At 37.6% G+C, this 57671-nt stretch carries 50 protein-coding genes (1 of these 50 running past the window's edge); 26 read left to right on the top strand and 24 right to left on the bottom strand.

Features of this window, described 5'->3' with window-relative positions; genetic code table 11:
• From HHL23_RS06900 to HHL23_RS06875, 7 genes are all read left to right on the top strand, one after another.
• A protein-coding gene (locus tag HHL23_RS06900; RefSeq protein ID WP_169234081.1) for an LpxL/LpxP family acyltransferase crosses the window boundary here: on the top strand, window positions 1-382 show its final stretch. It extends 503 nt beyond the left edge of the window; the window shows 382 of its 885 coding nt (coding positions 504-885); its start codon lies beyond the left edge, outside the window; the stop codon is at window positions 380-382.
• Between the two features lie 156 nt (window positions 383-538).
• On the top strand, window positions 539-2074 hold the full coding sequence (locus HHL23_RS06895; RefSeq protein ID WP_169234080.1) for a phytoene desaturase family protein: 1536 nt from the start codon (window positions 539-541) through the stop codon (window positions 2072-2074).
• A complete protein-coding gene (locus tag HHL23_RS06890) occupies window positions 2061-3743 on the top strand; it encodes a C45 family autoproteolytic acyltransferase/hydolase (RefSeq protein ID WP_169234079.1) in 1683 nt (560 codons plus the stop codon). The genes HHL23_RS06895 and HHL23_RS06890 overlap by 14 nt, the downstream gene beginning before the upstream one ends.
• Window positions 3740-4105, top strand: a complete 366-nt coding sequence (locus tag HHL23_RS06885; protein WP_169234078.1) for a DUF1648 domain-containing protein — start codon at window positions 3740-3742, stop codon at window positions 4103-4105. The genes HHL23_RS06890 and HHL23_RS06885 overlap by 4 nt, the downstream gene beginning before the upstream one ends.
• A gap of 7 nt (window positions 4106-4112) precedes the next feature.
• Window positions 4113-5036 carry an alpha/beta hydrolase gene (locus HHL23_RS06880; RefSeq protein WP_228464656.1) on the top strand — a complete coding sequence of 308 codons (924 nt, stop codon included), beginning with the start codon at window positions 4113-4115 and terminating at the stop codon, window positions 5034-5036.
• Window positions 4990-5367: an alpha/beta hydrolase family protein gene (locus tag HHL23_RS22465; RefSeq protein ID WP_228464654.1), complete on the top strand. Its 378-nt coding sequence runs from the start codon at window positions 4990-4992 to the stop codon at window positions 5365-5367. Before HHL23_RS06880 ends, HHL23_RS22465 begins: the two co-directional genes overlap by 47 nt.
• 161 nt (window positions 5368-5528) lie before the next feature.
• Window positions 5529-8213 (top strand): T9SS-dependent M36 family metallopeptidase, encoded by a 2685-nt coding sequence (locus HHL23_RS06875; RefSeq protein WP_169234077.1) that lies wholly within the window; start codon window positions 5529-5531, stop codon window positions 8211-8213.
• 123 nt (window positions 8214-8336) lie between these two features.
• Here the strand turns inward: HHL23_RS06875 and HHL23_RS06870 are convergent, their stop codons facing one another.
• From HHL23_RS06870 to HHL23_RS06790, 17 genes are all read right to left on the bottom strand, one after another.
• On the bottom strand, window positions 8337-9509 hold the full coding sequence (locus tag HHL23_RS06870) for a DUF2062 domain-containing protein (protein WP_169234076.1): 1173 nt from the start codon (window positions 9507-9509) through the stop codon (window positions 8337-8339).
• A 4-nt stretch (window positions 9510-9513) separates the two neighbouring features.
• Window positions 9514-9990 carry a hypothetical protein gene (locus HHL23_RS06865; protein ID WP_169234075.1) on the bottom strand — a complete coding sequence of 159 codons (477 nt, stop codon included), beginning with the start codon at window positions 9988-9990 and terminating at the stop codon, window positions 9514-9516.
• Between the two features lie 4 nt (window positions 9991-9994).
• Window positions 9995-10366 (bottom strand): 3-hydroxyacyl-ACP dehydratase, encoded by a 372-nt coding sequence (locus HHL23_RS06860; RefSeq protein ID WP_169234073.1) that lies wholly within the window; start codon window positions 10364-10366, stop codon window positions 9995-9997.
• A gap of 4 nt (window positions 10367-10370) precedes the next feature.
• On the bottom strand, window positions 10371-10973 hold the full coding sequence (locus HHL23_RS06855) for an outer membrane beta-barrel protein (protein ID WP_169234071.1): 603 nt from the start codon (window positions 10971-10973) through the stop codon (window positions 10371-10373).
• 1 nt (window position 10974) lies between these two features.
• Window positions 10975-11616, bottom strand: a complete 642-nt coding sequence (locus HHL23_RS06850; protein ID WP_169234070.1) for a hypothetical protein — start codon at window positions 11614-11616, stop codon at window positions 10975-10977.
• Window positions 11582-12208 (bottom strand): LolA family protein, encoded by a 627-nt coding sequence (locus tag HHL23_RS06845; protein WP_169234069.1) that lies wholly within the window; start codon window positions 12206-12208, stop codon window positions 11582-11584. The genes HHL23_RS06850 and HHL23_RS06845 overlap by 35 nt, the downstream gene beginning before the upstream one ends.
• Window positions 12205-12957: a polysaccharide deacetylase family protein gene (locus HHL23_RS06840; protein ID WP_169234067.1), complete on the bottom strand. Its 753-nt coding sequence runs from the start codon at window positions 12955-12957 to the stop codon at window positions 12205-12207. Before HHL23_RS06840 ends, HHL23_RS06845 begins: the two co-directional genes overlap by 4 nt.
• 64 nt (window positions 12958-13021) lie before the next feature.
• Window positions 13022-14086 carry a beta-ketoacyl synthase N-terminal-like domain-containing protein gene (locus HHL23_RS06835; RefSeq protein ID WP_169234066.1) on the bottom strand — a complete coding sequence of 355 codons (1065 nt, stop codon included), beginning with the start codon at window positions 14084-14086 and terminating at the stop codon, window positions 13022-13024.
• Window positions 14083-15282: a beta-ketoacyl-[acyl-carrier-protein] synthase family protein gene (locus HHL23_RS06830; protein ID WP_169234064.1), complete on the bottom strand. Its 1200-nt coding sequence runs from the start codon at window positions 15280-15282 to the stop codon at window positions 14083-14085. Before HHL23_RS06830 ends, HHL23_RS06835 begins: the two co-directional genes overlap by 4 nt.
• An 87-nt stretch (window positions 15283-15369) precedes the next feature.
• Complete coding sequence (locus HHL23_RS06825; protein ID WP_034727005.1) at window positions 15370-15627, bottom strand: phosphopantetheine-binding protein; 258 nt, start codon at window positions 15625-15627, stop codon at window positions 15370-15372.
• An 85-nt stretch (window positions 15628-15712) separates the two neighbouring features.
• On the bottom strand, window positions 15713-16252 hold the full coding sequence (locus HHL23_RS06820; protein ID WP_169234063.1) for a 3-oxoacyl-ACP synthase: 540 nt from the start codon (window positions 16250-16252) through the stop codon (window positions 15713-15715).
• 10 nt (window positions 16253-16262) lie between these two features.
• Window positions 16263-17396, bottom strand: a complete 1134-nt coding sequence (locus HHL23_RS06815; protein WP_169234061.1) for a beta-ketoacyl synthase N-terminal-like domain-containing protein — start codon at window positions 17394-17396, stop codon at window positions 16263-16265.
• Window positions 17396-17821 (bottom strand): acyl-CoA thioesterase, encoded by a 426-nt coding sequence (locus tag HHL23_RS06810; protein ID WP_169234060.1) that lies wholly within the window; start codon window positions 17819-17821, stop codon window positions 17396-17398. The genes HHL23_RS06815 and HHL23_RS06810 overlap by 1 nt, the downstream gene beginning before the upstream one ends.
• Entirely contained in the window at window positions 17811-19079 is a 1269-nt protein-coding gene (locus HHL23_RS06805) for an ABC transporter permease (protein ID WP_169234059.1), read from the bottom strand. The genes HHL23_RS06810 and HHL23_RS06805 overlap by 11 nt, the downstream gene beginning before the upstream one ends.
• Window positions 19066-19824, bottom strand: coding sequence for an ABC transporter ATP-binding protein (locus tag HHL23_RS06800; RefSeq protein ID WP_169234058.1), 759 nt, complete (start codon window positions 19822-19824; stop codon window positions 19066-19068). The genes HHL23_RS06805 and HHL23_RS06800 overlap by 14 nt, the downstream gene beginning before the upstream one ends.
• A gap of 1 nt (window position 19825) precedes the next feature.
• Entirely contained in the window at window positions 19826-20821 is a 996-nt protein-coding gene (locus tag HHL23_RS06795; protein WP_169234057.1) for a BtrH N-terminal domain-containing protein, read from the bottom strand.
• A gap of 65 nt (window positions 20822-20886) precedes the next feature.
• Window positions 20887-21291 carry a hypothetical protein gene (locus HHL23_RS06790; protein ID WP_169234056.1) on the bottom strand — a complete coding sequence of 135 codons (405 nt, stop codon included), beginning with the start codon at window positions 21289-21291 and terminating at the stop codon, window positions 20887-20889.
• Between the two features lie 264 nt (window positions 21292-21555).
• Here HHL23_RS06790 and HHL23_RS06785 point away from each other — a divergent pair, with 264 nt between their 5' ends.
• Window positions 21556-24468, top strand: coding sequence for a M16 family metallopeptidase (locus HHL23_RS06785; protein WP_169234055.1), 2913 nt, complete (start codon window positions 21556-21558; stop codon window positions 24466-24468).
• Window positions 24469-24550: 82 nt separating this feature from the next.
• Here the strand turns inward: HHL23_RS06785 and HHL23_RS06780 are convergent, their stop codons facing one another.
• The 6 genes from HHL23_RS06780 to HHL23_RS06755 form a co-directional block, all read right to left on the bottom strand.
• Window positions 24551-24820, bottom strand: a complete 270-nt coding sequence (locus tag HHL23_RS06780) for a hypothetical protein (protein WP_169234054.1) — start codon at window positions 24818-24820, stop codon at window positions 24551-24553.
• Between the two features lie 302 nt (window positions 24821-25122).
• Complete coding sequence (locus HHL23_RS06775; RefSeq protein ID WP_169234053.1) at window positions 25123-25566, bottom strand: ABC transporter permease; 444 nt, start codon at window positions 25564-25566, stop codon at window positions 25123-25125.
• A gap of 5 nt (window positions 25567-25571) precedes the next feature.
• Window positions 25572-26003 carry a hypothetical protein gene (locus HHL23_RS06770; protein WP_169234052.1) on the bottom strand — a complete coding sequence of 144 codons (432 nt, stop codon included), beginning with the start codon at window positions 26001-26003 and terminating at the stop codon, window positions 25572-25574.
• Window positions 26003-27142 carry a beta-ketoacyl-ACP synthase III gene (locus HHL23_RS06765; protein ID WP_169234051.1) on the bottom strand — a complete coding sequence of 380 codons (1140 nt, stop codon included), beginning with the start codon at window positions 27140-27142 and terminating at the stop codon, window positions 26003-26005. Before HHL23_RS06765 ends, HHL23_RS06770 begins: the two co-directional genes overlap by 1 nt.
• Before the next feature lies 1 nt (window position 27143).
• Complete coding sequence (locus HHL23_RS06760) at window positions 27144-28058, bottom strand: dialkylrecorsinol condensing enzyme DarA (protein ID WP_169234050.1); 915 nt, start codon at window positions 28056-28058, stop codon at window positions 27144-27146.
• Window positions 28059-28101: 43 nt separating this feature from the next.
• A complete protein-coding gene (locus HHL23_RS06755) occupies window positions 28102-31755 on the bottom strand; it encodes an MMPL family transporter (RefSeq protein ID WP_169234049.1) in 3654 nt (1217 codons plus the stop codon).
• Between the two features lie 196 nt (window positions 31756-31951).
• Between HHL23_RS06755 and HHL23_RS06750 the strand changes: the two genes are divergently transcribed.
• A complete protein-coding gene (locus HHL23_RS06750; protein WP_169234048.1) occupies window positions 31952-32962 on the top strand; it encodes a hypothetical protein in 1011 nt (336 codons plus the stop codon).
• Window positions 32959-34098 carry an EpsG family protein gene (locus HHL23_RS06745; protein ID WP_169234047.1) on the top strand — a complete coding sequence of 380 codons (1140 nt, stop codon included), beginning with the start codon at window positions 32959-32961 and terminating at the stop codon, window positions 34096-34098. The genes HHL23_RS06750 and HHL23_RS06745 overlap by 4 nt, the downstream gene beginning before the upstream one ends.
• 76 nt (window positions 34099-34174) lie before the next feature.
• On the opposite strand, the gene HHL23_RS06740 is transcribed toward HHL23_RS06745, so the two are convergent.
• On the bottom strand, window positions 34175-35392 hold the full coding sequence (locus tag HHL23_RS06740) for an IS4 family transposase (RefSeq protein WP_169234046.1): 1218 nt from the start codon (window positions 35390-35392) through the stop codon (window positions 34175-34177).
• A gap of 415 nt (window positions 35393-35807) precedes the next feature.
• On the opposite strand from HHL23_RS06740, the gene HHL23_RS06735 reads away from it, so the two are divergent.
• The 16 genes from HHL23_RS06735 to HHL23_RS06660 all read left to right on the top strand — a co-directional run bounded on the left by HHL23_RS06735 (window position 35808) and on the right by HHL23_RS06660 (window position 57449).
• A complete protein-coding gene (locus HHL23_RS06735) occupies window positions 35808-39242 on the top strand; it encodes a T9SS type A sorting domain-containing protein (RefSeq protein WP_169234045.1) in 3435 nt (1144 codons plus the stop codon).
• Window positions 39243-39517: 275 nt separating this feature from the next.
• On the top strand, window positions 39518-42076 hold the full coding sequence (topA, locus tag HHL23_RS06730; RefSeq protein ID WP_169234044.1) for a type I DNA topoisomerase: 2559 nt from the start codon (window positions 39518-39520) through the stop codon (window positions 42074-42076).
• A gap of 158 nt (window positions 42077-42234) precedes the next feature.
• Window positions 42235-43302 (top strand): formimidoylglutamase, encoded by a 1068-nt coding sequence (locus HHL23_RS06725; protein WP_169234043.1) that lies wholly within the window; start codon window positions 42235-42237, stop codon window positions 43300-43302.
• An 11-nt stretch (window positions 43303-43313) separates the two neighbouring features.
• Window positions 43314-44090: an SGNH/GDSL hydrolase family protein gene (locus HHL23_RS06720; RefSeq protein ID WP_169234042.1), complete on the top strand. Its 777-nt coding sequence runs from the start codon at window positions 43314-43316 to the stop codon at window positions 44088-44090.
• Complete coding sequence (locus tag HHL23_RS06715; RefSeq protein ID WP_169234041.1) at window positions 44087-45073, top strand: glycosyltransferase family 2 protein; 987 nt, start codon at window positions 44087-44089, stop codon at window positions 45071-45073. Before HHL23_RS06720 ends, HHL23_RS06715 begins: the two co-directional genes overlap by 4 nt.
• 115 nt (window positions 45074-45188) lie before the next feature.
• Complete coding sequence (locus tag HHL23_RS06710) at window positions 45189-46316, top strand: glycosyltransferase family 4 protein (protein WP_169234040.1); 1128 nt, start codon at window positions 45189-45191, stop codon at window positions 46314-46316.
• A 28-nt stretch (window positions 46317-46344) separates the two neighbouring features.
• Window positions 46345-47205, top strand: coding sequence for a polysaccharide biosynthesis/export family protein (locus tag HHL23_RS06705; RefSeq protein WP_169234039.1), 861 nt, complete (start codon window positions 46345-46347; stop codon window positions 47203-47205).
• 2 nt (window positions 47206-47207) lie between these two features.
• On the top strand, window positions 47208-49700 hold the full coding sequence (locus HHL23_RS06700) for an exopolysaccharide transport family protein (protein ID WP_169234038.1): 2493 nt from the start codon (window positions 47208-47210) through the stop codon (window positions 49698-49700).
• A gap of 213 nt (window positions 49701-49913) precedes the next feature.
• Entirely contained in the window at window positions 49914-50804 is an 891-nt protein-coding gene (gene porG, locus HHL23_RS06695) for a type IX secretion system protein PorG (RefSeq protein WP_169234037.1), read from the top strand.
• A gap of 5 nt (window positions 50805-50809) precedes the next feature.
• Window positions 50810-51559 carry a polyprenyl diphosphate synthase gene (gene uppS / locus HHL23_RS06690; RefSeq protein WP_169234036.1) on the top strand — a complete coding sequence of 250 codons (750 nt, stop codon included), beginning with the start codon at window positions 50810-50812 and terminating at the stop codon, window positions 51557-51559.
• A gap of 27 nt (window positions 51560-51586) precedes the next feature.
• A complete protein-coding gene (gene bamA / locus HHL23_RS06685; RefSeq protein ID WP_169234035.1) occupies window positions 51587-54124 on the top strand; it encodes an outer membrane protein assembly factor BamA in 2538 nt (845 codons plus the stop codon).
• 9 nt (window positions 54125-54133) lie between these two features.
• Window positions 54134-54694, top strand: coding sequence for an OmpH family outer membrane protein (locus HHL23_RS06680; RefSeq protein ID WP_169234034.1), 561 nt, complete (start codon window positions 54134-54136; stop codon window positions 54692-54694).
• Window positions 54695-54760: 66 nt separating this feature from the next.
• Window positions 54761-55264, top strand: coding sequence for an OmpH family outer membrane protein (locus tag HHL23_RS06675; protein WP_169234033.1), 504 nt, complete (start codon window positions 54761-54763; stop codon window positions 55262-55264).
• Between the two features lie 63 nt (window positions 55265-55327).
• The gene (locus HHL23_RS06670) at window positions 55328-55813 is read left to right on the top strand and encodes an acyl-CoA thioesterase (RefSeq protein ID WP_169234032.1); all 486 of its coding nucleotides are present in this window, start codon (window positions 55328-55330) and stop codon (window positions 55811-55813) included.
• Between the two features lie 89 nt (window positions 55814-55902).
• Window positions 55903-56766 (top strand): dTDP-4-dehydrorhamnose reductase, encoded by an 864-nt coding sequence (gene rfbD / locus HHL23_RS06665; RefSeq protein ID WP_169234031.1) that lies wholly within the window; start codon window positions 55903-55905, stop codon window positions 56764-56766.
• Window positions 56767-56768: 2 nt separating this feature from the next.
• Window positions 56769-57449: a hypothetical protein gene (locus tag HHL23_RS06660; RefSeq protein ID WP_169234030.1), complete on the top strand. Its 681-nt coding sequence runs from the start codon at window positions 56769-56771 to the stop codon at window positions 57447-57449.
• Window positions 57450-57671: the final 222 nt, after the last annotated feature.

Below are 57671 nucleotides of genomic sequence, written 5' to 3'. Positions count from 1 at the left end.
CAAATTCATCTATGTCAAAGAGGATATGTCACATATTTTCGAGATCAATCAGGCTTTATCGAATAATGAACTGATCTGCTTTACAGGAGACCGTTATTTCGAGGGCTCAAAATATCTCGAAGCCGATTTGCTGGGGAAAAGTGCTAAATTTCCTGCCGGCCCGTTTCTGATCGCTTCACGTCTCGGCGTTCCCGTGGTATATGTGTATGTGATGAAAGAAAAAAATCTTCATTATCACTTATATGCAAGGGTCGCAAAAAATATTAAAAACCGTGATTCTCAGGGACTTCTCAATTCTTATGTAGAGAACCTGGAATCAATGATCAGAAAATATCCCCTTCAATGGTTCAATTATTTCGATTTTTGGGATGATATTGATTAATTTTTCTAATTTTATCCCTGAAAACTAATCAATAAACTCAAATCATTAAATAAATTCAGAAATTAGACATTTCAAATCTTTATCTAGATTTAGGATCATTTATAAACCCTTGAATTTCTTGATTTTTTGAATTAAAAACACACAGCTTTTCTCCTATTGAAAAAAGAATACGACATACTTGTGATCGGCAGCGGATTGGGAGGTCTTGTTTCGGCTCTAATTTTGGCGAAAGAAGGTCTGAAAGTCTGTGTTCTGGAGAAAAATAACCAGTATGGCGGAAATCTCCAGACCTTTTCACGGGATAAGCTCATCTTTGATACCGGAGTTCATTACCTGGGAGGCCTTTCAAAAGGACAGAATCTTCACCGGTTCTTTTCCTATCTTGAGATTATGGATGAGCTGGAGCTTCACAAGATGAATGAGGACGGCTATGACAGGATTTCTTTTGGTGATGAAAGCATAGATTATCCCCATGCGCAAGGCTATGAAAACTTTGTGGAACAGCTCATTGCCCATTTCCCCAACGAAAAACAAAATCTGGAAAACTATTGTGAAGAAATCCAGTATGTCTGTGCACAGTTTCCGAGATACCAGGTAGTAGGGAAAGATAGCTATAATGAAGAGATCCTTCACCTCAATACCAAGAGATTCATCGAGTCTGTTACTCAGGATAAAAAATTGCAGACAGTATTACTCGGATCCAATTTTTTATATGGCGGAGATTCTGAAAATATACCGTTCTATGTTCATGCACTTACCGTAAATTCATATATTCAAAGTGCCTATAAATGCGTGAAAGGCGGAAGTCAGATTACAAAATTACTGATTAAAAAGCTTCGTCAATATGGAGCAGAAGTGAACAAACATTCCGAAGTTTCCGAATTTATTTTTAATGAAAACAATGCTCTGTATTCCGTGAAAACAAGGACCGGAAAAGAATATGCAGCAAAAAAGTTTATTTCAAATATAGAAATCCGTTCTGCAATGAAATTGATCGGCGAAGAACGGCTGAGAAAATCCTTTTCCAACAGAGTGATGAGCTGGGAACCTGTTTCGTCATGTTTTAGTGTTTATCTGGTTTTAAAACCTGAGACTTTCCCTACCTTCAATTATAATATATACCACTATTCATCGGAAGAAATGGTCTGGAATGCCTACCGGTACAACAAAGAAAACTGGCCGGAAACCTATATGCTTTCGTCTACGGCCTCCAAACATCATCCTGACTATGCAGAAAGCCTTACCGCCATCTCTTATATGGATTTTGAGGAGGTGAAATCTTGGCAGGAAACGGTAAACACAGTGGCCGAAGAGCACGAAAGAGGCTTGAAATATGAGCAGTTTAAACTGGAAAAAGCGGAGAAGATGATTACCGCATTAGAAAAGAAAATTCCCAACCTCAGACATTCCATAAAAAGTATCTATACTTCATCACCGCTGTCTTACAGGGACTATATTGGCAGTTTTGAAGGAAATATGTACGGTTACATGAAAAACTCCGATAATCCTCTTAAAACGATGGTCTCGCCCCGAACAAAGACCGATAACCTCTTCCTTACCGGGCAATCCGTCAATATGCATGGAATTTTGGGGGTAACCATAGGCGCATTCAATACCTGTGCAGAAATTCTCGGAAAAGAACTTATAGATGATCGCCTGAAACAAATGATTAAGACTCATGAAAAAAAATAACTGGCTAGCGGCTGCATTTGGGGGAATTCAGGTTTTCCTTATCCTTTCCCTCCTTTCGTGCGGTGTCTCAAAATCGGTCCAACATATTCCCGACATCAGTGCTTATACGCTGGAAACGCCAAAGGTCACTAAGATCAATGATTCTACATTCAGTTTTAATCAGAATTATTTAACCAAAAACAAGCAGCAGCTCTGGGAACTTTATGTCAAAGGAAATCCATTGCAGCTTGGATATAATAATGGAGCATTAACTCAAAAACTCATGCAGCAGCAGGAAGAGATCTTCTTTTCCAAAGTAGAAGGTTTTGTTCCGTCAAAATTTAAACAGAAACTCCTCAGAGGATTCTTGAAATGGTACAACAGGAAAATGTACCTGAATGTAAGGGAAGACTATCAGGCTGAACTCTATGGATTGTCCCGGTATTCTTCTGAAAAATACGATTTTATTGCGCCGAAATACCTTCGGAACTTATACCTTCACGGAGCCCACGACATTGGTCATGCCATGCAGGATCTGGCCATGGTAGGATGTACCTCACTTGCCGTTTGGAATGAAAATACCGAAGACGGTCAGCTTCTGATCGGGAGAAATTTTGATTTTTATGTGGGAGATGATTTTGCTAAAAATAAGCTGATCGAATTTGTAGATCCGGAAGCCGGAATTCCATACATGTCTGTAAGCTGGCCAGGAATGATAGGGGTAGTTTCCGGAATGAACAAAGAAGGAATCACCGTAACAATTAACGCAGGAAAATCTAAAATTCCTCTGACGGCGAAGACTCCCATCTCTCTTGTGACACGGGAAATTCTTCAGTATGCGAAAAATATTGAGGAAGCGATAGCCATTGCTAAAAAAAGAAAAGTTTTCGTCTCCGAATCTATTCTGGTAGGAAGCGCTCACGATAAAAATGCAGTAATCATTGAGGTTTCCCCTGAAAATTTTGGCGTTTACAAAGTTGAAAATACAAGCAAAGTTTTCTGTACCAATCATTTCCAGTCGGAAGCTTATAAAGACGATAAAAGAAACCAAAAACATATCATAGAAAGCCATTCCGAATACCGCTACGAAAAGCTTCAGGAACTCCTTCAGGAAAAGAAAAAACTGAATCCAGAAAAGATGGCCGCCATTTTAAGAGATAAATCCGGTTTAAAAGACCAGAAAATCGGCTACGGAAATGAAAAAGCAATCAATCAACTGCTGGCGCATCATGCTGTTATATTTTCACCTGAAAAAAGACTGGTCTGGGTTTCTTCAAATCCTTATCAGCTGGGAGAATTTGTCTGTTATGACCTGAATGAGATCTTTTCGGGTAACAAGGCGGCAGAAACTTTACAGGCAAAAACAGCATTGAATATTGCCAGAGATCCCTTTGCAGATTCTGAAGAATTTAAAAACTATCAGGTATCTAAAATAATGGCCGAAGACTTAAGTGATGCCACAGATGATAAAGACATAGCACTAACGGATGACTTTATTCCCAATTATCAATCCATGAACCCGGATTTTTGGTGGGTATACTATCAGGCCGGAAAATATTATTTCAGTAAACATGAGTTTTCAAAAGCCAAAGCTGAATTTGAAAAAGCCCTTACAAAGGAAATTACTACTGTTCCGGACCGACAAAATGTAGAAAAATACCTCAAGAAGACCTTAAAAAAATTAAAATGATCCCCAAACATATAAAACTGCTCTTTTGTATTCCTTTTATCATCATCATAGGGTACACAGCCTACCTGCTTACCAGATATGACTCTATTCCTGATATTATCCCTATTCACGGCTATGGAGGGAAAAATGACGGATTTGGGAGCAAGTTGTTTCTTTTTGCACCCATTGTATTGAATCTTATTATTTTAACCTTCATCTGGATGACGATCAGAAAACCTGATAAGATCAAATTTACTTTTGATGTGAAGGAAGAAGATAAAGAGAAAACCTATGATCAGTACCAGTTGGTGTTGATCATTCTTGCGATATTTGTCACCATTATTATGAGCCCCTTATCTTTTTCGGATGTTGTCTTTAAATAATTAATTTATGAAAAAACTTTTAACCCTTTTTCTGGCTGTGTTATCATTGTTATCATTTTCTCAGAGTAGAAAAGATATCGGAGCTCAATTTGTCAGGACTTTGTTTGTAGATAAAAATGCAGAAAAAGCCCATTCATTTTTTGATGCTTCTGTAGCCGGAGAGATCAAAGCTGCAGATCTTACGATGGTCACTGAACAGCTTCAGGGTCAGTTGGGTACATTTAAAAGTATTATTGAGATCAATAATGAAAAAGATTATTATTACTATTATTCAGAATTTGAGAAGTCTAAGCTGGATATCCAGATCACTTTCGGAAGCGGTGATAAAATGATCGGCTTCTTTCTGGTCCCTCATAAAACATTTGACCAACCGGATGAAAAAAATGCCTTAAAGATTAAAAGTGATGAGATTGAACTGAATGGGACCTTGCTGGTTCCGGAGCAGGATAATAAGAAAAAGCTGGTCATTTTTGTTCATGGATCAGGAGCCAATGACAGAGATGAGACTCTTGGCGAAAATAAACCTTTCAAAGATATTGCAGAAGAGCTTTTCAAAAGCGGGATTGCAACATACCGGTATGATAAAAGAAACTATTCCCATCCTGAAACGGTCAATGACAAGTCTACAGTAGAGCAGGAAACCATTAATGATGCCGTTAATGCAGCAGAATACTTCAAAAATAATGAAAACTTTAAAGGATATCAGATCATTATTCTCGGGCATAGTCAGGGTGCTTATCTGATGCCCAAAATAGCAGAAAGGGCTAAGGTTGCAAAATATATTTTTATGGCGGGCAATGCCAGACCTCTTCAGGAAGTACTTATTGATCAGCTTGAATATCTCCACAAAATTGACTCTTCAAAAATTCCAACGGAAACTATAGATGCGATCAAAAAACAAGTGTCTTTTTTTACAATCAGACAAATTTAATCTGAAGAGTCTGGCTTCAGAACTTCCGCTGGGGCAGTCTGCTTCATATTGGAAATATCTTTTAGATTACAAACCGCTTGATGAGGTTAAAAATATAAAATCACCCATGCTTTTTGCACAGGGAGGAAGAGATTATCAGGTGACAGAAAAGGACTTTGCCCTTTGGAAAAACCAATTGAAAACCAATAAAACGGCAATTTTTAAATGGTATCCATCACTGAATCATTTATTTATAAAAGGCTCCGGGATACCTTCTCCTAAAGATTATGAGATCAAAGGAAATGTAGACGGGGAATTCTTAAATGATCTTATCCAGTTTATTTTGAAGTAGAATTTAATTTAGAAATCATTCAATAAGTTGAGCATTTTATACGTAAAATGCTCTTTTTACTTCTTATGAAATAAATATTTTAATGGTTCAGGTGTCAATAATGTAACATTTTGTTATTTTTACTACTAACTAGGGAAGTAAATTAAATCAAAGTAAAAAATATGAAAAGAATTCGACTAAGTGTTAAGTTTTTATTGCTTTGTTCTTTCTTCAGTTTTAGTGTTCTTTCTGCCCAAAAACATGAGCAGGTGATCAAAGACTATGTTAATTCTGAAAAGACCTTTCAAAGAATAAATCCTGAACTGAAAGCATTTACCATCGTGAATGTTGACCCTTCAAAAAGTTTAAATGGAGATATTGTAGGAATACAGCAAACGATTAATGGTATTCCGGTTTTTGGAAGTTCAGCCAATGTTTTGGTGAGGGAAGATAAAGTACTGAGCTTTGCAGATACCTTTATTAAAACCTATCCTTCCAGCGTAAAAGGTAAGCAGACTGCACAGAAAGATGCATTGGTATCACAGGCTGCAAAACAATTGAACGGACTGACGACTGTGAAAAACAGTGAAGGAAAAGAGGAACCTATAAAAACGAAGCTGGTTTATTTTGCAAAAAGCGGAGAACTTATCCTTGGATATTTATTCAACGTAGAAGAGAAGGGAACCGGCAATCTTTGGAGTTTAGTGATCAGCACAGAGGATGGATCAGTTTTATACCGTGAAAATCTTACCCTTTCATGTAATTTTCATGATGGTGGCCATGAACACCTTCCTACCGAATTGTCACAACCCGAACAGAATATTCAACCTTCAATTCCGGCTGGTACACATTCTGAAGCTCATAAGATTAACAAGAATTTTGTTTTGGCTCCGGACAACGCCTCTTATAATGTACTGCCATTCCCTGTAGAAGCACCTTCTTTTGGAAGCAGAGCACTGCTGAACAATCCGTGGGATATAACCGCTTCTCCTGAAGGATGGCATTCTGATGGAACCAACCATTATACGAACACCAGAGGAAATAATGCGTACGCATACACCGACGAAAACAATACCAATACAGTTCAGTTTTCTGCTGATGGCGGAGCTGCAAGAGCTTTTGATTTTCCAATGGATGTGACATTGCCTCCACAGAACTATACTTCTGCGACGGTAACCAATTTATTTTATGTCAACAATAAAATGCATGACGTATTTTATAAGTTAGGATTCACGGAAACGGCAAGAAACTTTCAAACCAACAACTTCGGGATAGGAGGTACAGGAAATGATGCTGTTTTAGCTGAAGCCAGAGACGGTGGAGCATATAATAATGCGAACTTCCAGGCACCTGCAGACGGATCTGCACCTAGAATGCAGATGTACTTATTTGAGCCTACTCAGATGCAGAATCTTTTCTACAATTCACCATCAATTTATACGGGGAGAGTACCAATAAGTAAAACGGCACAGTTTGGCCCAGCGCTTGAAGCAAATGGTCCTGTAACTGGAAATTTGGCACTTTCTGTTCCTGCAGATGCGTGTACAGCTGTTGCTGCAGGAAGTCTTACCGGGAAAATTGCATTAGTACCTGCCGGGGGAGCTGCTCCCGCAAACTGCGGTTTTGCTGTTAGAACTAAAAATTTACAGAATGCCGGAGCCATAGGAGTTGTACAGTATCACCCAAACAGTGATGTACCAATAACTTTAGGAGGTACAGATGCTACCATCACAATCCCGACGATTATGATCGGAAAAACGGAAGGACTGTTTTTAACAAATGAAATAACGAATGGGGCAGTCATTAATGCTACTTTAAAATATGATAAAGCGAATTATGTTTACAAAGACGGAAGCTTAGACAATGGTATTATGGCACACGAATACGGACATGGAATCACAAATCGTATGACGGGTACGGGAAACAACTGTTTAAATTACGGTACTTCCAATGAGCAGATGGGAGAAGGATGGTCTGATTTCTTTGCCTTAATGTTGACCAACAAGCCCGGAGACAACGCTTCTGTGCCTAGAGGTATGGCTACTTTTACAGCCAGCCAACCTACAGATGGACCAGGGATAAGACCAGCGAAATATTCTCCTGATTTTGTAGTTAATAATTATACCTATGCAAGAACTAATGGTATGAAAGTTAACGATAATTTAAGACTAACTAATGGTACTGTAATTCCGGTTACCAGAGCAGACGTTCATAGTATCGGATTTGTATGGGCAACGATGCTTTGGGATCTTAACTGGAAATACGTAGAGAAATACGGCTACAACAGCAACGTACTGGCGGATCCGAACAGTGGAAGCGCAAGAGTATTACAGTTGGTGGTAGATGCCCTTAAACTACAGCAGTGTAACCCAAGCTTTATACAAGGAAGAGACGCTATCTTAGCTGCTGACATGGCAAAAACCAATGGAGCAGATAAATGTCTGATCTGGAAAGTATTTGCGAAAAGAGGTTTAGGGGTCAATGCCGCGCCGGGAGGACTGGTTGGAATATGGCAGAATTATAATCAGCCTGCTCCGGACTTAAGCGACCAGGTGGAAAACTTCGATGTTCCTGCTGAATGTAATGCATTGGCAGTGAATGAAGCTTCTGCCAATTCCAAAGGAATATCCATCTATCCAAATCCGGTGAAAACAGAGTTTACAATAAAAACTCCTTCAGGAATGGATCTTTCAGGAATCACTACCGTTTCAATTTATGATTTTACAGGGAAATTGGTTTCTTCAGAGAAAATCAATCTTAACAAGCAAACCACAGTGAACGTGAATACGTTATTGAACGGAGCTTATATGGTGACCATTAAGGGTAACATGATTGACTACAGCCAAAAAATCATTGTTTCTAAATAAGAGTATAATAACAGTATAGAGAGGAAAGTCCTGGAGCTCAGCTTCAGGGCTTTTTGTTTAATGTAAAAGGTCTCGCGTCTCGTGTCTGAAATCTAAAATCTTGGCTCACCCATTTCCCTCTCCCTACTCATTCTCAGGATTCAGTTTATTCAGAAAAAGAAATGTTGTGATTCCGCAAATAGCAGACATAGAGGTCGCCAAAATAGCACTTCCGATTACATATTGAAGAAGATTATTCTTGATCAGTTCAAAATTAAGCTCACTGCTTAAAATATTACTGTCACCCTGTACAAAAGGGGATCCTAAAAATAGAGAAGCCGCAATGACAAAAGGAATCAGGGGTGGGAGACTCACGTTGGAGGCTACAAAAGCCAAAACTTTATTCAGCTTAAAAAGAACCGCCAGCGAGATCACAAGAACCGTATGAAACCCCCAGAAAGGAGAAAACCCGATAAACACACCAAGGGCGATAGAAAATGCCTTTGTACGGTTGCTACCGTCACTTTCAAGAACATCTTCCTTGATGAATCTTTTAAAGCTTTTTTTTTTGAAATTATTCACGAAATTTCGCGGAATAATGTAAAGTAGGGTGATCGTCACTAAAATAGTATTCAGAATACTAATCCGTGTAAAATCTTTGAAGGGTCTGAAATGAGAAACCCTTTCCGCAGGATCATATAAAACCTTGATCGGGACATTCTTTACAGGAACGTGCCTCCAGGCTGTCCGTACAATGATCTCAATTTCAAATTCAAATTTCGGAGTAAAATATTTCTTTGGAATTTTCAGCAATGGGTATAATCTGTAGCCCGATTGGGTGTCTTCCAGCTTAATTCCCGTCTCGAACCAGAACCAGAAATTAGAAAACCGGTTCCCAAAGCTGCTTTTTTTCGGGATTCCGTCCTGTGACATATTCCGGTTTCCAATCAGAAGAACATCGTGTTTTTCCTGAAGCAACGCTTCTACGAACACAGGAATATCATCCGGATAATGCTGTCCATCCGAATCAATGGTGATGGCATAGTGATATCCCAGGTCTTTTGCCTTTCTGAAACCGATTTTCAGCCCGTTTCCTTTGCCTTTGTTCTCAGGCAGGGTGATCACAGTGATTTGTGGATATTGAGCTAATAAGGATATGGTAGAATCTGTAGAACCATCATTGACCGCAATAATATTTTCGGTGTAATCCAGAACACCGTCTATGACTCTTTTCAGAGTTTTTTCATTGTTGTAAGTAGGTATTAAAATGCAGATTTTCTTTTCATGAATTGCATTTTGTACTTCAGGAAGGGTCATTGTTTTATTTTATAGTGGCTCTTTCCGCGTCTGTAAAGGATTTAGACTGCATCGCGAACTTTTTTAAGTAGCTTTTCAGTGTCGCGTTTTGCTTTCCGTAATTATTGATAAGGAATGCTTTATCGTCTTTCATGCTGCCTCTGTAACCTACTATTTTAGGAATATTTTCCTGAACGCTCAGTCTGATCAGGCGCAGTTCTATGTTATTTGGATTACTTTTGATAATACTTTCAAGGCTTGTTGCACCGGTTTTTACAAGGGCTTTTCTGTTTTTTTTGGTAATTTTCGCTTCCATGATCTGTGCTGCGGCTTTGTAGCCTGTGGTTACGGCATCAGAACCGGATTGTTTTTCTGCAAGATTGATGAATGCCTGCGTATTTTCATTGGACTGGTTAGCCTTTGCATAGCTGTTTCTTAAAGACTCAAGGTCTGTCTGGAAGAAAAAGATAAAAGCCGTTATGAGAGATAGGAAAAGTTTCATGAATTTATTTTTTATAGCTTACAGACATTTTTAATGCAATAGTCTCGCCAAAAGAAGTGATATTTTTTACTTTAACATCTTCTTCATTTTCAGTAATATCCAGTTGAAGTTTCAGATCCGGTGTTTCGAAAGGATTGATGATAGCCATGAATTTTACGTTCGAAGCCGTTTTTAAAAATAATTTTGATCTGGTAAATTCTTCTGTCAGTTCTTTTACGATCTGCATCATACAAACTCCCGGTGTTACCGGATTACCCGGAAAATGACCTTTAAAAATATCATGGTCTTTATTCAAATGAATATAAGCGGTATAACTTCCGTTTTCGGCCTTTTCATAAGATTCTAAAGTGTAAAAGTCTGTAAGAATGGTCTGCATAAAATTATTTTTTCATGTTAAAGGTATAATAAAGTCCTGTCTGGAAAACAACGTTGGAGTGATTCCTGTTGTAGCTGTCCACCGGTACAAAACCTTTTTTTACTCTGGCTTCGATACCGAAATTTTTGGTGATATCATATCCTAAGCCGGTGGTAATTCCCAAATCGATTTCATTTTCAGGATCAAAATTCTTTTTATCGACAACGAATTCTAAAGTAGGTCCCACATGTATGTTGAACTGGTTGAAATAGAACTTATTGATCAGTTGTAATCCCAGATAGGATACGGAAAGCGTTTTTCCGTCCCAGTTATTTACATTCGTGCTTATTTTTGCCCCCTGTCTGGAATAATTGATCTCCGGCTGCAAAGCATAAAATTTTGCAAAACGGATATTTCCTATGAAGCCTAAATAAAAATCTGTTTTGGTTTTATAATCCAAATACGGTTTTGCAGCATTGGGAAATTCTTCCTGATAGTAATAATTGAACTCTTCACTATTGGAGAAATGAGAGAAATTAGCACCCGCTCTGATTCCCGGATTGAAAGTCACCTGTGAAAAGGACAGTCCTGACAGTAAGGCGACAACTAAAAATAGAAGCTTTTTCATGTTAATTTTGTTCAGTTTCGGTTATTTGAAATAGTTTTATATTGATCTTAAAATCCTTATGTTGCAGGTTTAAGCTATCCGCGAAGATATGTTTTTTTGCCTCAAAACTGAAATCGATTTTCTCCTTATTGTTTTTCGTGTAAATGATGTTCTTCAGCAGGCCGTTTTCCTTGTTGAAAAACAGATAGTAAGCTCTGTTGTCGGCTTTGGACAGATAAATTTTAGAACGGTCGTTTTCAAAAGATTCACTTACCGGAAATTGTCTCTTCAGCAGCTCCCGAAAGTCATTTCTTAAAAAATTGATGACGATCTTTTTATCAAGATCCGGAAGAACATAATTCAGTTTAAAATTATCCTGAGAAATCTCGAAATCAATCAATTTATTTCCAAAATCCGAGGTCATGGCTACACGATGGGTCGTTTCATTCAGCTTTTTGATGATCAGAATACCACTTACATGGTTTTTATAAATATCCATCTGACATTTATACACATAATCTTCACCGGACGAAAAGTATAAATTTTCAACCGTTTTCTCAGAACTCTGAACAGGTTTTGCGTCTTTTAGCTGGTAGCTTTTACAGGAAACCAACAGCAGAAGCACCAGGCTATAGGCTAAACTCTGAAGCTGCAATCGCTGCATTGATCTTGGTATTTTTGAAAACAATATTGGTGGTATCTCCTGAAGCTTCCGTCATATTCACCTGTGAAACCGTAGACTGATTTTTCGGGAAGTGAAGTTCAATTTGTTTAATGTATTTCAGCAGTTGGGCAGATTTCGGGATGAATTTGGCCACATTGAAATTGCCGTTTTTGTAATAGGTCACAGTAAATTCCGGGTCGCTGAACATTTTTCCGTTTGAACTTCCTACGATCAGCTTATTGATCTTCTCAAACGTTTTACTTTTTGCATCTACAGACGATTTTTTCCCCTGATCATTGATGAAAATTTTACTGTCTTTAAAAACAATGGAATACTGGTAAGGCTTGGTGTACTTCCAGCTCAGCATATTGGGTGACTTCAATGACATTTTGCCATAAGTAACGATGTTCTTATCCAGAAAATCCATCTTTTTGGTCTGGGTGAAATCGCTCTGAAGCGTTTTGATCTCCCGGGTTTCAGAAGATACTTTCGTGACAAATGCTTTAGCCTCCGCCCCGGACATCGCTGTCATTTGTGCAGAAATGAAACCGGAAATTAATAAAAATGCTCCAAAAGCAATATTTTTAATCATTTTTCTTTGATTTTTGTAATTGAATCGACGGTGTAGGTCGAGTATTTTTTATCCTTCAAAAATAACAATAAATCGGCCAATACGTTATATGTCTTTTCAGAGGTGTCGTGAAGGAGAACGATACTTCCTTTTCTCAGGCTTTGGGTGACTTTCTTGTAAATTTTCTTTTCATCGTCTATAACCGTATCCAGTGAACGGACATTCCAGCCGATGCTCGTTTTGTATGTTCTTTTAATAGCTTTGGCGATACTTGGATTCGTAACACCAAAAGGAGGTCGGTATAAATCTGTTTTGATATCACCGACTTTGGCCATTATTTCATCACATTTCTCAATTTCCTCAGTCATTTTTGAAACAGACAGAAATCCGGTATTGTTGGAATGGGAAAACGTGTGATTCCCGATAGTATGGCCTTCAGCGATTATTCTTTGGAAAGTTTCCGGATACTTCTCGATCTGTTTTCCGATGCAGAAAAAAGTAGCTTTTACCTGGTTTTCTTTGAGCAGATCTAAAAAGCGGGGTGTAAACTCAGTTGGTCCATCATCAAACGTCAATGCCACTTCATTGATTTTCGTTCTTTTATGAGTTATGCTGTTGACAAAATATCCTAATCCAATATCAAATGATCCCCAGATCACTACGAAAGAAAAGGCCAGAAAACCAGCCAGATAAACCCACAAGCTTCCATGGAACGCATAAATAAAAACGTTGCAGAAAAGATAAAATAGAATAAATGGATAATGTTTCATCTTCTGTTATTTAGAATTGTACTTATTTCGGTTCCTGTAGTAGACAAATACGTCCTTTCTTTTATTACAAAGCTCTTTCCAGCAGTACCAGACTATGGTCGCTTCCTGCCAGATGATTGTAAAGAATAATATATTGTATCTGTTCTTTTTTCGTGGAATTGATCATCATGATCTCCGGAATCTGCTGCTCCTTCAAAATATGGCAAGCCATAAATGTTGAAAAACCACTGGCCGTATTAAATTCACCACTCAAATGTTTGTAATACAGTAAAGCTGAATTCTGAAATAAATCCATCGCCTTTGTATAATACACATCAGATTTTGCATCACCACTGAAACCTAAAATGACAGCATCCATATCTTCAGCCTTCAAATTATTTTTGGCTAAAAAACTTTCAATAAACGACTTCGCTTCTTCTGTATTCAATCGGTTAATGATTTGAATATCTTTAAGTTGAGCATAAGTGTTTTCAGTCTTATCTTTTCCTAAAACAAAGAAAGCCGCCCCTTCACCCCAGATCACGCCATCCGTCTCCGAATGTAAATAATCGGCAGGAAGATCTTCTTCTTTTTTTATAGTATTGTTGAGACGGTACAATTCCATTGTTCTGTTAGTCTGCTCATCTGCAGCACCTACGAGAACATTTTCAGCTTCGCCGTCGTTGATCTGAAGTTGAGCGTCCAGAAAAGAAAATTCCAGGGATGAGGAGGTGTTGACATACGTGAAATTGTACGCATGACACTGAAGTCCCAGAGCAATCTGTCCCGCAACGGTATTATGAGTCGACTGAATAAAGAATGTAGGCGTTAAAAACTCCTCGTTGTTGTCGATCACGTTTTTCAGAAACTTTTCAGAATCCTGGGAACATCCCATTCCGGTTCCTACAATAATGGCATCCGGTTTCTCAATTCCTGCCTCTTTTAAAGCATAATTTGAAGCTACCGAACTCATTTTAACGGTTTTAGACATTCTCCTGATCATGGCAGGCGGAATGAATTCTTTATAGTTGGGATCTATAGCCTTTAAGATCTGAACAGACTGGTCAGCTTTAAGACCCTGGAAAAAATGATCTTTTAAAGTGTCCTGTACAGAGATGCAGGATGCACTGTTGATGTATACTGCACTCATGATTTTGAGAAAATTAAAGTAGAACAGTTACCTCCAAATCCGAATGAATTGGAAAGAACATGGTTGATGTCTTTTTCTTTCAGTTCCGTAATCGGGGTTAAATCAAATTCTGCCATTTTCGTTTTAAAATTCAGATTGGGGAAAATAACATGATGCTGCATCGCCAAAATGGAGAATACAGCTTCAATTCCTGCCGCCGCCGCCAGAGTATGCCCGGTAAAAGCTTTGGTAGAACTGAATTCAGGAACCTGTCCTTCACCAAAGATCCTGATCATAGCAATTCCTTCTGAAAGATCATTATTAGGAGTAGCCGTTCCGTGAACGTTGATATAATCGATGTCGTCTTTTTCCAATCCTGATATTTTAAGAGCCTGTTGCATGGCGAGAAAAGCACCCTGTCCGTTTTCCGAAGATGCGGTCTGATGATGGGCATCATTAGCATTTCCATAACCGGAAAGGTAAGCCAGCACTTTTTTGTTTTCTTTTTTCACCACCTCATCAGATTCAAGAACGATAAAAGCGGCGGCTTCTCCAAGATTCAGGCCTTTTCTGTCATTGTCGAAAGGAGTGTTGTAAGAATCTGTAAGGATCATCAGCGTGTTGAAGCCATTCAAAGTAAATTTTGAAAGGGAATCTGTTCCGCCAACGATCACACGGTCTAAAACTCCGTTTTTAATCAGTTTGGCTCCCATCATCATCGCGTTGGCTGCTGAAGAGCAGGCCGTACTGATGGTTGAAACCATGCCTTTTAATCCAAGATAATCAGCGATGGCCAATGAGGAATTTCCTGCATCATGGGCATCGATATATTTTTGCTTTTCAGGAAAGTTTTCGTAAGAGTAGAAATACCTTTCGGTGATATCCATTCCGGCTACGCTGGTAGAAGAGATCAGACCGGTTTTGTATTCATTGATATCTGAAATTCCGGCAGATGCTACAGCTTCTCTTGCGGCTATCATGCCCAATAAAGAAGTTCTCGTCACATTATTGTCTTCAGGTAGCTGAAGTTGTTGTACAAGCTCTTCATTAGACCATTTTATCTCACCGGTTTTTATACTTCCGGCATGGCGGGTTTCAAACATTTCGATGTCTGAAATTCCATGTTTTTCGGTTGTTAACGAAATAAAATTTTCCTCCACATTGTTTCCGATGGAGGAAATGATGCCCATTCCTGTTATGGCAATTTTTCGACTCATTTTATTTTATAATGTAATAATGTATCAATCTACCAGTGTAATAATATTGGTAAACTGGTAGATTGATACATTGCTAGATTGAATGAATTATTTCGTTCTGTTGTCTTCTATGAACTGAGCCATTGTATCGATAGACTGGAAAATTTCCTTTCCTTTTTTAGGATCAGCTAATTTTATTCCGTAGTCTTTATCCAAAAGAACAATAAGTTCAAGAGCATCAATAGAATCAAGACCCAATCCGCCTCCGAATAACGGATCTGTATCTTTGATTTCCTCTACAGAAACGTCTTCAAGGTTAAGAACTTCAATAATTTTGTGCTTCAATTCTGTTTTTAAGTTTTCCATAATTATTTAATTTACCAATGTATCAATGTACCAGTTTACCAATTTTAGGATTGTTACATTGCTACACTGTTATATTGTTACATTTTTACAGGGTTAGCAAATATACAAAAGCTTTATAATTTTCCTGATAAAGTTCTGTCCAGCCGCAGAGAACTTTTTCTGCTTTTCCGGATATCAGGATCTGCTCTGCATAATCGTTTAAAAATTGTTCATCCAATTCATCCAGGACAAAAAAGGCATTCTCCGTCTGCATTTTATGTTTAATGCTGATCTCGCCTACACAGATGTTAGGTAAGGTGTAGACAAATACGGCCGGACTCGGGAAGTAATTCTCCTGTGAGTTGATGCTTTCCTGGTATTTAAAATCCGTGTCCAGACTTGATGATCTGTTGGCAAGAACCAATGCTGTTCTGCTGTGGTCTTCCTCTTTTAAAATCATTTCAGCAGCGAGAAAAGCAAGCTTACTCAGATTATCCATCTTATGAAATTTGGGGTAATTGAGTTCCAGGACTTTATAGGCTTCTTTCGCAAAGTCATGAAATATCTCTGTCTGGCTTTCAAAAACAGGGTTTCCGTTAACGGTTATTTTTGAATGCTCTATGGTACAACTGTCAGTTTTTTTCATCACTTTCATTTTAACATTTTTCCAAAACTATAGCCGCATTGCATCCTCCGAATCCTGAAGCGGTTTTTAAAATATACTGAATAGTTGCAGACTGGTTCTCTTCAATAATGTTTAAAGACTGGGAAACTCCCATCTCTTCAAAATTTTTAGATGGGATCAGGATTCCGTGGCGGGCGCTTTCCATGGAAATAATACTTTCCAAAAGCCCTGATGCACCGAGACAATGACCATAATACCCTTTCATGCTGTTTAACGGAGCATGTTGAAGGTCCATTCTGTTGAAAGCAATCGCTTCCATTTCATCATTGTAGATGGTGGCAGTTCCGTGGGCAGAAATAAAATCAATCTGCTCTGAAGTTACATGAGCTTCAGTCATTGCATTTTTGATGCTAGCATACAGCCCGTCTCCTGTTCTGGAAGGCCCGGAAATATGATTGGCATCATTCACCGCAGAGTCTCCAGCTATTTTAAACCTAAATTTTTCGTTTTCGCTTGGGGCAGAGGTAATATACACAGCTGCCGTAGCTTCACCAATATTGATTCCGTTCCTGTTTTTATCATAAGGTTTGCACGGTTCTGTTCCAATGGCCTGGAAAGAATTGAATCCTGAGATCACAAACTCCGAAACCTCATCGCCGGCAATCACAAAAGCGTCTTTATATTTTCCGGCCTGAATCATATTTTTGGCAACGGCAATAGCCATTACTCCTGAAACGCAGGCATTGGAAACCACAATAGGTTTAGTTTTAAACCCAAAATGGTAAGCAATTTTCTGAGCTAATTTTGACAGATAAACCCCTTCAGGCAATTCCGTCTGATTTTTTAATAAACTGATGTTTCCTTTGGTGGTAGATAATATGAAAGCCGTTTCTTCCGAAATTTCATACTTTTCAATAAGAGGTTTAAGACTGAGAAGAAACATTTTTTCCAGTCTTGTAAAATTTGGGCTGTCAAAATTGCTTTTAAATTCTTCTTCCAGCTTTTCAGTATCAATAATGGAAGCATAAAAAGCTTCCTGATTGTCGATAACTTTATGTAATGTTACTCCAGATTTTCCTTCCACCAGATGATTCCAGTTAGAAGAAACATCAAACCCTAAAGGAGTGACGCAGTTGTAGTCTGTAATATAAATTTCTTTTCTCATTATAATCCCATTTTATTTTTCCATGCCTGAAAAAACTCAGGATTATAAAGGCATAAGCTTCCGTTACTGTCTAAGAAAACCTGGATGGTTTCTCCACTGCACACAAGTTTGTTATCCTGATTGAACAGTTCGTAGGTATAGATAAGTTTTGCAGACACTGAATTCACAAAAGTGGTTACAATTCTAAACGTTTCTCCATATTTTAACGGAAGGAAATGTTCACAGGTGCTTTTTACAATAGGGGTAACGTAGCCTTCTCTCTGAATATCAAGATAAGTAAGGCCGTGCTCTCTTCCGAAAGCTTCTCTCCCGTCCTCGAAATACACGATATAATGGCCGTGCCAGACAATACCCAGCGGATCTGTTTCATTGAACCTTACCCTTACTTCTTCCGTACAGGTTAATATATTTTCTTTAGACTGCATTTTGTTTCCTTTCGTAAAAAATAGAAATCGCGACCATCGCAATGTAGAACGCAAAGAGGAATGCAAGTTCTTTCGCAATTCCTCCAATACCACTGTTTCTTAAAATAATATCGTAGTAAGCGTTCAGTCCCCAGTTCATTGGGGAAAATTTCGCCACAGTTTGCATAAATTCCGGCATTAAAAATACAGGAACCCATATTCCTCCGATAGCCGCCAGAACGACTACTGAAGTAGCTCCAAAAGGTGCCGACTGTTCCTGAGTATCTGCAATAGTTCCCAGTAAAACACCAAATCCAATAGCTGCCAATCCCGAAAATAAGGTGACCACAATAAGCTGGAACATTTTTCCCGAAACATCGAATGCCGGGAGATCCATATACGGGAAAAGATAGATTCCCACTGCCACCATCAGTAAAAACTGGATGATGCAAATAATCAGATAAGTGAATGTTTTTCCTAAAATATGAACGAAATATGGGGTAGGACTGATCCTTGCTCTTACGCTCGTGCCCTGGCTTTTTTCTTTAACCAAGTTGATGGATAAAGGAACTACAATAAAGAAGATCGCAAAAAGTGTCCATGCCGGAACGTTGTGCTGAACGGAATTCGGCATGACGTCTATCGGACCTTTTTTTGGGGTAATTTCTTTGAAACTGATGAGGTTTTTGTTCTCATCGAGGTTTTCCTCTGTGCCCAGCTGATCCTGGAATGCTTTGTAGATTTTTTTATTCTCGATCTCAAAAACCATTTTATTCACGGAATTCATCACAGAATTTTTGAATCCTGCATTCGTAGCGGGGTCAAAATACAGATGAATTTCTTTTGCTTTTGGAGCTGTTTTTTTCACAGCTGCAGAATCACCTTCCAATCCAAACGAGCTTACGATCGTCTGAACCTTAGAATCAATATTTGAATTTAAATCTTTTGTTAAATTTTCAGGAATGACGATAGCCATCTGATAATCTCCTGAGAAAACGGCATCTTGTGCTGACTTTTCAGTATAATTCGTCAGTAGCTGGAATGTTTTGCTGGTTTCCAGTTCCTGTTTTATGTTTTTTGAGACCTCAGACTTATCATTGTCAATAAAAATAATCGGAATTTTTGAGCCTTCCAGATTTTTGAAAGTAGAATCCTGAATTAAAGTGATCGTCACAATTAGCAGCAACGGCATGACGAAAATAATGACTATTCCCCCGATATCTCTCTTCAGAAGAAGGATTTCCTTCACGAAGCTTCTCCAAAGTTTATACAACAACATCTCTTAGTTCTTTTCCTGTTAATGATATGAAAACGTCTTCCAGGTTTTCAGCGTTGGTGATCTGTGACACCAGTTCTTCCGGTGTTCCTACTGCGTGGATTCTTCCTCTGTCGATAATGGCGATCTTCGTACAGAATTCTTCTGCCTCGGAAAGGTGGTGGGAGGTGTAAATGATACACGTTCCGTTTTTATTCAGTTCCTGTAAGAAATCGATGATTACTTTCTTAGACTGAACATCAACACCTACTGTAGGTTCATCCAGAAACAATACTTTAGGATTGTGAAGCGTTCCTGCGATAAGGTTGCAGCGGCGTTTCATTCCTCCTGAAAATTGTTCTACCTTTTTATCTGCAAACTTTGAAAGTCCCATGATTTCTAAAGATTCATCGATGGTTCTTTTAAGTTCTTTATGCTTTAATCCGTACAGGCTTCCGTAAAACATTAAGTTTTCTTTAGCCGTAAGGGTAGGATAGAGTGCATATTCCTGAGGGACGATTCCGATGATCTCTTTGATCTTGAAACTGTCTTTCTGAGGAGACAATCCATTGATGGTAAATTGTCCGGAAGTAGGTTTTATCAGACCTGAAAGCATAGAAATCAAAGTGGTTTTTCCGGCACCATTAGGCCCCAAAATTCCATAGATCTCATTTTTCTCAATATTCAGCGAGATATCGTTCACAGAAAACTCTTCGGAGTTTTTGTACTTTTTATATAGATTTTTGATCTCAATCATATTCTCTGCCATATCAGATCGCTTTTCTCAGTTTTTTATAGAAAGCTTCTTCCAGATCAGCAATGTGAAGCATAGATTTTGAAAGGTTGTTGTAGATATCGCTTTTTGAATTTCTGTTTTTGTAAACACGGGCAATATCCACGGCAAAATCTCTCCACAGGTCACCAATTGCGGTGATTTCTTTGGATAGTTCTTTTAATTCATCATTTTTAAGAATGACTGCTGCTTCCTGAAGAAAGGCTCCATAAATAAATCTGAAACCACCTCCACCGGTACCAATCTCCTCCTGCATTCTGATCAGTTGGCCCAGATAGTGGTTGGTGACTTTAGTTCCTTTCTTTTCAGCCCATTTCGGGATGCTTTTTGCGACCCACCTCATGGCTTTTACGCCGATAAGAGGAACAGGAGCCAGCATGTTTTTGCAGGTATCTTTGATTCCTTTTTTAATGGCCTCTTCAATATTTACATTTTCAGGAATGTAAGTAGGGTAGTACATATGTCCTTTTGGCGGAAGTGCGCCTTTAGCATATCTTACCTTTTCCAGCTCGGCTTCAGATAATGAGGTGGTGTAATCCATCACCGGATCGCTAATCAGGAATTTCCCGTCTTCTTTTCCGTATACCACAAGGTTGTGTGCATTGAAGTGGAATTTATATTCTTCAGGGAAGTAGGTAAGGTTAAAAACGCCTACCTGAAGTCCTGTAGGAATATTCTGTTGTAAGTTTCTTTCTAAAGCAGACTGTGCCTCTTTAGGATTCGAAAATTTTTCTCTTTTGATTTTAATTCCCAATCTTTTGGCTGCTTTGCTGAAAATAGCACCGGGCATCGGGCGATAGCTGAAGCCTGGGGCGAAATTGACTTTCAAAAATGGCAGATAGACAAAAAACAATCCGGAACCGATCCCAAAGATCATTGGTTCACTGAGTTTTAAGCCTTTATTGAGTAACAGATTGGAGGCAACACCGTTTTCGCAATGCGCGGTCTGATGGTGTTCAAAGTTAAGTTTCATTTGCTGCTTTTATCTTTTTCATTGGCGAAATGAAATTACACATATAAGTATGCTTCATTTCCGTATTATTTTCCGTCAAAGTTCTTTAGTTCATCCACTGAAATTCCGAATGCGTCGGCATATTTTTTCAGTACGGTTTCGCTTAGTGTTTTGAATACTTTTGGGTTGGTGTGTCTTTTCACTCTCCATTGCCACATTCCGACATAGGAAGATAAAACACCCAAATCCATTTTATTAAGTTCCATGAAATAAATAATGGGACTTACTGTGTTATTGGCAACATCCTGTCTGGCTTCTTCAATTCTTTCATGAATAAGCTCCAGAGATTCTTCCAGGGCTGCTTTTTTAGCTTCCCAGCCGATGCTGTTGGCTGTCGTATAATTGTCGTTTTCGTCCGTCACATATAAGACTTCGGTCATGTTTGCTGACTTCAGATTGCTTTCGTCCTGAGGCAGGTCTTGTTTTTTCATGTAAACAGTATTATTCTTTTACTTTAAGATGAAAAACGGTTCACCTTTTTAATTCTTTTTAATGAGTTGGCTAAAATAGTGAAAATACATTATATGTAAATCATATTAAACAGCAATGACCGGGATCTGCATTTTTAAAGGATAAATTCAATTTTTGAGCCGAAAATTTTAATCGTGCATTTGTAATGGATTTGCTGTAACAAGTGTGTTATAAATGTAGACTAATAGAGCTCTAAGAAATTTGGATTAAAATAAATAAGACTTATGAAGAAATTTTTTATTTCTGTATCGCTTTTCTGCATGTTGCATGCAATGGCACAGAAGTTTGATACTCAGAAGGTGACGGACAGCCAAGGGTATACTTATGAAACCGTAAAAAATGATCAAGCAGGAGTAAGGGTTTATACTCTGAAAAACGGATTGAAAGTGTATCTGGCGAAAAATGACGATGCTCCGAGAATTCAGACCTATATTCCGGTAAGAACAGGATCCAATAATGATCCAAGTGACAATACTGGTTTGGCGCATTACCTGGAACATATGGTTTTCAAAGGGACTTCTCATTTGGGAACTCAGGACTGGGCCAAGGAGAAAGCATTGCTACAGCAGATCTCTGACCTTTATGAGCAGCACAAAGCTGAAAAGGATCCTGAAAAGAAAAAATTACTCTATAAGAAAATAGATGAAGTTTCTCAGGAGGCTTCGAAATATGCTATTGCCAATGAATATGACAAGGCTATTTCATCACTGGGAGCAACAGGGACGAATGCTCATACATGGCTAGACGAAACCGTTTATAAAAACAATATTCCTGCTAACGAGCTGGAAAAATGGCTGAAAGTAGAAAAAGAGCGTTTTTCTGAACTGGTATTACGTCTTTTCCACACAGAACTGGAAGCGGTGTATGAAGAATATAACAGAGCTCAGGATAATGACGGCCGTCTCGTGAATTATGCGATGATGGAAGCGCTTTTCCCAAAACATCCAAACGGACAGCAGACAACGATCGGAACTTCAGAGCATTTGAAGAGCCCTTCAATGGTTGCTATCCATAAATATTTTGATACGTATTATGTGCCGAATAATATGGCTGTTGTTTTGGTAGGAGACTTGGATTTTGATAAAACCATTAAAATGGTAGATCAGTATTTTGGATCTTTCAAATACAAGGAGCTGCCAATGAAAAAGATGGTGTCTGAACAGCCGATGGAAAGCATTGTAACAAGAACCGTGAAAAGCCCTAGCACACAGAGAATGACCATGGCCTGGAGATCAGATTCCAATGGAACTCAGAATGCAAGACTGGCGGATGTTGTTGCCGAAATTTTAAGTAACAGCGGTGATGCAGGTCTGATAGATCTTAATATGAATCAGACACAGAAGGTATTAAGTGCAGGAGCTTACGAATCTGCTTTTAAAACCTATGGTGCCTTTACGATGTCTGTGACTCCGAAAGACGGACAGAGTTTTGATGATGCCAAAAAGCTGTTATTAGACCAGCTGGATTTAGTGAAGAAAGGACAGTTCCCGGATTGGATGCTGAAAGCCATTGTGAATGATAAGAAAGTACAGCGTATGAAGACCTGGGAGACGGCAGACGGGCTGGCAACTAATCTTTACAGCATTTATATCAATGGGATAAGCTGGGAGCAGGAGCTTGATGATATCAATCAATATGAAAAAATCACGAAGGCAGATGTTGTTAAGTTTGCGAATGAATTTTTCAAAGACAACTATGTGGTAGTCTACAAAGAAAAAGGAGTGAATGATAAATTGGTTCGTGTACAGAATCCCGGAATTACACCAATCAAACTGAACAGAGATGCTCAATCGCCTTTCCTTAAAGATATTTTAGGAACCAAAGTATCTGAAATCAAGCCTGAATTTATTGATTATAAAGCTGCGATCCAGACTTCTCAGATTAAAGATAAGAAGGTAAGTTTTGTAAAGAACAAGTATAATGACGTGGCTCAGATCAGTTATATTTTCCCTTTCGGAACGGATAATGATAAGGAGCTTTCAATCGCGGTAACGCTTTTCGAATACCTTGGAACGGATAAATATACTCCTGAGCAACTTAAAGGGGAATTCTATAAACTGGGAATCACTTACAGCTTCAGAACATCTAACGACCAGATCTTTATTACATTAAGCGGTCTTGAAGCCAATATGAAGAAAGGGGCAGAGTTGATGAACCATTGGCTGACAAATGTAAAAGCAGATAAAGATACTTATAGTAAAACAGTGAAAACGATCTTAGAGTCGAGAGATGCTGCTAAAAAAGATAAGACAAGAATCATGAACGCTCTTACGAATTATGCTAAATATGGCAAGAATTCCAGAATGGCGGATGTGGTTTCTAAGGAACGTCTTGAAAGCATCGATGTTGCAGAACTTACTAAGAAGATCAAAGCATTGAACCAGTCTCCGTATGAAATATTGCTTTACGGACAGGATCAGTCAGGGTTAGAGAAAGCGGTTAAGCCTTATATTGCGACAGCGAGTCTTCAGCCGGCAAAAGCTAAAGAATATCAGGAGCCTTCAGCAGAAGGAAAAGTATACTTCACGAACTATGACATGGTTCAGATGGAAATGTCTAAGGTAGCCAAAGGAAGTGAGGTGAATTTAGGCAACTTCGGAAAAGCGAATGTTTTCAACGAGTATTTTGGAAGAGGATTGTCTTCTATCGTATTCCAGGAGATCAGAGAAAGTAAGTCACTGGCTTATTCTGCTTATGTTTCTTACGTGAATGCTGCAGAAAAAGAACATGCGAATTATATCACGAACTATATCGGAACTCAGGCTAATAAGCTTCCTTTAGCAGTGAATGCGATGAATGATCTTATGGCTTCTCTTCCTCAGATTCCTGCACAGTTTGAGAACTCAAGAGGTTCTGCACTGAAGCAGATCGCTTCCAACAGAATTAATAGAACGAATATTTTCTTTAATCAGCTGGCATTGAAAAAGCTGGGTGTTGATTATGATATCAGAAAAGATATTTATTCTGAAATTCAGGGATTGACGTTGCCGCAACTTACCAGTTTCTACGATACTGAGGTTAAGCCTGTGAAATATAACACGGCGATCATCGGTAAAAAAGAAAATCTGAATATGGAATCCATCAATAAAATGGGAACGTTCCAGGAGGTGTCTCTTGAAGAGATCTTCGGGTACTAAACTTTTACGATACCAAACTTTTAAGCGGAGCAGTCATGCTCCGCTTTTTTGTTTTCTACATTTAATTTTGAAAGGGAATTCTTTATTTCCTTTGTCTGTAATTCAGCTTAACCAGCAAATAGACCTCTTTCTTCTCAAGATCATTGCACCAGGTACGTTGTGAAACGAGAGCATCATTATACAGATCAAGATCTTCCATATTGCTGTAATATTCTATTCTCTCGGAAGTCTGGTATTTAAAAAATGAAAGAAGATTCACTTCATCCCCAATTTGCGGAGCTACCGGAAACTCAACAGAATTTTCAAACTCGAATTCAACATGATCTGAATAGAACCTTACTTTTACACTCATTATTTTATTTTCATCAAATATATAGAAAAATAGAGGGGATAAAATATTTGGGATCACACTTAACCTGAATTTGGAATAAAAAATTGGATGGAAGTAGGAAGATGGGGGCTTTCAATATCTGCCAGTTTATAATACCCATTTGATGAAGCAGTTTTAAAAGGACAATAAAACCGTACTGTTGCAATTTTTTTCACCTCGAGAAACTTCCCTCTCCCGGCCTCCAGCTTCCCACCACCACCAGCATATATAAACAAAAAACCAACCTTTATTGGGGTTGGCTTATTATTTTAAATAAATGATTTTTATGGTTTCACTTCCTGAATAAACAGATTGATCTCTGCTCTGATTAGCAATTCATCATTATTGAACGTCTCACAAAAGATATGACAGATGTTTTCATATTGAGAGATCAATGAGGCTTTTGAAATGATCTTATCGCCTGTCTTTGGAAGGCCAAATAATTCAATCTTTTTGATGTTGGTAATAAAGCCTATTACTTTGGTATCTGCTTCAGGGTTTTCAAAGAAGCTCTGTCCGTGAATAGATGAACAGGTTTGAGCCAGATTTTCGATCAGGCCTGCTTCTGCAAATTCACCATTGTGGACAAAGATATTATCGCCCTTTATTTCAAAGGAAGTCACAACTTTTTCTTTGGTCAATTCCAGGATATAATCTGCCATCAGCATCGGTTCGCGGTGCGGCAGAAAGTTGTGTATATTGATGAGGTGGTCTTCCTTGATTTCCATTACATTTATTTTACAGCAGTTTTCATTTGGGATTTTGCAATGATCACATCATTCAGTTTAGTCACGATGTCTACCAGTGTTACCCCCATTACTTCATTCAGAATCGTTACTTCTGATATCAGAAGGTCTCCTGTTTTTGGAAGCGTTTCTGCCTCAAAAGATTTAATAGCACCTATATATCCTGTAGGAGCATCTTTTCCTAAAAGATAGTACTTATATCCTGTATGTAAGGCGACACTCTGTGCCTGGTGCTCAATGAGTCCCGAAGCCTGAAAAGTTCCGTCCTGAATAAAAATGTTGTCTTCTTTAATTTCAAATCCGGACACAAGATGTTCATCAGTGTATTCCATCAGTTCATGAACCATGACAAATGGAGAACGCTGTGGAATAAGGCTTCCTACAAAATCTTTGTCGGATGTCGGTAGTTTGTGCTCCATTAGCAAACCGTTAATAAGGCACAAGAGTAGGCAAATCTTCCACTCTCTGGAACACACAGCAATACTTTTTCTCCTTTTTTCAGCGTTCCTGAATTCATTAATTCTTCCAATGCGATGAAAATAGAACCGGCACCGATGTTTCCTACCTCAGAAAGGTTATAGAACCATTTCTCTGCAGGGAAATCCATTCCTTTTTTAGCAAATTCTTCTCTTAAGCCATCTTTAAAGTAGCCGGAAGAAATATGAGCAAGAACATGGTCTATCTTTTCAGGATCCAGATTATGTTTGTCAAAAGAGGATCTTAAGCTTTCAGCACCTTTTACGAGGATGTATTTGTCCAGAATTTTAGTGTCCTGTTTTATCGCAAAAATAGACTCTTTCAGCCATTCATCAGAAGGATAATCTGCCCATGATTTCAGACTTCCGTCTTCCAGCTTGTCGCATCCTGCATACATACATGCTTCGATCTCGTGAGCGTAAGAATAAAAATCGATGAAATCTATTTTTAAAGAAATTCCATTTTCTCTTGGCTTATTTTGAAGAAGGAACGAACCTGCACCGTCAGAAAGCATCCATCTCAGGAATTCTCTCTTGAAGGCAACGATAGGTCTTTCTTCCAATGCTTTTAAGTTTTCAGCTTCATGGTTGAATTTATCTGCCGTCATCCATGCAGACATTCTCTCCGATCCCGCACAAATAGCGTTGTCATGTACACCAGCCTTTACGGAAAGGAATCCGTAGTTCAGGGCATTCATTCCGGAGTTGCAGAGACCTGTAGCGGTATTAATTTCAATAGATTTACCGATATTCAGTTCGCCATGAACCATAGAAGCGTGTGAAGGCTGCATCTGATCCGGAGAAGTAGTTCCTACAGACAACAGTTTCATATCTTCCTTTTTGAAGTTTTCATCGAATAGTCCTTCTACCGCTTTTGCGGTCAGTTGTGCATTGGTGTGAGTAGGATTTCCTTCTTTGTCCAAAGCATAGTATCTTGTCGTGATCTTGTTATTTCTTAAAATCAATGATTTTGCTTTAGAAGGAGCGTCATTTATCAGACCAAGATAAGTCTCCATTTCATCATTTGATACCGGGTTATTAGGTAAATATGTTGATGCTTTTGTTATAAATACGTCGTACATTCTATTTTAAATTAATTCCTTGTAAATATGTTTTTTGTTTTTGTCTTTTATACCAAAATATAGGGGTTGTCAGTAAGTGTAAAACTAAGACGACAGGTGAGATAATCCATATCGCAGCCATCAAATATACCTTAAAGAATTTTATCAGCAATGGACGTTTCTCTTTTTTCTTGATAATGAGATTGGACCATATTGTGAAGATCTTGTTTCCTACTTTTTCTACCCTTACCAAAAAAGGACGGATCTCTACGGCTCCGTTCTGTACCAGTTCAGGCTGAAGACCAGATAAGTTTCCGCTACTGAAATGCTTTTCTATAATGTTTCCGTACTTCACAGAGCCCGAAATTTCTTCATCCGAAACCCCGGCGGCGGGAAGCATTCCTGATTTTTCCTTTTGTCCTGTAGTCAGCCAGCGTAAGATTGTCAGTACACTTGTATAATTGTCATGTCTGTCTACTAAAGCGATATTTCCTACCAGTTTTGCCCCGAGATCTTTTAAATATACCTTAAGTTTTTCCTGAGAAAGCATCCACATATTTCTGGTTCCTGAGATGGTCACCACATCTGTGTCTTTCAGTATTCTTTCCGCAAAACCACTCTTTAAAAAAGAGATGACAGGAATAGAAGGCGTAAGATACCAAACCTGATATCCGAATAAGATGAGGTCGTACTTTTTGCTCAGAATCTCTTCAGAAGGAGGAAAGATCTCTTTCGGGATCTGAAGATAAGATTCAGGAAAAGTATTGAAGAACACATCACCCGGCCACGGGAAAGGAAATTCTTCCTTCAGCTGAATATTATAATAGATAACGTCATATTCATCCTTTTTGGCTTCAAAAGGTTGAGCCACATTCTTCACAATATCTTCCAGTTGGCCGGTCTGTGAATAGTAGATAACGAGTATGTTTTTTTTCATTAATATTCTTTAGCGGTTACAAAAATATGCTTTTCATATTTATTTAGTGTTTTTTGAATATTTTTATTCCCTTTGAATTAAATTCTTCATAGTAATCTGAATGGCCCGGTGCTGAATGTGTGGTATTCAGGAAAATTATAGTTTCGGGTAATTCCTTTAACGTATGGATGTCGAAACTCTTATCTGAAACTAAAAGGATATCGATTGGCTTATTAATTTTTGCAAGGTCTTTAATGTAATGAAGCTTTCTTCTTTTAACCAGATAAGTTTGCATAGCCGTCTGTCTTCTGTCCTCATTCTTAATGAGTGAAAAAATCCTTCTTTCCGCCTGATAAAGGGTCAGCAATACGTCTTTCTGTCCGAAATCACTTGCCATATGCAGAATAGAGGCATCCCTTGGAATATGTTTGTTTAATTCAAAATAAACGGATTTGTTGGCATTAAAATCATCTTTAACTTCTTTGACCACTTCACTGTCCTTGAATAAATAACTAAAGAATAATTTTTTCCTGAAATAATTTTCATCCTCCAGTTCGTTTCTCAATTCCGCAAACTTTTCTCTGAAATAAGCGTTGATCTTTTTCGTCCTTTCAGAATAGTTTTTTCCAAAACTCAGATCATCTTTACTGATTCTTTCACCTACTTTTACCGTGATGCTTCCGTCGTAGATGATGAAGTCTCCTTTCGGCAGTACTTCAGAATTCCCGTGAATATATAAGGGAAGGATGTCCAGTTCAAACTGTTCAGCCAGGTAGAATGCTCCTTTGTGGAACCTTTTCACATCGTTGGTATAAGAACGTTCCGCTTCCGGGAAAACAACCAGAGAATATCCCTGATCAATTTTTTCTTTCAGTTTTTCCATGCCGTTCTCGATTCCCTGCGAAACAGGATAAAAGCCGAGCGCTTTTACCAATTTTCCAAAAACTGGCGATTCGTAGACCCAGTCATTCACCAGATAAATGATTTTATGCGTAGCCATAGCAATAGCCAGCGTGTCCAGAAAAGAAGTGTGGTTGGCGATGATCACGGCCGGTTTACTGAAATCTTCCGAAGGGTTTTTTATGACTCTTTTTCTTACAAAAGGACTGAGGTGCAGCACGGATGTTAAGAATTTAGCTAAAATTAATTTAATGATATCTAAAGTTTTCCCTTTTGATCTCTTGATAAAGATACTTCCGATCAGTGAAAAAATCAATCCTCCCAATCCGTAGTAAAAGAATGAAATGATGCATCTTAAAAACAGTCTGAAAGTGATGGGAGAAAGTCCCTTCTTTGCTCTGTTCGTTATTAGCAATCTAAACCAGAACGGGTACAATGTTGAGGTGATGATGATCACAGAGAACATTCCGATCAAAGCAACCAGTGCCAGTGAATGTAAAGCCGGATGTTTTGCAAAAATCAAAGAACCGATAGACAATATTGTGGTGAAAACGGCCAGAATAATAGATGTTCTGTAGGTAGGAAGCTCGTTTTTCCCTGTTGTGTGTTCCTTCTGCATAGCTTTCGTCAGGAAAATACTGAAATCATCTCCTACACCAAAAACCAGTGTACAAACTACGGTACTGAAAATATTTAATTCCAGTCTCAGGAAATACAGGATACCCGCCGTTACAACTCCGGTTAATACAATAGGAAACATCGTAAGAACTGTAAGTTCAAAATTCCTGAAGAAAACAATGATCGTCAGGACGATAGCTAAAAGGGAATAATTAATCAGTGTACTGAAATCTCTTTTCAGCAACCCCAGGAAGTTTTCGTTCATCTGCTGACGGTCGATAGCCAGGGCATCGTGATTTTTTTCAACGTCTTTTATGAAGGCGTCTCTTTTCTTTTCATCTATTTTTACCACATTGGAAACCGTATAGAAACCGTTTTCATTGCTAAGAAACTCAGAGATTTGTAATGCTTTTACCTTCTCGTAGTCCTTAAGGCTTAATGTTGTGTAATTCTTACTTAAAATAGTATTAAAGCTGTCAAAAGCACTGCTGTTGAATCCAAATTGAGTTCCGCTGTTCACCAGTTCTGAAACAGTTCTGCTTTTTTTATCAGCACTCCAGAATGTATTCCATACTGCGATCCTGCGTTTCTGATCTTTTTCAGAAAGGACAACATTTCCGAGTGAACTGTAGCTAAGGATCTTCCCTTCTTTTTTTTCCTTCTCCAGGAAACTACTCAGACGGGAGTTTCTTGTCAGTGCTTGTTCCTCCGAATTCCCGTAAGAAATGGTGTAAATAGATTTTGACGTAATATCAGAAAGCTTCTGCAGTTTGGCCTCGCTTATTTTTAATTCTTTCGGAATAAAATTGAGTGCCCCGATATCCTCATTGAAACCCACGTGTCTGAAACCAAACAGACAGGCAATGATGAGTACTGAACAGCCAATGATCAGAGGTTTGTTTTTCTCATACGGATAAGAACCTATCTTATCAATAAAATTGGTGCTGTGATGGCCTTCTTTCTGCTTTGGTTTATAAAGCTGGGGAACAATGATTAGCGCGGTAATGGACGATAAAATAACAGTAATGGCGGCAAAAAGGCCGAGATCCTTCAATGCTTCGGAGCGGACAAATACCAGACATAGAAAAGACACGGCAGTCGTAGCACTGCTCAATATGATGGGTTGAGTGATCTCCTTATAAAGCTCTTCTATATTATTGTTATGCTTGTAATGCGTAAGAATATGGAGTGCATAATCTATTGTGATCCCAATAAGAATAGCACCCACACTTAAGGAAATAGCTGAGATTTTGTCTTTGATAAAATAAAGAATCAGCAGGGCCAGTAAAACTGAAAAAACAGTTGGAAGGAATACAATAATAGGTGTGAAAAAGTTCCTGAAATAATAAATCAGCAGGATCAGCAGTACCGTCATGGAGATCATTACCGTATTCTGGATGTCCTTTTTGATCTGTTGTGCATTGGCTACAGCGATAACCGGCGAACCGAAATAGCTGAGCTCCGTTTTTTCTTTGAACTCTTTATTGATATGATCTTTAATTTGATTGAGCTGGTTGATAAAAGCTTCGTTGCTCTTAGTATCGTTGCTCTTATTTTTAGGGTCAATGAAAAGAAGGAGGTTTTTTCCGTCTTTTGTGACGATATAGCTATCTTCAAGTTTGAAGTCTTTGCTTATGTTTAAAGCATTTAATTTCTTGATTCCTAAATAAGTAATTCCCAGAGGATCTTTTTTGATGAAATCTTTCATCACAAGACTCGTTGGCGAAACCAGAGATACATAATTGTTCTCTATTTGTTTTGAAATGCTGTCTTTCTGAAGTTTCTGTTCAATTTCCTTATAATCATTTTCATCAAGGAAAAGTGGCAGGTTTTGGCTTACAAAATCAAAGGTTTCCGAGATCTCATTGTCGTTTACCTTTCCCTGAACAGAACCAATGTAATTCTTCAAAGGTTCAATTTTCTGTAGAAAAGTATCAGCGGTTTCAGAAAGCTGAAAACTATCTTCGTGGGATTTGTTCTCTATGATCACAATAATCTTATCCGAAAAATTCAGTTGCTTAAGAACTTTTGCCGTAAGATCAGATTTTTCATTTTTAGGGATGATCTGATTAATATCCTCCTCAAAATTAATTTTTGAAGCAAAAAAACCGCATATTCCAGCTATCCCCAAAGCAATAATGGCAGAAAAAATTCTGTTTTTAGAAATCAGATAATATAAAAATATAAAAAAACGATGCATTACATTGTGAGATCAAGTCTGCAAATTTAATTTTTTCAGTTTTAGTTCAAAACATTTCGGCTATAAGTTTTGTCTGAAAATCAACAAAATATTCTAGGCAGAATAAAAAAATAATCTACTTTTGCAAAAGTTCCCTCTCAAAAAATATATTTTAAACTAATATTATTATTAAATAAATAAGAATCTGTTTTTAGATATGTTGAAAAAAAATGATGAAAAAATAAACGGATTTCTATTTGTAATAGTACTTCCGCTTCTGCTATTTGCCATGTCCTATTACGGATTTGAATCTTCCTATACCAGATTGAAGACATCGGAAAAAACACCAGATTTTCTATTCTCTTCGGTATATGCCTATAGGGTAATTCCGAATTTTATGAGTGTACACATGACAGACCTCATGTACAGTCTGATCGATGGACCTCTTTCTTTTTTTAAAAATTTCCTTTCGAAAAATGGAACTCCCTTTTATCACGGACTTTTTCTGATGAACAGTGTGTTTTTTGTTTTATGTTCTATTGTTTTGAATACGATATTTAAACTGAAATCGGTAGACTTTCTTCAGAATACCAATACAAGGAGAATTATTCACCTTTTGTCGGTTTTCTTTATTGTCATTACACAGTATGCGCCTACCAACTGTGATACCATTGCTTTGTGCTGCTACCTGACAGGTGTTTTTCTGATTTTAAAATATCTTGATACAGAGAACAATATATTTTTCGGGCTTCTGATCGGTTTTACCATATTGTCTACGTTTGTAAGAGAGACGGCCTGTCTTAATATTGCTTTTTTTGCAGCGGTTTTTTTTAGAATAAAAGATTTGAAGGAAGGAAACTATAAAGCCATCTGGAAAATTATTCCTTTGGTTATAGCCTTTCTTGTACCTTATCTTGGTCTCAGAATCATCCTTAAGCAGGAGCAGACAACTTTTGTGGAAGGGTTTTATATCGACAGGAATTTTACAAGTCCTTTTAATCTTGCCGGACTTATTTTTGCCGTTATTGTGCTCTATTTCATCTATAAGCTATGTAGTGGCAAAGAAAACAGAGCCGTTTTTCAAAGATATCTCTTCTTTTCGGCACCATATCTTCTTATGATCACTCTGGTAGGGCTTTTTTGGGAAGTCAGGCTTTTCCTGCCACTGATCCTTACAGGAATGATCATAGTATATCACAAGTTTAAAAACCCCCTAGAATCAGCATGAGTTTACTACATCCATATTTTTTAGTGGCCATTGCCTATATACTATTCTTTAGTGTTCAGGAAGTTTTTGGGCGTAAGGTAGAAAAAAAATGGTTTTGGTTTTTAGGAATCTATCTCATTATACTGGTTGGTTTCCGGGATAATGTAGGACCGGATTACGGAAGTTATAAAGGACTTTATATTTACTCAGATACAAAGAGCTATTACAGTATATTCATGAAGATGCTGCATTTGGAAGGTCCTGAGCATTTGGATGTGGAGTGGTTGTATACTCTGATCAATAAGATTCTCCTGAATGTCTTTAATGCTCCCTTTTATATTCTTACTCTGGTAATAGCCATTTTTGCGATAATTTTCAAAATAGAGTATACGAATGATAATACTTTTTATCCCTTCACATTTACCCTGTTTATGTTTATTCCTAACTTTTTTGTAGGGGAAAGCGGGCAGATCCGGCAGAATTTGGGGACTTTCATTGTCTACTTTGCCATACGGTATATTAAAGAGCGGAAGTTTTGGCATTACCTGTTCTTTATATTTCTGGGTTCGGGGATTCACAGTGTATGCTACCTGTTCCTTCCGATGTACTGGGTTGCAAGGGTGCCATTAAATAAGGCAGTAATGCTCTTGCTGATCATTACTTCCATCTTCCTGTCTCCGTTTGAAGTGTACCGGGTTTTTGGAGATTTTCTTACCAATATGGCTTCGGATAACATGTTGGTAGAAGGCTTTAACGGGTATATGGACGAGTCTATACAAAGGCTGAATGGTGGTTTTGGTATTCCCGAGGCGATGATGGCTATTTTAACATTCTTCCTATTTGTCTTCGATACCAAAATGAAGGAGCTTTATCCTTATTATGAATACCACAGGAACTATGCAGTCATCGGAATCTGTTTTTATTTTATTTTCAGAAACAATCCCATCTTTTCATCCAGGCTGGCGGGAACGTTTATCGGGTTTTCCTATATCATCATTCCCAACGCAATGTATGTTGTTTCTGGAGGGGTTAAAAAGATGATTTATGCGTTTATCATTGCTCTGTTTATTTTCAACTTTGTTGTTTTTGGATTCTTTAATAACATTAAAATTGGAAGATTTACGATTGAACTTTATAAAAATCACATTCTTCCATAAGAACTTATCTATTGATTATATCATCTAAAAGACAGCTCGGAAGCTAGTCATGGTCGGAAGAAATTCCGGCCATTTTTTATGTTTTGAAAACTTTAGCGGGATCACCTCCTGCAAATACTATTAGAATAGCAGTTATCATATCCCGAAGTTCCATAGCAATGCGTCTTTTGGCCGTTTTGTAGCCTAAATTATTTGCTTTTTTATAGATCAGCAAAAGCATTGCGGTTATCATAGTCATATAAACCATAACCTCGATTCCATTTTTATTGAGAGATACCAAATGACTTAGATTAAGTTCTTGCTTGAGGAACCTGAAAAACACTTCAATATCCCATCTTTTACGGTAATACTCAGCAATTTCTTTTGACGAGAGTTCAAATTCATTAGTCAGAAACCAAAATTCTTTATTATCTTTTTCGTTTCTGATGACCACCAGCCGAAAATCAGTCTCCACTTTTTCTTCTCTATAATGCAGGTTTCCACGCTTATTTTGGATTGGTTTTCCGGTGTAGAGATTCACTTTACTGTCTTTGATGACTTCCCAGTCTTCCCATTTTTGAACATTCTCAGAACCAAGAAAAGATTCGAGTTCTTCAAATTTTCTGTTTTCTTTGGAACGAATAATAAATTTCACAGACTTTTCTTTAAAATCTTTCATCGTTCTTGTAGACTGCAACCCTCTGTCTATGACGTAAATATTATCATGGTGCTCTTGTTTTTTTATCTGGCTCAGAACAGCCTCAGCAAGCGCATTGTCTTCTGCTGAGTATTTTTGTCCCGTAAAAATCTCTACAGCCGATGGTAAAATTCCATCAAAAGAAAAACTGAATTTCACCAGTTTCTTCCCACTTTTCTGGTCGATTCCTTCTTTGAGTTTACAGCAGGTATCTGCAACGATTGTGCTATCTACTCTGATCAGATTATATTTTTCAATTTCAGATTTGTCATAAAGACTTGAAAATCGTCCATACATCTGTTCATAAATCTCTTTAAAATAATTGGAATCGATTTTGGAAAGTCTTTCAGAGATAGAGCTTCTTCGTACTTTTTCCTCTTCACCCAATCCGAACAATGCCTTAAAACCGCTGCTGTTGAAGGTGTCCTCCAAAGTTCGCTGACTTAATTTTTCATTGTCGAAAATACAGAACAGGAGCAGATAAAACATTTTCCTTCCGTGAAGAACCTTGCTGTAGTAATCTACTTTTGAGCTAGCAGAAAGATGGCTTAAAAGTGCTTCGGGGATAAATTCTAAGACTTGCTTAAGTGAGATTTTGTGATCTTTAAAAACTGACATAACTACTTGATTATCACTTATAAATATACAAAATTAAAATTAAAAATACAAATTAAACATCTAAAAATCAATATGTTAAATGAATTCCTCTTACACTTTTACGACAAAAAAGTCGGAAGAAAAATCTTCCGACCATGACTAGCTCGGAAGCTGTCTTTTTTGTAGTTTCCTTTCTCTATACAGAGTGTATTGTTAAGATTTATTCAACCTGAATTTGTCCATCGGATATATCAGCTGAAATATTTACTTTTGCTTGCTATAAAATGAGTTGTGCCGTTTTTGTATTAATAATCAAATAATGATATATTATTAGTAATTTAATTTAAATATTGAAATTTTATTTATATTATTATTGGCTTATTATTAGGAAGGGCTTAAAAGTTGCATTTCTTGAATGGCACACAAGTTCAAGGATATGAAAAATTTAGTTAAAAATTTAGCGGCAATTTTTTGCTTAGTGTCGATTTGTACCTATTCCAGGAATGGGAGGGAATTAAATGAGATTCCTCCTTCGTACAGATTTACGGAGAGAGTAGTATCTACGGGTGATACATTACATAGACCCGATAGTAGAGTAGAAGCGGTCCAAGACTGGACAAAAGCCCCCAACAGCTATATTTTTGACCCCGGCCAAAGTAGTGATGGTCTTCTGATTCCTGTAAAAAAGGGGTATGTTATGTGGAAAGATGATAAATACATAAAAGCAGGCGGAATCCCTTCAGGGAAAGTGACTGCGGATGTATTGTGGGAAGATACCCATGGATTGATTAAATCGGGACCCGGATACTCACTGGAGATGCTGGACTCTAATCAGGATGCCAAAATAAAAGTTCCCATCAACAAAACAAAAAAAGGAAATGCCGTTGTTGCCCTGAGGGTCGACGGAGAAATCTTCTGGAGTTGGCATATCTGGGTAACAGACGATCCTACCAATGGGTCTGCTTATAAAAGCTTTACCAATATTACAAGAATGAAATCAGACGGAACGGTCGAGCCGATTCCTGATTCCGATTGGAAATGGATGGACCGTAATTTGGGGGCTTTGAGCGGATCTGTCACTTCTTCAGACTGGAACAGAAACAGCGGACTGCTCTATCAATGGGGTAGAAAAGACCCGATTCCGCCTTTGGTGACAAGAGGAAATGATTTCTATGAGGTGTCAGGTTCTATAGGAAGGGTAAGACACAGAGGCGCGAAAAATTTTAACGGAGCCGTGAGTATTGATAACCTTACGAAATTGGTTCCGCTTGCCAGCGCGGAGGTTGCCAATAATATTAGGATTTCTGTGAAAAACCCGTTAAGCCTGATCTATGTAAATAAAGACGACAACAGCGGGCAGGCATATTATAACAACAACGTGAACCTTCCGGTCAATTGGTTCGGACGGTATGCCGGAATTCCAGATAGCAGGCTCTCAGAGCTTAATCTTTGGTCAGACAATTCCCAGGGGATGATCACCACGGGATATAATAACGATAGTAGTGCACAACCTTACAGGGATAAATCTCCCTACGATCCATGTCCGAACGGGTGGAGGATGCCTTCAATGCTTGTCGCCAATTTGGCATCTCAATCTTACATCGATGATATCAGGGTAGATTTTTCCCCTTTCGGAGTTCGAACCAACATGTCTAAAAATGTTTTTGAAACAAACAAATACCACATCATAAAACCTACAGATAATGGTGTTCCTACATTTATGACGGGATTTCGGGTTTATCCCAACCTTGGTTTTGATCTCTCGAATGTTGGCGGAAATAATATAGGGATTTTCCCCGGAACAGGACAGCTCATCAGGAATGCCCACGTAGGGCAGTATACCGATCAGCACCATACTGCTTTGTGGACAGCAACGATGGCCAGGCACTTTGATGCATCTCCGGCAGTAATCACCAGAGGGCTTTTTATGCTCCCTGATAAAGGACAACCGGATACTCCGGATCCTAATTATCCCAATATTAAAGGAAGGTATTTCTATATGCCAATGTCGGGAATGTATACCTCCGAAGCCAATGGTTGCCGATGTATCAAAGATCCGCTTTATATCGTAGATCGTTATGATTTTCCTTCTGAATACCTCCCTTCTGTTTCAGAATACCTAGAGGGGTTGAATAACCCCAATGCCTATCAGGCTGTTAAAAATACCCAGCCGTATACTATAGAAATTCCCGTAAGTAAAGCTTTCTCAGTGCAGAGTCTGCTTTTGAATAACCCGGAAATACTGAATCCATCTAGTTTCAGTAATTTAAAGGCAAATGTGCTTTGGACGACCAATACGGCTCTGGTCAACAGGATTTCAGTCATTAATCCTTCTCCTTCTTCACTTCAGGGGATCAACGAATCCAGGATTTCAGTTGTAATCAATCCGAACCAGAGCGGGAATGCGGTAGTAACATTACACAATGGGAGTATTTCTTCTCCGGTATACTGGAGCTGGCATATCTGGATCACAGATTCTTCTCTCGGATCTTTTAATTATACAACGGAAGCTCCGGTTGCTGAGGCTGTGAACTATGTGAACTATGTAACTAAGGCAGATGTTGTGCTTCAGACAGAATTCATGGATAGGAATCTGGGGGCAGTAGATGCTTTCCCAATGGTTGCGAATGGGCTTACGCCCACCACTGCAGAGCTTGCAAAAATCAGAGCCTCTACAGGAATGCATTATCAGTGGGGAAGAAAAGACCCAATTCCTACCTTTCAAAATGCGGATAATAAAGCTACGTTCAATATATTTTTAGGGGCAGCATCAGATAATGGGGCAGTGGCTTATACTACCCTTACAGCTGCTATGTATAATAATATGCAAGGAAATTATATTATCCCTTACAATGCCTATGCTGCCGTTTCAAATGTGCAGAGTACGGACAGACCGGCAGATAAAATAGCCAAAGTACTGTCCTATTCAGTAAAGAATCCTTTGGTGTATATGATTCCAAGTACTTTCGCTCCCTATAACAGTGCTGTACCCAATTATACCAACGGAACAGACTGGCTGGCTAATGAGCCGAATCTTGCCGCAGACCGATGGGGTAGAGGGGGAAAGAAATCTCCTTTTGATCCATGCCCGGAAGGTTGGAGAATCCCGGATCTTACAAGTGTGGCATTGGTTTCCAATCAGGATTTTGGACAGTCTCCATGGTATAAAAAAGATAAAAAAATAGGCACTTTTTATAATGTCATGACAGACTATTCAGGGATTAGAGTGAGAAATCCATCCACAACTTCTACCATAGGCTATATGTTTGTGGGGGCATCATATGTGGTAGGGAATTTTCCGGATTCAGGAACACGTGGCTTTAGAAGTGTTCTTGCGAATCAATCTTCGCAGGGAACCTTTAATACCGTTAATTTCCAATACCCTGGGGTTTGGACGGGAGCTCTGGCAGCCAACTATCTGGGAAGATCAGTCAATGTTTTATTTGATGCAGCCTCTACAGCCAACCGCTTTATTGCCTTTAATGATAATAATGATCCGTACTTCGGGACGAGTTGCCGATGCGTGAGGGTGAAGTATGATACTGACGGAAATGAGGCGGGTCCTATTTCCAAACTGCAGGTCGCAGTCTTGGCTTCCGGTAAACAGGCAGCGGTGTTGAGTAATACTGAGGTAAAGGAAAAAGTAAATGAAAACAAGATCTCTTTATTCCCGAATCCGGTAAAGGATGTTCTTTATATCAGTGCATCACAAGAAAGTGACTATTACTATCAGATCTATAATATGTCTGGTCAGTTGGTAAGGTCTGGCCAGTTCGAAAACGGAAAAACAGATGTATCTGCTCTTCCTTCAGGAATATATTTAGTAAGAATTAATAATTCTGAAAAGATGGTAAAAATAATCAAACCGTAAAACTTTAAAAATACAGTAGCAGAGCAGAATAGGGTTTCCTGTTCTGCTTTTTTATGCCTTCCATATACTTTGCATCTATCAGCATTGATGAAAAATTCTATATCATCTATTTTATTGAGGCCGAATTTTGGCCTAAACTGTACGCTCTAAAGCACTTGATATGCCTAAAAACGCCCTCGGAAGCGCATGTTAAACGTATCTAAATATTAAATTAAACTGTTTTAACAAAAAGTATATAATAAAAAAGCTTTACTTTTGCAAAAAATTTTTTTAGAATGTCGAAAAATTTAGTAATCGTAGAGTCCCCGGCAAAAGCAAAAACTATTCAGAAATATTTAGGGAAGGATTTCGAAGTGAAATCAAGTTTCGGACACATCCGTGATCTTCCAAAAAAAGGAATGGGAATAGACCTTGCCACATTCAGTCCTGATTACGAAGTTTCGGCTGATAAAAAGAAACTGGTAGCAGAATTAAAGGCTGCCGTAAAGAAAGCCGAGATGGTATGGCTGGCTTCCGATGAGGACCGCGAAGGAGAGGCTATTGCATGGCACCTTGCAGACGAATTAAAATTAAAGCCTGAAAACAGAAAAAGAATTGTTTTCCACGAAATTACTAAAAATGCCATTCTAAAAGCTATTGAAAATCCAAGAGATATTGATCAGAATCTGGTAAATGCTCAACAGGCGAGAAGAGTTTTAGACAGAATTGTAGGTTTTGAAATGTCTCCAGTTCTTTGGAAAAAAATAAAACCTGGTCTTTCAGCAGGAAGAGTACAGTCTGTAGCTGTAAGATTAATTGTAGAAAGAGAAAAAGAAATCCGTGAGTTTGTTCCAAAAGCAAGTTTTAAACTGGATGGAATCTTCTTAAATAAAACCGAGCAGGAAATTTCTGCTAAACTAAAAAAAGACTTCGAAAAAGAAGAAGACGCAGAGAAGTTCCTTGAAAAAGCAAAAACTACAGAATTCAAAGTTCTGAATGTTGAAACAAGACCGGGAACACGTTCTGCATCTGCACCATTTACTACATCCACGCTACAGCAGGAGGCTTCTTCAAGATTGGGGTATAATGTAACCAATACGATGCGTCTTGCACAGAGACTATATGAAGAAGGGTACATTACCTATATGAGAACTGACTCCGTCAACCTTTCTCAGGAGGCTATTGAGGGAGCGAAAAAACAGATCACTTCAGAATACGGATCTGAATATTCTTCACCAAGAAACTACACAACAAAATCTGCTTCCGCACAGGAAGCCCATGAAGCAATTCGCCCCACTGATTTTGCTGTGAAAAGTATCAGTGATGTTCAATTAAACAGATTATACCAATTAATATATAAAAGAACACTGGCCTCACAGATGGCTAACGCCAAAATTGAGAAGACGGTCATTGAAATAGGAAATGCATCGTTGCCCCAGCATTTTGAAGCGCAGGGTGAGGTGATCATTTTTGATGGTTTCCTAAAAGCTTACGGGATTGTAAAGACAGAGGACGATGATGAAGAAAACAACGAAAAGCTTTTACCTAAAGTAAGTGTAGGTGAAACTTTAAGTTATAAAAAAATTATAGCTTCAGAAAAATTCACAAGACCAAGCGCGAGATATACGGAAGCTGGACTGGTGAAAAAACTGGAAGAACTAGGAATTGGACGTCCGTCTACCTATGCACCGACCATCCAGACCATCCAAAACAGAGAATATGTCGACAAAAGAGAGATCGATCCTCACACCCGTGAAGTGGTCAAAATGTCTCTGATAAAAGAGAAAATCAAAAAAGAAGTTCTTGAAGAAAAATTCGGGGGCGACAAAAATAAATTTGTCCCTACAGATATCGGTGAGGTAGTGAATGACTTCTTAACGGATAATTTCAAAGAAATTCTAGACTACGGATTTACCGCAAGAGTAGAAGAAAGTTTTGACGAAATTGCCAACGGAGATCAGAAATGGAAGGAAATGATGACCAATTTCTACTCAAAATTCCACCCGAGAATTGAAGATGTAGAAGAAAATGCTGATCGGGCGAATGGTGACAGACTTCTTGGAGTAGATCCTAAAACAGGTAAAAATGTTCACGCGAGAATCGGAAGATTCGGAGCGATGATTCAGATTGGTGAAACTGAAGATGAAGAAAAACCAACTTTCGCTTCATTGATGACCGGACAGAATATTGCAACCATTTCCTTAGCTGAAGCACTGGAGCTTTTCAAGCTTCCGTTTGAACTTGATGAATTTGAAGGACAAGGGGTTTCTGTGGGCGTGGGGAGATTCGGCCCTTACGTAAAGTGGGGTGAAGCGTTTATCAGCATTCCAAAAGGAGAAGATCCTCTCGCTGTGAGCCAGGCGCGTGCAGAAGAGATCATCAACGAAAAGAAAAAAGCGGATGCACCTATTGCTACTTACAAAGGAGATCCGGTAACCAAAGGAACCGGAAGATTCGGACCGTTTATCAAATACAAGGACTTGTTTATCAATGTTCCGAAAAAATATAATTTCGAGAGCCTTTCACAAAGCGATATCAACGAATTAATTGATGCCAAGCTAGAAAAAGAAGCCAACCGATACATCCAGCAATGGGAAAAAGAAAAGATCTCTATCGAAAATGGGAGATGGGGTCCTTTCGTTAAATTCGGAAAAGCAATGTTTAAGATTCCGAAGAAAAAAGATGATACAAAATATGAGGCTGAAGAGCTGAAAGATGTGTCTCTGGATGAGGTGAAAAAATGGATCACAGATCAGGACAAAAATGCTTTTGTAGAGAAAAAGAAGCCAGCCGCAAAGAAACCGGCAGCGAAGAAAACAACTGCTGTGAAAAAGCCAGCCGCCAAAAAGAAGTAATCTTAAAATAAATATACAAAGCCGTTAACAATATGTGTTGACGGCTTTTTTTATGAACAAAAATGCCACAGGATAGGAACTTGCTGTGGTTTTTTTGTATGTTTGTTCAGTAAAGCAATTAGTAAATTAACCTATTCTCAAGTTTTCGGATTAAAAATATGGATTTTGAAGATTTTATCATTTCACCAAGAAATTTCAAAGCAGAAAGCTGGCAGATCGGCAGTAAGATTACGAAAGATATAAAAGAAGACAGTATCGTTCTTCTCTTTGTTTCGGATTACAGAGGAGCGGGCGGCGATGCGGAAGTACAGGATTTTACAGCAGTCAGAAAAGAGTTTTATAAACTTTCACAGCTGGATTTTGAAATTCCTGTAGTAGATCTTGGAGATCTTGTTTCCGGGAAATCTGTTCAGGATTCCCATTACATTCTGCAGGAAGTTTTATCAGCATGCCATTACAAAAGAGCCCTTCCGGTGATTATCGGAGGGTCCAACGATTTTGCTTTCTCACTATTCTCAACATTGAATTTTCATAAGAAAAATATCAATTATACCCAGATCAGCAATATTATTTCCCTTCAGCAGGGTGAGGCTATCAATGAACATACTTTTTTAGGAAAGATATTAGGGTCTAAAAATTTCTCGATCAAAAACTACCATCACTTAGGATATCAGAAGCATCTGAATGAAGCAGATTCAATAAAACTCATTAAAGAAGTTGAATTTGATATCATCCGTCTGGCTGAAATGATGAATTCCACAGAAAAAACAGAACCGTTTTTCAGGAAAACAGATTTGGTAACCTTAAACTGTGATGCCATTGAAAGCTTCAGTGAACCCTTTTCTATGAATCCTCAGGTGAACGGATTGAACAGGAGAGAGATCTGTGCCTATATGAAAGAAATAGGATTGAGCGAAAACTTAAAGTCTGTAGGGATTTTTAATTATAATATCTATTCCGAAAATCAGTTAAATCATCAGCTACTAGCACAAATGATCTGGTATCTGATCGAAGGGATCAACATCCAGCGGTCTCATCCCAGAGAAAGACATTATGAGCTGTTCTATGTTTTGATAGATGAAGATCAATATGCTTTCAAACGGGATACCTTCAGCAATTTATGGTATTTTGGGGATGATGACAATATAGAAAACTGTATTCCATGTTCCAGGAAAGATTTTGAAGAAGCAAAAAGAGGAACGCTTAATCCCAGGCTGACCTTTTAAGTATACACAAGATGAAAAAAAAGATAGTATTAAGTAGTGTTCTGCTGACCGGAGTGTTCTGCTTCGTATATTTCTGGAATAAATATTCCTATGCAGGAGAGGAAAATTATTTTTCTTCCGGTACAAAACCTGAAACCGGGTTACAGATCGGTATTATTGGCGACAGTTGGGTCGTGAGACAGAATTTAGATTCCCTTCTGGAAAAGAAACTTTTGGATAAAGGAGTTCAGTCGGAAATCTATTCATCCGGAAATCCAGGCGCCAAGACTAAAAGGATTTATGAAAATCTTTTTAAAGACGATGGAGAAGAGTTCTCTTCCAAAAAAGTAATTGATAAAAAACCGGATTACTGCATTGTAATTGCTGGGGTCAATGATGCGGCAACCCATGTAGGACCTGAATTTTACACCCACCATATGGTGATGATCATCAAAACGCTGTTGCATTATAACATCAAACCCGTTGTGGTTTCTCTTCCTGAATTTGGAGTCGAAGAAGATTTTAAAAATAAAAATATAATAAGCAGTCTTAGCAACAGAGGGGCCGAATTATTTTTAAACGGAGGAACAGAATTTAAGATACCAGATTACAGAACAGCCCTCCTGGAAGACTTAAAACGTAATGGACTGGATAAAAAAGCGGCCATTTTAAATTTCGATGAAGTAAGCAAAGATTTTGATAAAAACCGAAATTTATATGCAGATCCGCTTCATTTAAATAAACAAGGCTATCAGAAATTCAGTGAATTTTTAGCAAAAGGAATCGTTAATTTAGCAGAAACAAAATGATGGTTTCAATTATAGTTCCCGTGTATAATGTAGAGAATTATCTGGCTAAATGCCTGGATTCTCTTGTGAGTCAAAGTCTTCAGGATATTGAAATTGTGGTTGTTAACGATGGAAGTAAAGATGCCTCCGGACTGATCATTGAAGAGTATGCTAGAAAGTTTCCGGGAAAAATAAAAGCGTTTACCAAAGAGAACGGAGGTTTAAGTGATGCCAGGAATTTTGGATTAGACAAAGCTTCAGGAGAATATATAGGTTTTGTGGATAGTGATGATTATGTCACAAACACAATGTTTGAAGAAATGTTGCAACTAGCAGAAAAGCATGATGCTAAAATGGTTATCTGTAATATCCAGAAAGTAGATCAGAACGGAAAAGTTGTCCAGAAACTGACGCAAATTCCCAATATGTCAGAAAAGATTGAATTGGAAGATCATTTTTCAGTTTTTTCGGATCTTAGCTATTTTGCCTGCAATAAGTTGTTTAAAAAAGATCTCTTTGCTGATAAAAGGTTTAAAAAAGGAGTTCATTTTGAAGATATTCAGCTGATACCGCAGCTGCTTCTTGAGTGCAAAGTTGTGGCTCAGACGCAGAATTTTCATTATCAGTACCTGGAGCGTACAGATTCTATTACGAAAACCCATACAGAAAAAGGGCTTGATATCCTGAAGGCCGTGAAAGATGTGGAATCTGGATTTGAAGAATCAGAATATTCCCATAAGAGGAAAGAACTGAAAAATTTTCAGATTTTTGAAGGCGTGTATTCTTTTCTTGCTTATGTTGCTTTTGTGAAGAACGAAGAAACGTTCAATACAATGACTGATGAATTGGCCATTTTTATGGAAGAAAGAAAAATAAAAATTCAAGATATATTGAGCTATAGTCGTTTCGGTAAGAATTATCTTTTATCTTTGCCAGTGAAAAAAAAGATTTTTTATCTGTTATTTTTTGCCGGACAAAAGAAATTGATAAGAAAAATGTTATAACACAAATGATAAGTACAATTATTTCGGTCATCACTAAAACTTTGACAGAGAGTTTCTTATGAAGCGTCTGGAGAAGTTTTATCAGAGGCATTAATGATGTACTTGATAAAAAAAAATGAAGAATTTTGAATTGTTCTTAAGCGAATCAGGAATTTCTATTTTTTACGTGAAAATAGGACTGGGTTTTCTGTTTGCTTTTTTAATTACCTATTTCTCCATTCCTACCATCATTAAAATATCCAGAAGAAAGAATCTTATGGATGAGCCAGGGATAAGGAGTTCTCACCTCAGGAAAATCCCCAATCTTGGAGGGATTGCTATTTTTTACTCGATCGGAATCTCCGCATCAATCTTTGCCTACGAACTATTTGATCTCTATAAATTTTTATTTGCCTCATTAATTATCCTTCTTTATATTGGAGTGATGGACGATATCGTTGTGATGAGAGCGTATAAGAAACTGGTAGCACAAATCATTGTATCATCACTTATTGTAATAGGATCGGATATCAGAATCAAAAGCCTGTTTGGGATATTGGGGATATATGAACTTGGTTATATTGTAAGTATATTGTTCAGCATCATTACCTTTATTGTCCTGATCAATGCATTCAATCTGATTGACGGAATAGACGGATTGGCCGGCGGATACTCTGTCATTTGCAGCGGCTTATTTGGAATAAGCTACTACCGGTTGGGAGAATATAACTATCCATTAGTAGTTTTGTCAGCGATTATTATAGGAACTGTACTGGCATTTCTGTACTATAATCTATCTAATTACAGGACCAATAAAATATTCATGGGGGATACGGGATCAATGCTTCTCGGTTTCCTGCTGGCTTTTACATCCATCTGTTTCATCGATATTTTCATCGATAAAGAACTTCCCAATGTTCCGAGGTATCACCTTCAGTCAGCTCCGGCTATTGCGGTAGCTATTCTTATTTTGCCTATAGTAGACACCTTAAACGTGATCATTGTAAGGATCTGCAATAAAAAATCACCTTTTGATGCCGATAAAAACCATATCCATCACAAGTTGCTCAAACTAGATCTTACGCACAGACGTTCCACATTTTATATCATTGTTTATTATCTGATGATCGTAACGGTAGCTTATTATTTAAGGCATATCAATATAAATCTGCTTCTGCTGATAATCATTTTACTAGGTTTTTTTGGTGCCTACCTCCCAGATATTATTTATCGTTTACGAAATAACAAGAAAATATCAATTTAATTTTTACTTTTGCAAACAACATTCAAATATGATGAAGAACTTAAAGTATTTATTTTTAATATTACCCTTTTTTATTACATCCTGCATCACCAAAAAAGATGTGAGGTATATGCAACCCAGCGAAAGCCTTGTAATTAATGAGGAAGGACTTATTCCCTACAATATTCCTACCTACAGAATTACAAAGAATGATATACTTAATCTCAATATTGTAACTACTCCTAAGGGAGATGCAGCTCAATTCTATTCTTCTCTAAATTCATCAGGTGGAGTTAACGGTGGTAATAATACCGCATCAGCAGGTGCTGGAGGTGGTACTGGCGGCTCATCTGTGGGAGGAAATATGAATTTTTATTTTAACGGACTGAAGGTAGATTCCAAAGGAGATATTAATGTCTTCGGAATAGGATATGTTAAAGCGGAAGGAAGAACACTTGAAGACCTTACTCAGGAGCTTCAGGAAAAAGTAAATGAAAACTTTCAGGAAGGAAAGGCTGAAGTAAGGCTGAATACAAACGGGATTACGTATTATATTTTGGGAGATGTAGAAACTACAGGTCTTTCAGGAGAAAAAGTAGTACACAAAAATACACTTACAATCACGGAGGCACTTGCTATTAATGGAGGTCTGAACAGAACGATAGATAGAAGAAATATAGTTATCCACAGAAAACTGCCGGAAGGAATCAAAAAAGCAACAATAGACCTTACTCGCGAAGATATTATGAATTCGCCTTACTATTATATACAGAATGGTGACGAGATCTATCTGAATACCAGAGGAAAGAGCTTGAACGGATTTGGGAAAGATCCTGTACAAACTTTAGTTACTGGAGTATCGGTGATTACTACAGCATTATCAATTTACCTGCTTCTTAAAAACCTTTAACCATGATTCCAGAAAAAGACACCAAAGTAGGGAAAAGTGAACTCCAGAAGGAAAAGTACGGATCGTTTGCATTATTTGATATTGAACATTTTCTGAGAAGAATACTCAAAAACTGGTACTGGTTTGTATTTATGCTGTTGATCGGCTATGTTATTTCCTGGGTATACAGTAAATATTATGCACAGAATATTTATGCTTCAAACCTTTCTTTGAGCATATCCAATAATACTTCCAGCTATTTTACACCTAACCAGTCTATCAACTTTATCTGGGGACAGAACGGAAATCAAGATGGAGTTTATCTTAAAAAAATGCTTTTATCAAGATCTCATAACGAGTTTTTGGTGAAAGAACTAGATCTTTTTGTTAATTATTCTACCAAAGGAGTAATCAAATCAACGTATATTGATAAAACAGATTCGCCGATCTTTCTGCAAGTAGATAAAAAACACCTTCAGCAGATTAATTATCCTATTACGCTGATTCCAAAAGGAGGAGATTCCTATGAGGTAGTTCTTCCGACAGAGGGACAGTCTACCAACCTGTATAGCTATGAAACAGAAGGCTTTCAGTCTATTAATGGATACAGCAAACCAGCAAATAAGATCATAAAAATTAACGAATGGTTTAATTCTCCGAATCTTAGATTCAGATTGCTTAGAAATACTGATACCCCCAAAATAAAAGTTGAGAATATTATCGTGACACTTAATTCTGTTAACCAGAGTGTTAATGATATTGTTTCTACAATAGGAGTAGAATTTGATAAGGAGATCGGGACGATCATGATTATCAATAAAAAAGGATTTAATCTCAACAGTACTGTAAATTTCTTAAATAAATCAGTAACGGAACTTCAGAAAAAAAGACTTGCCGATAAAAATATAGTTAATAAAAATACAGATCTTTATCTACAGAATAATATAGATAATATCCGCAAAAAACTAGATTCAAGTGCTACAGCTTTGAACTACTTAAAAACTTCAGAAAAGCTTTATAATATTAAAGACAGAGACGAAAAGTCTTTAGATAAAATAAAAGACCTTGAAGCGAAGAAAGCTGATATTGTAAGTAAGATCGGCTCACTGAACAATATTAAAAATACTTTACAGGCTCAAGATTTTGATAAAATGATCAGCACCAATGCTGCCGGTTTTGAAGACGGATTCTTTTCTGCTTCTGTGACAGAGCTTAAAGCTTTATACATGAAGAAAAGAGAAATGTCAACCATCTATAAGCCGAACTCTGAGCCTATTAAAGAAATAAACAGACTTATTGATGAAGCAAGATCAGGATCTTCTGGTACTTTGAGAAATTATTATACGAAATATTATGATGAGATCAGTAAAATAGACCGACAGGTGGCAGAAGCAAATATCGATCTGAATTCATATCCTGAAAAAGAAAGAAAATATCTCGATGCAGAAAGGGGATACAGTATGATAGAAGCTACATACAATAGCCTTTTGGGAAGACAAAATGAGGCGCAAATGAAAGTGGCTACCAACCAGTCGGATATAACGGTAATAGATCCTGCCAAGAACCTGGGACAGGCTCCGATAGGTCCGAATATCAAAGCGATAAAGCTGGCAATTATGACCGGACTGCTATTACTTCCATTATTATTCATTCTCATCGGGGAAGCATTAGATAATAAAATCCGAAATATCAAAGAATTGTTAAGTGCAACGAAGATTCCGCTTCTGGGTGTGATTGGAAACAACAGCAACGAGAATATGCTTACCGTTTTGGAACAGCCTAAATCATCAGTATCAGAAGCGTTCAGAGGGATAAGAGCGAGCATGAGATTTCTGATGGAAAACAATAAGGAAGACGGGAAAGGAAAAACCATTTTGGTTACTTCATCCATTGGAGGAGAAGGAAAAACATATATTTCTATCAACTTGGCTTCAGTAATAGGATTAAGTGATAAAAAAACAATCCTGCTTGGGATGGACCTTAGAAAGCCTAAGATTTTCGGGGATTTTAAAATCGATAATAAATATGGGATCTCCAACTATCTTACAGGAGAAGTTGAAATAGAGCAGATCATCAATAAAACCAAAATTCCTAATCTGGATGTTGCGACTTCCGGACCTATCCCTCCCAATCCTTCAGAGCTCTTAATGAGCGAAAGAAATTTCAGATTTTTAGAAGAGTTGAAAGAAAAATATGATTTTATCATTATCGATTCGCCGCCGGTAGGTCTGGTAGCTGACTCGTATGAGCTGATGAAATATTCTGATGCCAACATATATGTGGTGCGTCACGAATATACAGAAAAATATATGCTGAAAATGATTACGGAGAAGTACCATAATGAAGAAATTAATCATTTAGGTCTTATTTATAATGACTATAATACAAAACAAGGCTATGGATATGGCTACGGCTATGGATACGGTTACGGCTATTTCGATGAAGACAAAAATTATAAAGAACCATTATTGATAAAAATACGAAATAAGGTACAGACAATATTTAATAAAAAATAGCGTTTTAAACCCTCAGCAAATGGGGGTTTTTTAATACGTTCAGTATTTGGAATCTAAGGAAAAAAGAATATTTTTGCCACTTTGCCGTTTACTTTATAACAAATTATGTTTTTTTGTTTATTTTTAACTATACATTAAGAATATCATTAATATAAAAATGTTTTATATTTGCAAAAATTAAATTTTAAAATAACCATAAATCCATATTCTTTTATGAATAAAAAATTATTGTTTAGCTTTCTTGCCCTCCTTGGAATGGTAAGTGTTAAAGCACAAAGAAACGAATTGGGAGTTCGTCTAGGGATGAGTAACCTAGTAGGGGACATTGGAAGGACCAATTACATTTTACAAAAGCCGTTGGATTTAGACAGGATGTCAGAATGGGGATTCCCATTTTATGGAGGTTTATTATATAGATTTAATTTTAACCCGCACCAAACCGTTAGATTGGACTTAGGTTACAACCAGATCCAGTTCAGCGATAAAGCTGCAAAAGAAGAATATAGAGTGAATAGAAACTCATACGGAAAAAACAATGTATACGAAACCAGCTTAATGTTCGAATACAACTTTTTCCCTATCAATAACGAGCAGGTAAGCATGGTGAGCCCATACATCTTCGGAGGTATCGGTGCTTTGATGTTTGATTCTCCTAAAGCTAATCTTGTCCATGACTTTAGAAGAGATGCAGACGGAGTAGCACAGGCTCCTCTTAATGAACTGGATTTTAAAAGTACTCCGGAATACACATTAGGAAAAAAAGTAACAATGCATATCCCTTTTGGGGTAGGTTTAAAATATAAGTTCAACCATAGCTGGGCTATATTTGCAGAAGCTACATTCAGATATACATTAACAGATCAGTTGGATCACAGCAGAATTATGTCTAAAGATGTAACTTCCAGCTTTAATGCTGATATCCTGGATCCTACTACAGGCGGTTCGCTGCTGCAGTCAGGAAATTATTATGCAGTCTCTAAAGAAAGAGAGCAAGAACTTATTAACAAAAGAAATATAGGGGATGAAAGGTCCAAAGATTGGATGAATACTTTTAGTTTAGGACTAAGTTATTCATTCGGAAGACCTCCATGCTATTGTGATTAATTAATATGTCGTTGATTAAAGATAAAATAAATTCTGAGAATTTACCGAAACACGTCGCCATCATTATGGATGGCAATGGAAGATGGGCAAAAACTCGTGGCGAAGAAAGAACCTTCGGACACAAGAATGCCATTAATGCAGTAAGAAATGCCATTAATGCCTGTAATGAGATTGATATACCCTATTTAACACTGTATACATTTTCTTCTGAAAACTGGAGCCGTCCTGCAGATGAAGTAAGTACACTGATGAATCTGCTGGTGGAAACCTTATTGCTGGAAGCCGAAGAAATTTTCAGCAAAGGCCTTAGAATGCATGTTATAGGCAATCTGGGAAAACTGCCTCTCCTGGTGAGAGAACAGCTTGAAAGGGTTGTAGAACTTACTAAAGAAAACACAAAAGGCAATTTAGTGCTGGCAATAAGCTACGGTTCACAGAACGAAATGTTAGATGCGGTAAAGAATATCAGCTCTGATGTGAAAGAAGGAAAAGTTGATGTTGAAAATATTGATGAAAAACTATTCGAAAGTTATCTGTATACAAAAGACTTTCCTCCTGTAGACCTTCTAATCAGAACAAGTGGTGAAATCAGAATAAGCAACTTCCTTCTTTGGCAGATTGCTTATGCAGAACTACAGTTTTTAAATGTCCTATGGCCAGATTTTACAAAAGATATCTTTTTCCAGTGTATTGTTGATTATCAAAACAAAGAAAGAAGATACGGATTGACTGGCGATCAGATAAATGCCCAATAAATTTAAAGAAAAGAAAGACTCGATAAAATGAAGTTTAGACTATTACCCATCATAATGTTTGCTGCTTCGGCGCATTTTTATGGACAAGTAACTCCTCAGGACAGCACTAAAGTAAATAGCGCTGTACATGCAGAAAATGACGCAGGAACTTACACTCTTAAAGACATTGTTGTAGATGGGGTAAAAAAATATACGCCGGCACAGATCTTACGATTTACGGGCTTAACGAAAGGCGAAGTTGTAGATATTCCAGGACAGAAAATCAGTAACGCTGTTAAAAAGCTTTGGGATACCCAGTCTTTTTCAGAAGTTGAAGTGTATGTTCAGAGTATTGAAGGGCAAACCATAATTTTAAGATTCTACTTAGAAGACCTTAAAGAACTTGGTGAAGTAAAATTCACAGGTAAAGGGATCGGTAAATCTAAAAACGAAAAGCTGACTAAAGACAACAATCTAAAGCCTGGAACAAAGATCACCCAAAACCTGATCTCTGGCCTTAAGACTAAAGTTCCTAAGGATTACGTGAAAAAAGGTTTTGCTGATGCTAAAATTACCATCCAGGATAAGGTGAATGCAAACGATCCGTCTATGGTAGACTGGACCATCAATGTAGAAAAGGGCAAAAGAATAAAAATTGACCATATCGAATTTGAAGGCAACCAGAGCGTTACCGATGCTCAGCTTAGAAAAAAAGCTTTCAAAGAAACCAAACAGAGAAGATTTGGGATCGGTGGTATTCTGAAGTCTTCTAAATTTATTGAAGAAAAATATCAGGAAGATAAGCAAAGCCTTGTAAGCTACTATAACTCTTTGGGATATAGAGATGCTGCTATTGTTTCAGATTCCGTATGGAGAAATAAAAGAAATAACTACGAAATCAATGTAAAATTAAACGAAGGGAAAAAGTATTATATCGGAGATGTTACATTCACCGGAAATACAGTGTATCCTACAGAATATTTACAGAGATTACTAGGATATAAAAAAGGAGATATCTACGATGCCGTAGGTTTCAATAAAAAAGTAGGAGAAGACGGAGGTAAAGAAGACGATTCAGACATCAAATCGATGTATATGAATAACGGTTACCTTTTCTCTAACATTACACCGGTGGAAAAATCGGTATCCGGAGATGCTGTAAATCTTGAGATCAGAATTAATGAAGGAGAACAAGCCACGTGGAATAAAGTGACTTGGCAAGGGAATACAACCACCCATGATCATGTTGTACTGAGAGCTTTAAGAACAAAACCGGGGCAGCTTTTCAAAAAAACAGAAATTAAGAGAACTTATTTTGACCTGGCAGGTATGTCTTTCTTTGATCCACAACAGGTAGGTCAGGATATTCAGCCGAACCAGCAGGATAATACCGTAGATATCAACTGGAAGCTGGTTGAAAAAGGGTCTTCTCAGGTTCAGTTACAGGCAGGATACGGTGGTAACAGCTTTATTGGTACCTTAGGACTTACATTCAACAACTTCTCTCTGAAAAACTTCCTTAAATTTAAAGACTTTAAGCCGGTACCTCAGGGAGATGGTCAAACTTTATCTATCCAGGCACAGGCAGGACAATATTTCCAAAACTACGGAGTTTCATTTACTGAGCCTTGGTTGTTTGGAACTAGACCAACTGCGCTTTCAGTAAGTTTAAACACTTCCAGAGTAAAATATAATGACAGTAATGGTGGTGATCAGAAGCTTAACATCTTCTCCGCTTCAGTAGGTCTGAACAGATTACTGAACTGGCCGGATGACTATTTCTCATTGTACACAGGAATCCAGTTCCAGAATTATAAATTCAGTAACTATCCATTCCAGTTTGGAGATACAACAGAATACTACGGGGATGCCAATAACTTAAGTCTTAACTTAGGTTTAAGCAGAAACTCAGCAGGTCTTGACCCTATCTTTCCAACAACGGGTTCAAATATTGAAGTTTCCGCGAAAATGACCGCACCTTACTCATTGTTCAGTAATAAAGATTATTCTACAATGTCACCGGTTGACAAATATAAGTGGATGGAATTCTACAAAATCAAGTTCAAAGCCGACGTTTATAACGAAGTTGCTGGAAAACTGGTATTGAGATCTTCTGCTGAAATGGGATTCATGGATGGATACAATAAAAAACTTGGTGCTCCGCCATTCGAAAGATTCTATGTTGGAGGTACAGGTTTATTTGGAGGTAGATATGACGGTCGTGAATTGATTCCTTTAAGAGGTTACGAAAATGCTTCTACATATGGAGGAGAACCTGACGATATTACACAAAAAGGTGGAGGTACAATCTATAACAGATTTACATTAGAGCTAAGATATCCGATTTCAATGAATCAGACCGCCAAGATTTATGCACTTACCTTTGCTGAAGGGGGTAACGTATGGAACTCATGGAGTGCATACAATCCATTCCAGTTGAAAAGATCAGTAGGTGTTGGGGTTAGGGTATATATGGGGGCGTTCGGTTTGATCGGATTTGACTTTGCTTATGGATTTGATAAAACTGTTTCAGGAACAGAGCCATCTGGATGGAGAAACCACTTCTTGATGAACCAATCATTATAATTCATACCTATGAAGAACTTTAAAATCATTTTCACATTTGTATTTTTACTGCTTTTTGGGTTTTCAAATGCCCAGAAAATAGGAGTGGTAGATACTGAGTATATTTTAAATAAATTACCTCAATACAAAGAAGCCGAAGCAAGATTAAATTCACAGATCGATACCTGGCAGTCAGAACTTCAAAATCTGCAGTCTGAGTACGAAAGAAAAAAAGCGGCATTTGAAAGTGAAAAAGTTTTGCTTATCGGAGACCAGCTAAAGCTTAGAGAGAAAGAAGTAGTCGATCTCGATAAAAACATCAAAACAACAACAAGCTTACGTTTTGGAGCCAATGGCGAAATTACAAAGCTGAGAACAAATCTGGTTGTGCCGTTCCAGGATCAGATCTGGGGCGCTGTGAAAACAGTGTTCGAGAAGAACGGCTTAGGCATAGTTATTGATAAAAGCAACACTAATGTTATTATTCATCAGCCAAGATTTGATTATACAGAAAAAGTATTGGATGTCTTATTAAAAGGATCGAATGGATCTGATAAAAAAGAAAAGAATAGTAGTAAAAGTAAAAAGTAACTTTTAAATTAACTTTTACCTAAAATTGAAATCTAAAAACAAATTAAATTATTTATTTTACCAATTATGAAAAAATTAAGTGTATTATTTGCCGCGGTAATAATGGTTGTATCGGTAAGTATGGCAAAAGCTCAGAAATTAGCTACTGTAGATTTAATGGGGGTTCTTAATGCAATGCCTGAAAAGAAAAAAGCAGATACTGACATAAAAGCCTTCTTAGATGCAAAACAAGCTGAGATCAAGAAAAAAGCGGATGCAGGACAGGCTAAATTAAAGCAGTACAGTGAGGAAGCTCCTAAGAAAACTGCTGACGAAAACAAAGCTAGAGAAGTAGAATTACAGAAGATTCAGGAAGAGATTGCTCAAATGCAAGAGAAAGCTCAGAAAGATCTTCAGGGTAAGCAAGATGTTGCTTTCGGACCTATCGAGAAAAAACTGAACGATGCTATCGAAAAAGTAGCTAAAGCTAGCGGATATGAATTCATTATGGATGCAAACTCTGCAGCATTGGTTTACAAATCAGGTGCAGACGCTACAGCTGCTGTTAAGAAAGAATTAGGGATCAACTAATAAATTAACAAAGTTTTATAAATTAACCGCCTCTTTTAGGGGCGGTTTTTTTATTTTTGCGCTATGGAAAGAGAAGTATCAACGACCGTTAAAGTGAGATTCAGCGATTGTGACCCGATAGGACATTTGAATAATGTAAAATATTTGGACTATATGTTCAATGCCAGAGAAGATCATGTAGAAACATTTTATGGATTCACATACGAAGAATATACCAAGAAGACCGGATGCACATGGATTGCCATTCAGAATGAGATCGCTTATTTAAAAGAAGTGAGATACAATACTCAGGTTGTGATCAGCAGCAAGACCATAGAAGTCCAGGACCGAACGGCTAAGGTAGAAATACTGATGAAAAGCCTGGATGAAAAAACAGTTCATGCCGTACTATGGGTTACTGTGATCTATTTCAATCTCAAAACAAGAAAATCAGAAGTTCACCCCGAAGACATAAAAGAAACTTTTCATAAGTTCTATGTCGACCTGGAGCAGAAAGATTTCCAGCCAAGAGTAAAGTTTTTAAGATCTCAAAACGCGAAAAATTCGTAACCACCTGGAAAAAGGGAAATAATCTTTTATGATGAAAGCATATATTTTCTTTTAGCAGTACATTTGATACGTAAAATAATAAATTACAGATGAAAAAAATAGCAGTAATAGGAAGCAATGGGCAGTTAGGTAACTGCATCAGAAAAATAGCCCCTGATTTTGAAAATTCCTATGAATTCATATTTACAGATTCTCAGACCTTAAATATTACAGACGAAGATCAGATCAATGACTTCTTCTACGATAACAAACCAGATTACTGTATCAATGCATCAGCATACACAGCGGTTGATTTAGCTGAAAAAGAAATTGATAAAGCATTTGCCGTAAATGCTGACGGAGTCGGATACCTTGCCCAGGCCTGTGCAGGTCATAAAACTATTCTGATTCACATTTCCACCGATTATGTATTTGATGGGGATACCAACCTTTCCTACTCAGAAGATGATTTCACCAACCCAACCGGAATATATGGTGAATCAAAAAGAAAAGGAGAAGAACTGGCATTAGAAATCAATCCAAAAACCATTATTTTAAGAACTTCTTGGCTCTATTCAGAATTTAATAAGAATTTTGTTAAGACAATGCTGAACCTTTTTTCTCAAAAGGACGAATTGGGAATTGTTGCAGACCAGTTTGGGCAGCCCACCAATGCCAATGATCTCGCAGAGGCCATCATGGATATTATCCAAACTCCAAACAAAACCTTTGGTATTTTCCATTTCTCAAACTATCCGGAAACTACCTGGTTTGAATTTGCTAAAAAGATTGCCGAATTTTCAAACTCTTCAGTAAAATTAAATCCATTAACGACAGAACAATATCCTACGCCTGCAAAAAGACCGGCCAGAAGTACCATGTCTTTAGATAAAATAGAAGCAATTTATAAAGTAGAAGCGAAGCACTGGGAAAATAGCCTCGAAGAATCTGTAAAAATACTTACACAACAATAATTATGAAGAATCTAGCAGTTGCCTTTTCTGTATTCTGTGCCCAGCTTTGTTGTGCACAGAATGTATACCTTTCGAAAGTTGAAAAAACAAACGACAATACAGACAAATTCCTCTATAAAAAAACTGAAGCTACAAAGGGTGCCGAATATTTAGGGGAAATTGAAGTTCAGGGATTCTCAAATGATGATGCAGCTGTTTTTTCCTTAATATATAAGAAGGCAAAAGAAATAGGGGCCAATACATTTTCATTTAAACCTTTCGAAAATATAGATGGAACTCCGCAGCCCCTCAATCCTGCAAATTATAAAATTGCTCTATACTATACTCCCAAAGAAAATTTAGCAGGCCAGAAAGGGGTGCTTTATGTTTTTGCTTCCTCAGACAAAGATCAAAAGATTAATATCAATAGGAAGGATTATATAATCACACCAAGATCTTATCTTACACAGAATATCATTCCCGGAGAAGTATATACCATATCAACAAAAAAACTTCTAGGTTCCACGATTAAAGTTCAGGCCAAAAACAATGATGAAAACCTATATTTTCAGGTTTCATCTGCAAAAGTTAAATCAGATACCTCTGGAACGGGTGGTTTAAACCTAAAGTCAGGTGATATTATCGGATTGGAAAAGTCCTATGCAGAGTTTTTGAGCCTTATATATGTACAGAATAAACAATAGAACTAAGACTGGAGCTAAAAGGAAGATGAAATTAAACATTAGTTTAAATTTTCATCACTGCTTATCAATAGTTTATGATTTAATATTGTCAAATGATGAACTTTATGTTAAATAAGTTTGTTTTGCGTATTAATAAGTTGTTATCTTTGCCCCACTGAAAAACGGAAGTTCTTTGGTAGCACAGAAGAGCTTTTAGATAAGCGATACTATTTATGAAAATGC

Source organism: Chryseobacterium antibioticum, assembly GCF_012927325.1.
Lineage (GTDB): Bacteria > Bacteroidota > Bacteroidia > Flavobacteriales > Weeksellaceae > Chryseobacterium > Chryseobacterium antibioticum.
This window is presented reverse-complemented; position numbering and strand designations above follow the sequence as displayed.

What these genes read in the sequence shown, in the direction of transcription:
- HHL23_RS06830 (WP_169234064.1), bottom strand. Translation starts at nt 15,282, where the DNA reads ATGAGTCGAAAAATTGCCATAACAGGAATGGGCATCATTTCCTCCATC.
- HHL23_RS06780 (WP_169234054.1), bottom strand. Translation starts at nt 24,820, where the DNA reads ATGAGTGTAAAAGTAAGGTTCTATTCAGATCATGTTGAATTCGAGTTT.
- HHL23_RS06865 (WP_169234075.1), bottom strand. Translation starts at nt 9,990, where the DNA reads ATGAAACTTTTCCTATCTCTCATAACGGCTTTTATCTTTTTCTTCCAG.
- HHL23_RS06880 (WP_228464656.1), top strand. Translation starts at nt 4,113, where the DNA reads ATGAAAAAACTTTTAACCCTTTTTCTGGCTGTGTTATCATTGTTATCA.
- HHL23_RS06775 (WP_169234053.1), bottom strand. Translation starts at nt 25,566, where the DNA reads ATGGAAATCAAGGAAGACCACCTCATCAATATACACAACTTTCTGCCG.
- HHL23_RS06700 (WP_169234038.1), top strand. Translation starts at nt 47,208, where the DNA reads ATGATTCCAGAAAAAGACACCAAAGTAGGGAAAAGTGAACTCCAGAAG.
- HHL23_RS06825 (WP_034727005.1), bottom strand. Translation starts at nt 15,627, where the DNA reads ATGGAAAACTTAAAAACAGAATTGAAGCACAAAATTATTGAAGTTCTT.
- HHL23_RS22465 (WP_228464654.1), top strand. Translation starts at nt 4,990, where the DNA reads ATGCGATCAAAAAACAAGTGTCTTTTTTTACAATCAGACAAATTTAAT.
- HHL23_RS06765 (WP_169234051.1), bottom strand. Translation starts at nt 27,142, where the DNA reads ATGTACGACGTATTTATAACAAAAGCATCAACATATTTACCTAATAAC.
- HHL23_RS06660 (WP_169234030.1), top strand. Translation starts at nt 56,769, where the DNA reads ATGAAGAATCTAGCAGTTGCCTTTTCTGTATTCTGTGCCCAGCTTTGT.
- HHL23_RS06715 (WP_169234041.1), top strand. Translation starts at nt 44,087, where the DNA reads ATGATGGTTTCAATTATAGTTCCCGTGTATAATGTAGAGAATTATCTG.
- HHL23_RS06890 (WP_169234079.1), top strand. Translation starts at nt 2,061, where the DNA reads ATGAAAAAAAATAACTGGCTAGCGGCTGCATTTGGGGGAATTCAGGTT.
- bamA (WP_169234035.1), top strand. Translation starts at nt 51,587, where the DNA reads ATGAAGTTTAGACTATTACCCATCATAATGTTTGCTGCTTCGGCGCAT.
- HHL23_RS06675 (WP_169234033.1), top strand. Translation starts at nt 54,761, where the DNA reads ATGAAAAAATTAAGTGTATTATTTGCCGCGGTAATAATGGTTGTATCG.
- HHL23_RS06860 (WP_169234073.1), bottom strand. Translation starts at nt 10,366, where the DNA reads ATGCAGACCATTCTTACAGACTTTTACACTTTAGAATCTTATGAAAAG.
- HHL23_RS06770 (WP_169234052.1), bottom strand. Translation starts at nt 26,003, where the DNA reads ATGGAGCACAAACTACCGACATCCGACAAAGATTTTGTAGGAAGCCTT.
- HHL23_RS06745 (WP_169234047.1), top strand. Translation starts at nt 32,959, where the DNA reads ATGAGTTTACTACATCCATATTTTTTAGTGGCCATTGCCTATATACTA.
- uppS (WP_169234036.1), top strand. Translation starts at nt 50,810, where the DNA reads ATGTCGTTGATTAAAGATAAAATAAATTCTGAGAATTTACCGAAACAC.
- HHL23_RS06670 (WP_169234032.1), top strand. Translation starts at nt 55,328, where the DNA reads ATGGAAAGAGAAGTATCAACGACCGTTAAAGTGAGATTCAGCGATTGT.
- HHL23_RS06845 (WP_169234069.1), bottom strand. Translation starts at nt 12,208, where the DNA reads ATGATTAAAAATATTGCTTTTGGAGCATTTTTATTAATTTCCGGTTTC.
- HHL23_RS06795 (WP_169234057.1), bottom strand. Translation starts at nt 20,821, where the DNA reads ATGAAACTTAACTTTGAACACCATCAGACCGCGCATTGCGAAAACGGT.
- HHL23_RS06710 (WP_169234040.1), top strand. Translation starts at nt 45,189, where the DNA reads ATGAAGAATTTTGAATTGTTCTTAAGCGAATCAGGAATTTCTATTTTT.
- porG (WP_169234037.1), top strand. Translation starts at nt 49,914, where the DNA reads ATGAATAAAAAATTATTGTTTAGCTTTCTTGCCCTCCTTGGAATGGTA.
- HHL23_RS06805 (WP_169234059.1), bottom strand. Translation starts at nt 19,079, where the DNA reads ATGTTGTTGTATAAACTTTGGAGAAGCTTCGTGAAGGAAATCCTTCTT.
- HHL23_RS06820 (WP_169234063.1), bottom strand. Translation starts at nt 16,252, where the DNA reads ATGAAAAAAACTGACAGTTGTACCATAGAGCATTCAAAAATAACCGTT.
- HHL23_RS06705 (WP_169234039.1), top strand. Translation starts at nt 46,345, where the DNA reads ATGATGAAGAACTTAAAGTATTTATTTTTAATATTACCCTTTTTTATT.
- HHL23_RS06725 (WP_169234043.1), top strand. Translation starts at nt 42,235, where the DNA reads ATGGATTTTGAAGATTTTATCATTTCACCAAGAAATTTCAAAGCAGAA.
- HHL23_RS06800 (WP_169234058.1), bottom strand. Translation starts at nt 19,824, where the DNA reads ATGGCAGAGAATATGATTGAGATCAAAAATCTATATAAAAAGTACAAA.
- HHL23_RS06720 (WP_169234042.1), top strand. Translation starts at nt 43,314, where the DNA reads ATGAAAAAAAAGATAGTATTAAGTAGTGTTCTGCTGACCGGAGTGTTC.
- HHL23_RS06785 (WP_169234055.1), top strand. Translation starts at nt 21,556, where the DNA reads ATGAAGAAATTTTTTATTTCTGTATCGCTTTTCTGCATGTTGCATGCA.
- HHL23_RS06760 (WP_169234050.1), bottom strand. Translation starts at nt 28,058, where the DNA reads ATGAAAAAAAACATACTCGTTATCTACTATTCACAGACCGGCCAACTG.
- HHL23_RS06735 (WP_169234045.1), top strand. Translation starts at nt 35,808, where the DNA reads ATGAAAAATTTAGTTAAAAATTTAGCGGCAATTTTTTGCTTAGTGTCG.
- HHL23_RS06875 (WP_169234077.1), top strand. Translation starts at nt 5,529, where the DNA reads ATGAAAAGAATTCGACTAAGTGTTAAGTTTTTATTGCTTTGTTCTTTC.
- HHL23_RS06750 (WP_169234048.1), top strand. Translation starts at nt 31,952, where the DNA reads ATGTTGAAAAAAAATGATGAAAAAATAAACGGATTTCTATTTGTAATA.
- HHL23_RS06740 (WP_169234046.1), bottom strand. Translation starts at nt 35,392, where the DNA reads ATGTCAGTTTTTAAAGATCACAAAATCTCACTTAAGCAAGTCTTAGAA.
- HHL23_RS06840 (WP_169234067.1), bottom strand. Translation starts at nt 12,957, where the DNA reads ATGAAACATTATCCATTTATTCTATTTTATCTTTTCTGCAACGTTTTT.
- HHL23_RS06810 (WP_169234060.1), bottom strand. Translation starts at nt 17,821, where the DNA reads ATGCAGTCTAAAGAAAATATATTAACCTGTACGGAAGAAGTAAGGGTA.
- HHL23_RS06680 (WP_169234034.1), top strand. Translation starts at nt 54,134, where the DNA reads ATGAAGAACTTTAAAATCATTTTCACATTTGTATTTTTACTGCTTTTT.
- HHL23_RS06885 (WP_169234078.1), top strand. Translation starts at nt 3,740, where the DNA reads ATGATCCCCAAACATATAAAACTGCTCTTTTGTATTCCTTTTATCATC.
- HHL23_RS06815 (WP_169234061.1), bottom strand. Translation starts at nt 17,396, where the DNA reads ATGAGAAAAGAAATTTATATTACAGACTACAACTGCGTCACTCCTTTA.
- rfbD (WP_169234031.1), top strand. Translation starts at nt 55,903, where the DNA reads ATGAAAAAAATAGCAGTAATAGGAAGCAATGGGCAGTTAGGTAACTGC.
- HHL23_RS06835 (WP_169234066.1), bottom strand. Translation starts at nt 14,086, where the DNA reads ATGAGTGCAGTATACATCAACAGTGCATCCTGCATCTCTGTACAGGAC.
- HHL23_RS06855 (WP_169234071.1), bottom strand. Translation starts at nt 10,973, where the DNA reads ATGAAAAAGCTTCTATTTTTAGTTGTCGCCTTACTGTCAGGACTGTCC.
- HHL23_RS06755 (WP_169234049.1), bottom strand. Translation starts at nt 31,755, where the DNA reads ATGCATCGTTTTTTTATATTTTTATATTATCTGATTTCTAAAAACAGA.
- HHL23_RS06870 (WP_169234076.1), bottom strand. Translation starts at nt 9,509, where the DNA reads ATGACCCTTCCTGAAGTACAAAATGCAATTCATGAAAAGAAAATCTGC.
- topA (WP_169234044.1), top strand. Translation starts at nt 39,518, where the DNA reads ATGTCGAAAAATTTAGTAATCGTAGAGTCCCCGGCAAAAGCAAAAACT.
- HHL23_RS06790 (WP_169234056.1), bottom strand. Translation starts at nt 21,291, where the DNA reads ATGAAAAAACAAGACCTGCCTCAGGACGAAAGCAATCTGAAGTCAGCA.
- HHL23_RS06850 (WP_169234070.1), bottom strand. Translation starts at nt 11,616, where the DNA reads ATGCAGCGATTGCAGCTTCAGAGTTTAGCCTATAGCCTGGTGCTTCTG.